61 protein-coding genes, 1 tRNA gene and 2 pseudogenes (1 of these 64 only partly in view) are annotated in these 54,432 nt (G+C 72.0%); 33 read left to right on the top strand and 31 right to left on the bottom strand.

Annotated features, from left to right (window positions below; all coding sequences use genetic code 11):
* From ACFYON_RS12660 to ACFYON_RS12635, 6 genes are all read right to left on the bottom strand, one after another.
* Window positions 1–284, bottom strand: partial view of a PH domain-containing protein gene (locus tag ACFYON_RS12660; protein ID WP_354864603.1) — the beginning only. Its footprint begins 568 nt before the window's first position; 284 of the gene's 852 nt are visible here — the first part of the coding sequence; the start codon lies at window positions 282–284; its stop codon lies beyond the left edge, outside the window.
* A 6-nt stretch (window positions 285–290) separates the two neighbouring features.
* Window positions 291–449: a hypothetical protein gene (locus ACFYON_RS12655; protein WP_013283898.1), complete on the bottom strand. Its 159-nt coding sequence runs from the start codon at window positions 447–449 to the stop codon at window positions 291–293.
* A 120-nt stretch (window positions 450–569) separates the two neighbouring features.
* Window positions 570–1,256 (bottom strand): DUF6758 family protein, encoded by a 687-nt coding sequence (locus tag ACFYON_RS12650; protein WP_354864601.1) that lies wholly within the window; start codon window positions 1,254–1,256, stop codon window positions 570–572.
* A 92-nt stretch (window positions 1,257–1,348) separates the two neighbouring features.
* Entirely contained in the window at window positions 1,349–1,972 is a 624-nt protein-coding gene (locus tag ACFYON_RS12645; RefSeq protein WP_354864599.1) for an RNA methyltransferase, read from the bottom strand.
* A 34-nt stretch (window positions 1,973–2,006) separates the two neighbouring features.
* Complete coding sequence (locus ACFYON_RS12640) at window positions 2,007–2,498, bottom strand: hypothetical protein (RefSeq protein ID WP_354864597.1); 492 nt, start codon at window positions 2,496–2,498, stop codon at window positions 2,007–2,009.
* A 95-nt stretch (window positions 2,499–2,593) separates the two neighbouring features.
* Window positions 2,594–3,109, bottom strand: a complete 516-nt coding sequence (locus ACFYON_RS12635; protein ID WP_018789068.1) for a MaoC family dehydratase — start codon at window positions 3,107–3,109, stop codon at window positions 2,594–2,596.
* 547 nt (window positions 3,110–3,656) lie between these two features.
* On the opposite strand from ACFYON_RS12635, the gene trxA reads away from it, so the two are divergent.
* Window positions 3,657–4,019, top strand: a complete 363-nt coding sequence (trxA, locus tag ACFYON_RS12630) for a thioredoxin (protein WP_354864595.1) — start codon at window positions 3,657–3,659, stop codon at window positions 4,017–4,019.
* 172 nt (window positions 4,020–4,191) lie between these two features.
* Here the strand turns inward: trxA and ACFYON_RS12625 are convergent, their stop codons facing one another.
* Window positions 4,192–4,611 (bottom strand): DUF393 domain-containing protein, encoded by a 420-nt coding sequence (locus tag ACFYON_RS12625; RefSeq protein ID WP_354864594.1) that lies wholly within the window; start codon window positions 4,609–4,611, stop codon window positions 4,192–4,194.
* Here ACFYON_RS12625 and ACFYON_RS12620 point away from each other — a divergent pair.
* The 5 genes from ACFYON_RS12620 (at window position 4,610) to ACFYON_RS12600 (ending at window position 8,464) form a co-directional block, all read left to right on the top strand.
* Window positions 4,610–6,736, top strand: coding sequence for an intein-containing Rv2578c family radical SAM protein (locus tag ACFYON_RS12620; protein ID WP_354864592.1), 2,127 nt, complete (start codon window positions 4,610–4,612; stop codon window positions 6,734–6,736). The genes ACFYON_RS12625 and ACFYON_RS12620 overlap by 2 nt on opposite strands.
* 24 nt (window positions 6,737–6,760) lie before the next feature.
* Window positions 6,761–7,177, top strand: a complete 417-nt coding sequence (locus ACFYON_RS12615; protein WP_387320744.1) for a hypothetical protein — start codon at window positions 6,761–6,763, stop codon at window positions 7,175–7,177.
* Between the two features lie 152 nt (window positions 7,178–7,329).
* The gene (locus ACFYON_RS12610; RefSeq protein ID WP_354864588.1) at window positions 7,330–7,494 is read left to right on the top strand and encodes a hypothetical protein; all 165 of its coding nucleotides are present in this window, start codon (window positions 7,330–7,332) and stop codon (window positions 7,492–7,494) included.
* A 22-nt stretch (window positions 7,495–7,516) separates the two neighbouring features.
* Window positions 7,517–7,939: a CoA-binding protein gene (locus ACFYON_RS12605; protein ID WP_354864586.1), complete on the top strand. Its 423-nt coding sequence runs from the start codon at window positions 7,517–7,519 to the stop codon at window positions 7,937–7,939.
* A 345-nt stretch (window positions 7,940–8,284) separates the two neighbouring features.
* Window positions 8,285–8,464: a hypothetical protein gene (locus ACFYON_RS12600; RefSeq protein WP_354864584.1), complete on the top strand. Its 180-nt coding sequence runs from the start codon at window positions 8,285–8,287 to the stop codon at window positions 8,462–8,464.
* Between the two features lie 3 nt (window positions 8,465–8,467).
* Here the strand turns inward: ACFYON_RS12600 and ACFYON_RS12595 are convergent, their stop codons facing one another.
* A complete protein-coding gene (locus ACFYON_RS12595; RefSeq protein WP_354865248.1) occupies window positions 8,468–9,664 on the bottom strand; it encodes an acyl-CoA dehydrogenase family protein in 1,197 nt (398 codons plus the stop codon).
* 172 nt (window positions 9,665–9,836) lie between these two features.
* Here ACFYON_RS12595 and ACFYON_RS12590 point away from each other — a divergent pair, with 172 nt between their 5' ends.
* Window positions 9,837–10,235 carry a DUF4190 domain-containing protein gene (locus ACFYON_RS12590; protein ID WP_355094738.1) on the top strand — a complete coding sequence of 133 codons (399 nt, stop codon included), beginning with the start codon at window positions 9,837–9,839 and terminating at the stop codon, window positions 10,233–10,235.
* Window positions 10,236–10,238: 3 nt separating this feature from the next.
* Here ACFYON_RS12590 and ACFYON_RS12585 read toward each other — a convergent pair whose 3' ends face one another.
* Window positions 10,239–11,129: an SDR family NAD(P)-dependent oxidoreductase gene (locus tag ACFYON_RS12585; protein WP_354864580.1), complete on the bottom strand. Its 891-nt coding sequence runs from the start codon at window positions 11,127–11,129 to the stop codon at window positions 10,239–10,241.
* A 116-nt stretch (window positions 11,130–11,245) separates the two neighbouring features.
* Between ACFYON_RS12585 and ACFYON_RS12580 the strand changes: the two genes are divergently transcribed.
* On the top strand, window positions 11,246–11,746 hold the full coding sequence (locus ACFYON_RS12580) for a DUF4190 domain-containing protein (RefSeq protein ID WP_354864578.1): 501 nt from the start codon (window positions 11,246–11,248) through the stop codon (window positions 11,744–11,746).
* Window positions 11,747–11,787: 41 nt separating this feature from the next.
* Here ACFYON_RS12580 and ACFYON_RS12575 read toward each other — a convergent pair whose 3' ends face one another.
* Window positions 11,788–12,744: a CoA ester lyase gene (locus tag ACFYON_RS12575; RefSeq protein ID WP_116503786.1), complete on the bottom strand. Its 957-nt coding sequence runs from the start codon at window positions 12,742–12,744 to the stop codon at window positions 11,788–11,790.
* A gap of 124 nt (window positions 12,745–12,868) precedes the next feature.
* Between ACFYON_RS12575 and ACFYON_RS12570 the strand changes: the two genes are divergently transcribed.
* Both ACFYON_RS12570 and ACFYON_RS12565 read left to right on the top strand, forming a co-directional pair.
* The gene (locus tag ACFYON_RS12570) at window positions 12,869–13,693 is read left to right on the top strand and encodes an SDR family NAD(P)-dependent oxidoreductase (RefSeq protein WP_355094740.1); all 825 of its coding nucleotides are present in this window, start codon (window positions 12,869–12,871) and stop codon (window positions 13,691–13,693) included.
* 39 nt (window positions 13,694–13,732) lie between these two features.
* Entirely contained in the window at window positions 13,733–14,020 is a 288-nt protein-coding gene (locus tag ACFYON_RS12565) for a hypothetical protein (protein WP_355094742.1), read from the top strand.
* A 2-nt stretch (window positions 14,021–14,022) separates the two neighbouring features.
* Here the strand turns inward: ACFYON_RS12565 and ACFYON_RS12560 are convergent, their stop codons facing one another.
* Entirely contained in the window at window positions 14,023–16,155 is a 2,133-nt protein-coding gene (locus ACFYON_RS12560; RefSeq protein ID WP_387320742.1) for an APC family permease, read from the bottom strand.
* A gap of 149 nt (window positions 16,156–16,304) precedes the next feature.
* On the opposite strand from ACFYON_RS12560, the gene ACFYON_RS12555 reads away from it, so the two are divergent.
* Complete coding sequence (locus ACFYON_RS12555) at window positions 16,305–17,000, top strand: HAD family hydrolase (protein ID WP_354864570.1); 696 nt, start codon at window positions 16,305–16,307, stop codon at window positions 16,998–17,000.
* Window positions 17,001–17,025: 25 nt separating this feature from the next.
* Here the strand turns inward: ACFYON_RS12555 and ACFYON_RS12550 are convergent, their stop codons facing one another.
* Both ACFYON_RS12550 and ACFYON_RS12545 read right to left on the bottom strand, forming a co-directional pair.
* Window positions 17,026–17,559 carry a hypothetical protein gene (locus ACFYON_RS12550; protein ID WP_354864568.1) on the bottom strand — a complete coding sequence of 178 codons (534 nt, stop codon included), beginning with the start codon at window positions 17,557–17,559 and terminating at the stop codon, window positions 17,026–17,028.
* 75 nt (window positions 17,560–17,634) lie between these two features.
* Complete coding sequence (locus tag ACFYON_RS12545) at window positions 17,635–18,504, bottom strand: PhzF family phenazine biosynthesis protein (protein ID WP_354864566.1); 870 nt, start codon at window positions 18,502–18,504, stop codon at window positions 17,635–17,637.
* A gap of 33 nt (window positions 18,505–18,537) precedes the next feature.
* On the opposite strand from ACFYON_RS12545, the gene ACFYON_RS12540 reads away from it, so the two are divergent.
* The 3 genes from ACFYON_RS12540 to ACFYON_RS12530 all read left to right on the top strand — a co-directional run bounded on the left by ACFYON_RS12540 (window position 18,538) and on the right by ACFYON_RS12530 (window position 21,634).
* On the top strand, window positions 18,538–19,824 hold the full coding sequence (locus tag ACFYON_RS12540) for a magnesium transporter MgtE N-terminal domain-containing protein (protein ID WP_354864564.1): 1,287 nt from the start codon (window positions 18,538–18,540) through the stop codon (window positions 19,822–19,824).
* A complete protein-coding gene (locus ACFYON_RS12535; protein WP_354864562.1) occupies window positions 19,817–20,413 on the top strand; it encodes a DUF1003 domain-containing protein in 597 nt (198 codons plus the stop codon). Before ACFYON_RS12540 ends, ACFYON_RS12535 begins: the two co-directional genes overlap by 8 nt.
* Before the next feature lie 72 nt (window positions 20,414–20,485).
* Window positions 20,486–21,634, top strand: a complete 1,149-nt coding sequence (locus ACFYON_RS12530) for an Mrp/NBP35 family ATP-binding protein (protein WP_091415052.1) — start codon at window positions 20,486–20,488, stop codon at window positions 21,632–21,634.
* A gap of 144 nt (window positions 21,635–21,778) precedes the next feature.
* Here ACFYON_RS12530 and ACFYON_RS12525 read toward each other — a convergent pair whose 3' ends face one another.
* Both ACFYON_RS12525 and ACFYON_RS12520 read right to left on the bottom strand, forming a co-directional pair.
* On the bottom strand, window positions 21,779–22,201 hold the full coding sequence (locus ACFYON_RS12525; protein WP_354864559.1) for a preprotein translocase subunit TatB: 423 nt from the start codon (window positions 22,199–22,201) through the stop codon (window positions 21,779–21,781).
* A 72-nt stretch (window positions 22,202–22,273) separates the two neighbouring features.
* The gene (locus ACFYON_RS12520; protein ID WP_354864557.1) at window positions 22,274–23,578 is read right to left on the bottom strand and encodes a trypsin-like peptidase domain-containing protein; all 1,305 of its coding nucleotides are present in this window, start codon (window positions 23,576–23,578) and stop codon (window positions 22,274–22,276) included.
* A gap of 290 nt (window positions 23,579–23,868) precedes the next feature.
* On the opposite strand from ACFYON_RS12520, the gene ACFYON_RS12515 reads away from it, so the two are divergent.
* The gene (locus tag ACFYON_RS12515) at window positions 23,869–24,441 is read left to right on the top strand and encodes an O-methyltransferase (RefSeq protein ID WP_354864555.1); all 573 of its coding nucleotides are present in this window, start codon (window positions 23,869–23,871) and stop codon (window positions 24,439–24,441) included.
* 12 nt (window positions 24,442–24,453) lie between these two features.
* Here ACFYON_RS12515 and ACFYON_RS12510 read toward each other — a convergent pair whose 3' ends face one another.
* Both ACFYON_RS12510 and ACFYON_RS12505 read right to left on the bottom strand, forming a co-directional pair.
* Window positions 24,454–25,959: a leucyl aminopeptidase family protein gene (locus tag ACFYON_RS12510; protein WP_354864553.1), complete on the bottom strand. Its 1,506-nt coding sequence runs from the start codon at window positions 25,957–25,959 to the stop codon at window positions 24,454–24,456.
* A gap of 144 nt (window positions 25,960–26,103) precedes the next feature.
* Window positions 26,104–26,271, bottom strand: coding sequence for a DUF3117 domain-containing protein (locus ACFYON_RS12505; RefSeq protein ID WP_013283866.1), 168 nt, complete (start codon window positions 26,269–26,271; stop codon window positions 26,104–26,106).
* Between the two features lie 189 nt (window positions 26,272–26,460).
* Between ACFYON_RS12505 and ACFYON_RS12500 the strand changes: the two genes are divergently transcribed.
* Both ACFYON_RS12500 and ACFYON_RS12495 read left to right on the top strand, forming a co-directional pair.
* On the top strand, window positions 26,461–27,279 hold the full coding sequence (locus ACFYON_RS12500) for a PaaX family transcriptional regulator C-terminal domain-containing protein (RefSeq protein ID WP_354864550.1): 819 nt from the start codon (window positions 26,461–26,463) through the stop codon (window positions 27,277–27,279).
* A 3-nt stretch (window positions 27,280–27,282) separates the two neighbouring features.
* Complete coding sequence (locus tag ACFYON_RS12495) at window positions 27,283–28,074, top strand: enoyl-CoA hydratase-related protein (RefSeq protein ID WP_354864548.1); 792 nt, start codon at window positions 27,283–27,285, stop codon at window positions 28,072–28,074.
* Between the two features lie 22 nt (window positions 28,075–28,096).
* On the opposite strand, the gene ACFYON_RS12490 is transcribed toward ACFYON_RS12495, so the two are convergent.
* The 4 genes from ACFYON_RS12490 to ACFYON_RS12475 are packed head-to-tail and all read right to left on the bottom strand — an operon-like array spanning window position 28,097 to window position 30,488.
* Entirely contained in the window at window positions 28,097–28,720 is a 624-nt protein-coding gene (locus ACFYON_RS12490; RefSeq protein ID WP_354864546.1) for a hypothetical protein, read from the bottom strand.
* Window positions 28,721–28,755: 35 nt separating this feature from the next.
* The gene (locus ACFYON_RS12485) at window positions 28,756–29,340 is read right to left on the bottom strand and encodes a DNA-3-methyladenine glycosylase I (RefSeq protein ID WP_354864544.1); all 585 of its coding nucleotides are present in this window, start codon (window positions 29,338–29,340) and stop codon (window positions 28,756–28,758) included.
* Between the two features lie 36 nt (window positions 29,341–29,376).
* Window positions 29,377–29,877 carry an SRPBCC family protein gene (locus ACFYON_RS12480; RefSeq protein WP_354864543.1) on the bottom strand — a complete coding sequence of 167 codons (501 nt, stop codon included), beginning with the start codon at window positions 29,875–29,877 and terminating at the stop codon, window positions 29,377–29,379.
* Window positions 29,874–30,488: a DivIVA domain-containing protein gene (locus ACFYON_RS12475; RefSeq protein ID WP_354864541.1), complete on the bottom strand. Its 615-nt coding sequence runs from the start codon at window positions 30,486–30,488 to the stop codon at window positions 29,874–29,876. The genes ACFYON_RS12480 and ACFYON_RS12475 overlap by 4 nt, the downstream gene beginning before the upstream one ends.
* A 152-nt stretch (window positions 30,489–30,640) precedes the next feature.
* Here ACFYON_RS12475 and folP point away from each other — a divergent pair, with 152 nt between their 5' ends.
* Window positions 30,641–31,510 (top strand): dihydropteroate synthase, encoded by an 870-nt coding sequence (gene folP / locus ACFYON_RS12470; protein WP_354864539.1) that lies wholly within the window; start codon window positions 30,641–30,643, stop codon window positions 31,508–31,510.
* Window positions 31,511–31,538: 28 nt separating this feature from the next.
* On the opposite strand, the gene ACFYON_RS12465 is transcribed toward folP, so the two are convergent.
* Window positions 31,539–31,916, bottom strand: coding sequence for an NADH-quinone oxidoreductase subunit A (locus ACFYON_RS12465; RefSeq protein WP_030501070.1), 378 nt, complete (start codon window positions 31,914–31,916; stop codon window positions 31,539–31,541).
* Window positions 31,917–32,040: 124 nt separating this feature from the next.
* Between ACFYON_RS12465 and ACFYON_RS12460 the strand changes: the two genes are divergently transcribed.
* From ACFYON_RS12460 to ACFYON_RS12450, 3 genes are all read left to right on the top strand, one after another.
* Complete coding sequence (locus ACFYON_RS12460; protein ID WP_354864537.1) at window positions 32,041–33,453, top strand: hypothetical protein; 1,413 nt, start codon at window positions 32,041–32,043, stop codon at window positions 33,451–33,453.
* A gap of 196 nt (window positions 33,454–33,649) precedes the next feature.
* On the top strand, window positions 33,650–35,497 hold the full coding sequence (locus tag ACFYON_RS12455; protein WP_355094561.1) for a 2-oxoacid:acceptor oxidoreductase subunit alpha: 1,848 nt from the start codon (window positions 33,650–33,652) through the stop codon (window positions 35,495–35,497).
* Window positions 35,490–36,524 carry a 2-oxoacid:ferredoxin oxidoreductase subunit beta gene (locus tag ACFYON_RS12450; protein WP_355094563.1) on the top strand — a complete coding sequence of 345 codons (1,035 nt, stop codon included), beginning with the start codon at window positions 35,490–35,492 and terminating at the stop codon, window positions 36,522–36,524. Before ACFYON_RS12455 ends, ACFYON_RS12450 begins: the two co-directional genes overlap by 8 nt.
* An 80-nt stretch (window positions 36,525–36,604) precedes the next feature.
* Here ACFYON_RS12450 and ACFYON_RS12445 read toward each other — a convergent pair whose 3' ends face one another.
* Window positions 36,605–37,252, bottom strand: coding sequence for an NAD(P)H-dependent oxidoreductase (locus tag ACFYON_RS12445; RefSeq protein WP_355094565.1), 648 nt, complete (start codon window positions 37,250–37,252; stop codon window positions 36,605–36,607).
* 86 nt (window positions 37,253–37,338) lie between these two features.
* Here ACFYON_RS12445 and ACFYON_RS12440 point away from each other — a divergent pair, with 86 nt between their 5' ends.
* Window positions 37,339–37,821, top strand: a complete 483-nt coding sequence (locus ACFYON_RS12440; protein WP_354864529.1) for a MarR family winged helix-turn-helix transcriptional regulator — start codon at window positions 37,339–37,341, stop codon at window positions 37,819–37,821.
* Between the two features lie 24 nt (window positions 37,822–37,845).
* Here ACFYON_RS12440 and ACFYON_RS12435 read toward each other — a convergent pair whose 3' ends face one another.
* On the bottom strand, window positions 37,846–38,859 hold the full coding sequence (locus tag ACFYON_RS12435) for a potassium channel family protein (protein ID WP_354864527.1): 1,014 nt from the start codon (window positions 38,857–38,859) through the stop codon (window positions 37,846–37,848).
* 251 nt (window positions 38,860–39,110) lie between these two features.
* On the opposite strand from ACFYON_RS12435, the gene ACFYON_RS12430 reads away from it, so the two are divergent.
* Together ACFYON_RS12430 and ACFYON_RS12425 are read left to right on the top strand one after the other, a co-directional pair.
* The gene (locus ACFYON_RS12430; RefSeq protein ID WP_355094567.1) at window positions 39,111–39,752 is read left to right on the top strand and encodes a helix-turn-helix transcriptional regulator; all 642 of its coding nucleotides are present in this window, start codon (window positions 39,111–39,113) and stop codon (window positions 39,750–39,752) included.
* A gap of 126 nt (window positions 39,753–39,878) precedes the next feature.
* Window positions 39,879–40,469 carry an ATP-dependent Clp protease proteolytic subunit gene (locus tag ACFYON_RS12425; RefSeq protein WP_013283850.1) on the top strand — a complete coding sequence of 197 codons (591 nt, stop codon included), beginning with the start codon at window positions 39,879–39,881 and terminating at the stop codon, window positions 40,467–40,469.
* 45 nt (window positions 40,470–40,514) lie between these two features.
* Here ACFYON_RS12425 and ACFYON_RS12420 read toward each other — a convergent pair whose 3' ends face one another.
* Window positions 40,515–42,302, bottom strand: a complete 1,788-nt coding sequence (locus ACFYON_RS12420; RefSeq protein ID WP_355047302.1) for an adenylyl cyclase — start codon at window positions 42,300–42,302, stop codon at window positions 40,515–40,517.
* A 126-nt stretch (window positions 42,303–42,428) separates the two neighbouring features.
* Window positions 42,429–43,205, bottom strand: coding sequence for an HAD-IIB family hydrolase (locus ACFYON_RS12415; protein ID WP_355047301.1), 777 nt, complete (start codon window positions 43,203–43,205; stop codon window positions 42,429–42,431).
* Window positions 43,206–43,414: 209 nt separating this feature from the next.
* Between ACFYON_RS12415 and ACFYON_RS12410 the strand changes: the two genes are divergently transcribed.
* The 3 genes from ACFYON_RS12410 to ACFYON_RS12400 all read left to right on the top strand — a co-directional run bounded on the left by ACFYON_RS12410 (window position 43,415) and on the right by ACFYON_RS12400 (window position 45,771).
* A complete protein-coding gene (locus ACFYON_RS12410) occupies window positions 43,415–44,500 on the top strand; it encodes a family 43 glycosylhydrolase (protein ID WP_354864518.1) in 1,086 nt (361 codons plus the stop codon).
* 356 nt (window positions 44,501–44,856) lie between these two features.
* Entirely contained in the window at window positions 44,857–45,030 is a 174-nt protein-coding gene (locus ACFYON_RS12405; RefSeq protein ID WP_354864516.1) for a hypothetical protein, read from the top strand.
* Between the two features lie 78 nt (window positions 45,031–45,108).
* A complete protein-coding gene (locus tag ACFYON_RS12400; protein ID WP_354864514.1) occupies window positions 45,109–45,771 on the top strand; it encodes a DUF6882 domain-containing protein in 663 nt (220 codons plus the stop codon).
* 37 nt (window positions 45,772–45,808) lie between these two features.
* Here the strand turns inward: ACFYON_RS12400 and ACFYON_RS12395 are convergent.
* Window positions 45,809–45,884, bottom strand: a tRNA-Arg gene (locus ACFYON_RS12395).
* Between the two features lie 342 nt (window positions 45,885–46,226).
* Between ACFYON_RS12395 and ACFYON_RS12390 the strand changes: the two genes are divergently transcribed.
* Window positions 46,227–47,078, top strand: a complete 852-nt coding sequence (locus tag ACFYON_RS12390) for an abortive infection family protein (protein WP_354864512.1) — start codon at window positions 46,227–46,229, stop codon at window positions 47,076–47,078.
* Between the two features lie 185 nt (window positions 47,079–47,263).
* On the opposite strand, the gene ACFYON_RS12385 is transcribed toward ACFYON_RS12390, so the two are convergent.
* Both ACFYON_RS12385 and ACFYON_RS12380 read right to left on the bottom strand, forming a co-directional pair.
* Window positions 47,264–47,698, bottom strand: a complete 435-nt coding sequence (locus tag ACFYON_RS12385) for an NUDIX domain-containing protein (protein ID WP_354864510.1) — start codon at window positions 47,696–47,698, stop codon at window positions 47,264–47,266.
* Between the two features lie 33 nt (window positions 47,699–47,731).
* A pseudogene (locus ACFYON_RS12380) lies at window positions 47,732–47,914 on the bottom strand (hypothetical protein); the annotation flags it as partial.
* A gap of 64 nt (window positions 47,915–47,978) precedes the next feature.
* Here ACFYON_RS12380 and ACFYON_RS12375 point away from each other — a divergent pair.
* From ACFYON_RS12375 to ACFYON_RS12365, 3 genes and pseudogenes are all read left to right on the top strand, one after another.
* A pseudogene (locus ACFYON_RS12375) lies at window positions 47,979–48,907 on the top strand (IS3 family transposase); the annotation flags it as partial.
* 88 nt (window positions 48,908–48,995) lie between these two features.
* Window positions 48,996–49,472 carry a hypothetical protein gene (locus ACFYON_RS12370; protein ID WP_354864508.1) on the top strand — a complete coding sequence of 159 codons (477 nt, stop codon included), beginning with the start codon at window positions 48,996–48,998 and terminating at the stop codon, window positions 49,470–49,472.
* Complete coding sequence (locus tag ACFYON_RS12365; protein WP_355094153.1) at window positions 49,472–50,758, top strand: IS256 family transposase; 1,287 nt, start codon at window positions 49,472–49,474, stop codon at window positions 50,756–50,758. Before ACFYON_RS12370 ends, ACFYON_RS12365 begins: the two co-directional genes overlap by 1 nt.
* On the opposite strand, the gene ACFYON_RS12360 is transcribed toward ACFYON_RS12365, so the two are convergent.
* The gene (locus ACFYON_RS12360; RefSeq protein WP_354874550.1) at window positions 50,755–50,973 is read right to left on the bottom strand and encodes a methyltransferase domain-containing protein; all 219 of its coding nucleotides are present in this window, start codon (window positions 50,971–50,973) and stop codon (window positions 50,755–50,757) included. The two genes, ACFYON_RS12365 and ACFYON_RS12360, sit on opposite strands and share 4 nt — an antisense overlap.
* A gap of 250 nt (window positions 50,974–51,223) precedes the next feature.
* Window positions 51,224–51,958 (bottom strand): serine/threonine protein kinase, encoded by a 735-nt coding sequence (locus ACFYON_RS12355; protein WP_354874637.1) that lies wholly within the window; start codon window positions 51,956–51,958, stop codon window positions 51,224–51,226.
* A 292-nt stretch (window positions 51,959–52,250) separates the two neighbouring features.
* On the opposite strand from ACFYON_RS12355, the gene ACFYON_RS12350 reads away from it, so the two are divergent.
* Together ACFYON_RS12350 and ACFYON_RS12345 are read left to right on the top strand one after the other, a co-directional pair.
* A complete protein-coding gene (locus ACFYON_RS12350; protein WP_354874552.1) occupies window positions 52,251–52,892 on the top strand; it encodes a hypothetical protein in 642 nt (213 codons plus the stop codon).
* Window positions 52,893–53,109: 217 nt separating this feature from the next.
* Entirely contained in the window at window positions 53,110–54,156 is a 1,047-nt protein-coding gene (locus ACFYON_RS12345; protein WP_355015314.1) for an IS110 family transposase, read from the top strand.
* Window positions 54,157–54,432: the final 276 nt, after the last annotated feature.

Genomic DNA, 54,432 nt, shown 5'->3' with positions numbered 1-54,432 from the left:
CGGCGGGGCGCCATGCCGGTGGCGTCGGACCGTAGCCCGACCAGCTCCTCCTCGGAGATCGGCTGGTCGGGGAAGCCGTCCGGGTCCCGCGCCCAGGCCCGGCCGGACCGCCCCTCGGCGGCGTAGGCGCTGCCGTAGCCGGCGTCGTCCGGGTCCGCGTAGGGGCCGGGGCCGTAACCGGCCGGGTCGTCCGGGTCGATCCGGGGGATCGGCTCGGTGTCATGCTCCCGTCGCGCCCGGTCGGGATCGTCCGGGTCGAAGGGTGGACCGGAAGGGCTTCCCATCGGCGGCTAGGCGACGAGGTTGGTGAAGAAGTCGCCGAAGCCCTGCGCGATGTCCATGATGCCGCCACCGAGAGACTTGAAGACGTCGGCGGCGGAGTTTGGCCGGTACGCAACGAAGAAGATCAAGAATGCGATGCCGGCCCAGGTGAGGACCTTCTTGACCATAGCGGGCCATCCTCTCGCGCGGCGTCGGGTCCGTTTACCGCAGCGGCACCCAGAGTATCAGCATGGTGTCTTACCGTGAATATCTGCGTCCGCTCTCTCCGACCCGTCGTGGCGAGCCGGTCAGGCCCGCCCGTGCAGATACGGAGACGGTGCGCCGTACACGAGTTCGGGCGGTGTCCACTCGGTGAGGTCGTGCAGCACGACTTCTTCCGCGAGGAGGTGACCCGCGCTCGCCGGCCAGGCTATCGCATGGAGCCACATTCCCCGAGCCTCGCCGGCGTACGCGCTTCGATCCGTTACGGAACGGACGAGCCACAGTGGAGTCGGATGGCCACCTACCCGGATCTTCGCGTGCGGCAGACGCTCGGGATGACCAGGGCCGGGGTCGGTGAGCGCCTCCTCCACCTGCGGGCCGGGATCGGGTCCGGGCAGTCCCGCGAAGCGGGAACCGAGACCGACGCCGGGCTCCTCGGCGACGAAGATGAGATCGGCCGGCCCACCGTCCAGGGGGGCCGGACCGGCGCAGGAGACCAGAGTGGCCCGTACGCCCGACCGCTCGTCGCCCGCCCACGCGACGCCGGTGAGCGTCCAGCCCGCCGGTAGCGGCCACGGACACCACAGCGGCATCCGGAGCCGGTCGGGCGGGTCGGGATCGGCTGCCACCCGCTCCACCACGCTGGCCATGATCTCGGCGCTGATGTGCTCCGGCACGTGCAGCGGCGCGACCGGGCCGCAGCGCACGCACCGGTGCTCGGCGTGCATCAGGTCCGGCTCGCGCACCGGCCCCGCGCACTTCGGACAACTCACCGCGACAGTCACACCCTCACCGTCACCCCGGACCCGCGAGGCGTCAAGCAGGGCGCGTGGGATTTCCGTCCGGTGGCGGACCCACGCGGGTTTCAGTCCGGCGGCGGCCCGGCGTACGACCGGATCCAGGCGTGCATGGCGATGCCGCTGGCCACGCCCGCGTTTATGGACCGGGTCGAGCCGTACTGGGCGATGGAGAACAGGGCGTCGCAGGCCGACCGGGCCACCGGCGACAGCCCCGGCCCCTCCTGGCCGAACAGGAGCACGCAGCGGCGCGGCAGCACCGCCGTCTCCATCGGCCGGGAGCCGGGCAGGTTGTCGATCCCGACCACCGGCAGCCGCTCGGCGCGCGCCCACGCGACGAACTCCTCGATCGTGGCGTGGTGCCGGACGTGCTGGTAGCGGTCGGTCACCATGGCGCCCCGCCGGTTCCACCGCCGTCGCCCGACGATGTGCACCTCGGCGGCGAGGAAGGCGTTGGCGTTGCGGACCACGGTGCCGATGTTGAAGTCGTGCTGCCAGTTCTCGATCGCCACGTGGAAGTCGTGCCGGCGCCGGTCCAGGTCGGCCACCACGGCCTCACGCCGCCAGTAGCGGTAGCGGTCCACCACGTTGCGCCGGTCCCCGGCGGCGAGCAGCTCCGGGTCGTAGCGCGGGTCGGCCGGCGGGTCACCGGGCCACGGCCCCACACCCACGTCGAGCTGGTCGTCGGTCACGGTTGCCGAGGGTACGGCCCGACGTCGTCCCCGGTCAGCGCAGGTCGAGCGCGCCGCCCAGCCGGTCGAGGAAACGCGTGTCGGCCGGGCTCGGCGTGCTGTGCCCGGCCCGGCACACCCGGGCCGCCACGGACTCCACCCACTGCCGGTACGCAGCCGAGTCGGCCGGATCGGCCCGGCGGCGCAACACCCGTACCGCGGCCCGGGCGGCGGCCAGCAGGTCGACCAGGTCGGTCAGGCGCTCGTCCCGCTCGGCGGCCCCGTCGTGGCGGGCGTAGATCGCGGCCACCACCGCGCGGACGAGGTCGCTGTCGAACGCCCGGCCGGCGGCGACCGCGTCCAGGCCGGCCAGACCGGCGGCGACACCGCGCGGCGGGCGCCCGGGTCCGGGTGAGGCGGCGGCGACGAGGACGCGGCCCGGCAGGTCGGTCAGCAGGTCCCACTCCGCCGCGGAGTAGGCGGCGGTGGTGAGCGGTGCGGCACGACGACCGGCAGAGGGCGGTTCTCCGGCTACGGAGTGGCTCATGGGAACCTCCGGCCCGAGCATATGCCCCCGCACGAGGTCCGGGCCCCGTCCCCGCCGAACGGGGAACGAGGCCCGGTGGCCGGACGGACGCGAGGTCAGCGCGGCTCGGGGAAGCTGGGGCGCTCCGGGTCGACGCCGTCCGGGACGGCGGCGGCCGCGTACTCCCTCTTCGGCACCATGACCTTGCGGCGGAACACGCAGACGAGCGTGCCGTCCTGGTTGTAGCCGCGGGTCTCGACCGCCACCACGCCGCGGTCGGGCTTCGAGGCCGACTCCCGCTTGTCCAGCACCGTCGTCTCGCCGTAGATGGTGTCGCCGTGGAACGTCGGCGCGACGTGCCGCAGCGACTCGATCTCCAGGTTGGCGATCGCCTTGCCGCTGACGTCCGGCACGGACATGCCCAGCAGCAGCGAGTAGATGTAGTTGCCGACCACCACGTTGCGCTTGAACTGCGAGGCGGACTCGGCGTAGTGCGCGTCCATGTGCAGCGGGTGGTGGTTCATGGTGAGCAGGCAGAAGAGGTGGTCGTCGTACTCGGTGACCGTCTTGCCCGGCCAGTGCCGGTAGACCGCGCCGACCTCGAACTCCTCGTAGTAGCGGCCGAACTGCATCCTTGTCCCCTTCACGGGCGGCGATGGAGTGCGGACAGCATGCCTTATCGCTTGTTAAGGCGAGGTGCGGGCCGCTCGTCCGGCGGAAATGTCACACCGGGGGGCCACCCAGGTCCGGACGCAATGAGCGGCGGGGCCCTCCCCGGCACCCGCCGCCCACGCTCTGATGCGAAGAATTCTGCCGTACCACCACCCTCCGCCGACAGAGACGGAGGTCACATTTATCTTTTCGTAACATTACTGAAAGTAACCGACATGCGGTCGGTAAGCTATCACCGCAGCCTGCATAGATGCTCGTCAGGGCCAAAGTTACCGATGCGTAGCGGACACTGAGCGTGATCTCCTTGGAAACGCTCCCATCACGGCCCGTCACGCAAGTGCGGCATGCATTTGCGTTCCGCACGGCCGGGGTGAAGAGATGGCGTTCGATGTGCCCAGGGTCACCGTCCCGACGCTCAGCGTTTCGCCACCCGCACGCCGGGAATTCGGACGGACCGACCCTGGTTCCACCGGACGTACGACAATCCGCGGTGATCGGAGAGAGCAAATGGCAACGGTTGAGCTGACCACGGCCAACTTTGACGAGGTGACCGGGCGCGACGGGATCGTCCTGCTCGACTTCTGGGCGGACTGGTGTGGCCCGTGCAAGCGCTTCGCCCCGGTCTACGAGCGCTCCTCGGAGAAGCACCCGGACATCTCCTTCGGCAAGGTCGACACCGAGGCGCAGCAGGAGTTGGCGGCGAAGTTCAACATCAGCTCCATCCCCACGATCATGGCGATCCGTGACGGCGTGATCGTCTTCGCCCAGCCGGGCGCGCTGCCGGAGTCGGCGCTGGAGAACCTCATCGAGCAGGTCCAGGCGCTGGACATGGACGACGTCCGCAAGAAGCTGGCCGAGCACAACCACTGACGTTCCGCATGCCGCCGGCCGGCGCCCTTCCGGGTGCCGGCCGGCGGCGTGCGATGAGCAGTGTCCCGGCCCTGGAGAAGGTGCGCCCGGTGGCGTGCGTCAAACGCCCGCTCGGCCGCCCGCCGCGCCGACGTCCCCCGCTCCGGCGACAGCCTGAGCGCGGGCACCCCGGTCAGGCGGTCGGCCCCGGGCGGCCGGCCGGGCCGTAGAGCCGCTCCCGGGCCTCCTGCGGCAACGCGCAGGCGGCGGTGCCGCCCGGCATCCGGTGCCGGTTGCGGGCCACCCAGCGGTACGCGGGCCAGGCCGCCGCGCGGACCGGCGCGAGGCGCAGCCCGGCCCCGGCGAACCGCCAGAGCGGCCCGCTGTCACCGAGCAGCCGGGCGACGGCGTCCGGACCCGCGGCCCGGGACCCGTCGGCGCCCACCCACTGGACCGCCTCCTCGCACTCGGCCTCCGTCAGGCCCAGCGCCGCCAGGTCGGCGAACTGCCACGGCACCACTCGGGCGCCGGTCGGGACACGACGCTCGATGAACTGCGCGCAGCTGGTGCAGAAGGCGCAGTCGCCGTCGTAGACGAAGGTCGACGTCTCCATGCCTCCATCCTGCACCCGCCCCGGGGCGCGGCGGCGCGGGTGTCCGGAGCATCACTTGCGCTTTATTCGTACACATGTTCGAATAGCTCCCATGCGCTGGGACAACCTCTCCGCTCCCCCGGACGAGGGGACTCCCGATCGGGCGGCGCCGGCGGCTCCACCCCTGCCGCTGGCGCTGCCCGGCGCCGTCGCCCGCACGTTCGACACGCCGGGCTTCGCCGGCATGACCTTCTACGAGGTCCATGCCAAGTCGATCATCAACCGGGTGCCCGGCCGGTCGCATGTGCCGTTCGAGTGGACGATCAACCCCTACCGCGGCTGTTCGCACGCGTGCGTCTACTGCCTGGGCGGCGACACGCCGATCCTGATGGCCGACGGCCGCACGAAGGCGATCAGCGAGCTGGAGCCCGGCGACCGGATCTACGGCACCCGCCGGCGCGGCGCCTACCGTCACTACGTCGTCACCACAGTGCTCGACAAGTGGTCCACTGTGAAGCGGGCCTACCGGGTCACCCTGGCCGACGGCACCACGCTCGTCGCCAGCGGCGACCACCGGTTCCTCACCGAGCGCGGCTGGAAGCACGTCACCGGGACCATGCGGGGCGGCGGACGCCGTCCGCACCTGACCACCCGCAACCGCCTGCTGGGCACCGGCCGGTTCGCGGTGGCGCCGAAACGCTCGGCCGACTACCGCCGCGGCTATCTGCACGCCCTGATCCGCGACGACGACCGGGCCGGCTTCGGTGCCCGCTTCCGGCTGGGCACCGCCGAGACGGAGGCGCTGGACCGCGCCGAGCGCTATCTGACCGACGCCGGGGTCACCGTCGAGCGGGCCGCAGTCGCCCGGGCCGGTCGCCGGGCGACGACCACAGTGGTACGCACTGCCGGCCCGGCCGAGGCCGTCACCGGCCTGTTCGAGGCGCCCGACGAGACCACCGACGACTGGGCGCTCGGCTATCTGGCCGGCATGTTCGACGCCGCCGGCACGTGCCACCGGGGCGTGTTCCGGATCAGCGTCGCCGACGACGAGAGCCGGGCCCGCACGGCCGGCGCGCTGGAGCGGTTCGGCTTCCGGTGGGCGCTCGACGTGCCCGGTGCCCCGGGTGCGGCGCGTCAGCTCCGGCTGACCGGCGGGCTGCCGGAGCGGCTGCGCTTCTTCCACCTCACCGATTCGGCAGTCACCGCCCGGCGCTCGATCGAGGGCATGGCGCTCAAGTGCGCGGCGCGACTCCAGGTGACAGCGATCGAGGATCTCGGCCTGGAGCTTCCGCTGTGGGACATCACCACCGGCACCGGCGACTTCATCGCCAACGGCGTGGTCAGCCACAACTGCTTCGCCCGCAACACCCACACCTATCTCGACCTGGACGCCGGCGCCGACTTCGACCGCAGGGTGATCGTGAAGGTCAACGCGGGCGAGCTGGTACGCCGGGAGCTGGCCGCCCCACGATGGCGCGGCGCGCACGTCGCCATGGGCACCAACGTGGACTGCTACCAGCGGGCCGAGGGCCGCTACCGGCTGATGCCGCCGATCATCGAGGCGCTGCGGGACTTCGCGAACCCGTTCTCCATCCTGACAAAGGGCACGCTGCTGCTGCGTGACCTGCCGCTGCTGCGCCAGGCCGCCGAGGTGACAGGGGTCGGGCTGTCGTACTCGGTGGGGTTCGTGGACGAGGCGCTCTGGCGGGTGGCCGAGCCGGGCACCCCGAGCCCACGCCGCCGCCTGGACGCGGTCCGCACCCTCACCGACGCCGGCTTCTCCGTCGGCGTGCTGATGGCGCCGATCCTGCCCGGTCTCAGCGACGACGAGGAGTCGATCGACGCCACTGTCGCGGCCGTCGCCGCCTCCGGCGCGGCGAGCGTGACGCCGCTGCCGTTGCACCTGCGGCCCGGCGCCCGGGAGTGGTACGCCCGCTGGCTGGCCCGGGAGTTCCCCCACCTGGTGCCCCGTTACCGGCAGCTCTACCAGGCCGGCTCGTACGCGCCGCAGGCGTACCAGCGGGAGGTGACGGCGCGGGTGCGGATGGCGGCACGCCGGCACGGGCTGCACCGGGGCGAGGCCGGCGACAACCGACCGGCCGGTCCCCCGGCCCCGCCGGCGAGCGAACAACTTTCGCTCCTGTAGTACGTATCGACTAACGTGCCGACCATGCGGGAGACCTTCGGGGCGGCGCTGGGCCGGCAGCGGATCGCGTTGGCGGTCGCGCTCATCGCCGGATGGTTGACCGCCGTTGTCGACCTGCGCGCGGGCGAGGCCGGCGGGCCGGTGACACTGGTCCGCCTGGTGCCGCTCGCCGTGTTCTTCGGCGTTGCCCTGCGGGAACTCCGCCGCCCGCCCAGCACTGCCGAGCTGCGGGTGGACGAGGAGTCGCGGGCGTTCTTCGCCCCACCACGGGCGGGAGTCAGTTTCCTGACCGTCCTGGTGGGCTTCACGTTCTACCGCGAGGCCGTCACCGCCGACAGTCCGGGGAGGAACGGCTGGGACTCCTTGCTGGCCGCGTTCTTCCTCGCCTGTGCGATCGTCTTCATCGCGGTCAGCTGGTTCCGGGTGCCGGGGTCGAGCTGACCACGGAGGGGATCACCCACCGCCGCCTCGAACGGCAGTGGTTCGTCCCCTGGGCCGCCCTCGACCCGCAACGGCCGGTCGGCTGGCGGCAGGTCGGCCGGGCGATCTCGCTGCCCGTCGTCCGGCCGGACCTGGTCCGCGCCGGTCGCGGCGTGGGCCGGGACGGCACGACGGTTGCGGTACGCGAGGTGGGCGCCGCGCCCGCGCTGATCGCCGGGGCGATCCGGCACTACCTGACCCACCCCGAACACCGGGCCGCGATCGGCACCCGGGAGGAGTACGCCAGGCTGCGCCGCACGCTCGCCGGCGAGGAGTGAGCGGCGGCGCTAGAGTTTTCCCGTGCGCTCCGCTCAGCAGATTCTCGCCGACTCCGCCGTGATCGCCGTCGTGGGCGCCTCCCGTGACCCGGGCAAGGCCGCGCACCGTGTGCCGCTGGAGATGCAGCGGCACGGCTGGCGGATCATCCCGGTCAACCCGACTGTGGACGAGTTGTTCGGCGAGAAGGCGTACCCGACGCTCGCCGACATCCCGCACCCGGTCGACCTGGTCGACGTGTTCCGCCCGGCCCGGGACGCGGTCGACGTGGTCCGGCAGGCGGTGGCGATCGGCGCCCCGGCGGTGTGGTTGCAGCTCGGCATCTTCTCGGACGAGGCACGCCGGATCGCCGAGGAGGCCGGCCTCGACTATGTCGAGGACAGGTGCCTCATCGTCGAGCGGGCCGCCGCCGGGCTGAGCCGGAAAACCGGCGGAACGGCCGCCTGACGACGCGGCACGCGCCGCGTACCCTTCCGGGCATGTCCGGTCCCGGCCCGGTAACGGCTGCCGCGGTGCCCGACCGCGCCGGGCTCTGGTCCCGAAGGCTGCTGGCGCTGTCGGCCGGCGCGGCGGTGGCCGCGGTGAGCGGCCGGGTCCTCCTCGCGCTGGACCCGTCACACCTCGGGGCGGTCCGGGACGTGGTGTGGCTGGTGATGCTGGGGCACCTGGCGCAGCGGTACTGGCGGCCACGGCGGACCGGCCGGCTGATCTGGCGGGCCCGGCTGGCCGGGCCGCACGGCGCCGCACCGGGGTTGGTGGCCCGGCGGTCGGTCCGGCGAGCGCGGCGGCGGTGTGCACCTCCGTCTGGAGCCGGAGCGGTTGCCCCGACCGGTGATCGGCGGGCGCGACCTGACCGTGCCGGACGAGCGGCTGATCGCCGCGATCGAGCGGTTCCGGACCACGCCGGAGGCACGGGCGGTGGGGCTGCCGGTCACTGCACCGGAACCGGCCCCCGGCGTGGCGGAACGTTGAGCCCTACTGCTTGTACTGCTTGAGCAGGCCGCGCGAGATGATGGTCTTCTGGATCTCCGAGGTGCCCTCGCCGATCAGCAGGAACGGCGCCTCGCGCATCAGGCGCTCGATCTCGTACTCCTTGGAGTAGCCGTAGCCGCCGTGGATCCGGAACGCCTCCTGGACCACCTCGGCGCAGTATTCCGAGGCGAGCAGCTTGGCCATGCCCGCCTCGACGTCGTTGCGCTGGCCGGCGTCCTTGAGCCGGGCGGCGTTGACCATGAGCGCGTGCGCCGCCTCGATCTTCGTGCCCATCTCGGCGAGCTTGAAGGCGATCGCCTGGTGCCGGGCCAGCGGCTGGCCGAAGGTGTGGCGCTGCTGGGCGTACGCGACAGCCAGCTCGAACGCCCGGATCGAGATGCCGCAGGCGCGGGCCGCGACGTTGACCCGGCCGACCTCGATGCCGTCCATCATCTGGTAGAAGCCGCGGCCGACCTTCTCCTCACCGCCGAGCACGGCGGAGGCGGGCACCGTGACGCCGTCGAGCACCATCTCGGTGGTCTCGACGCCCTTGTAGCCCATCTTGTCGATCTTGCCGGGGATGGTGAGGCCGGGCGCGGTCTCGCCGAAACCGGGCTCCTTCTCCAGCAGGAAGGTGCTCATGTTGCCGTAGACCGAGTCGGCCCCGGTGTCGGTCTTGACCAGGGTGGCCACCACCGAGGAGTACGCCCCGTTCGTCAGCCACATCTTCTGGCCGTTGAGGACGTAGTTGTCACCGTCGCGGACGGCCTTCGACTTGATCGCCGAGACGTCGGAGCCGCACTCGGGCTCGGACATCGAGAAGGCGCCGCGCACCTCGCCGGTGGCCATCCGGGGCAGCAGCCGGGCCTTCTGCTCGGCCGAGCCGTGCTGTGAGATCAGGTACGCGACGATGAAGTGGGTGTTGACGATGCCGGAGATCGACATCCAGCCCCGGGACAGCTCCTCGACCACGAGCGCGTAGGTCAGCAGGGACTCGCCCAGGCCGCCGTACTCCTCGTCGATGGTGAGGCCGAACAGCCCCATCTCGCGCATGCCGTCGAGGATGTCGCTGGGGTACTCGTCGGCGTGCTCCAGCCGCTGCGCGTGCGGGATGATCTCCTTGTCGGCGAACTCCCGGACGGTTTCCAGGATCGACCGCTGCACGTCGGTCAGTCCGGGTGTCTGGGCGAGTCGGGCCATCTCAGCCTCCGGGGTCGGCACCTTACTCATGGGTAACTGAACGTTCGGTCAGTATCGGCCCCGGGACCGGCCGCGCCAAGGTGACCAGTCCACACAACCGCTGTGAAAAGGTTCACCGCTGCGGGTAGCGTCCGCAAGAGAAAGGGCCGTCGACCTGGGGAAAGGGGCGCGCGTGAGTGACGAGCAGCCACCGTCACCGTACGAGCCGCCGTCGCACGGCCAGCCGTACGGGCAGCCGCAGTACGGCCAACAGCACCCCCAGTACGGCCAGCCGCCGTACGCGCCGCAACCGCCCTACGGCCAGTACGGCCCGCCCGGACAGGGACCACGAGCCGGTGGCACGAACGTGCTCGCCATCCTGTCGCTCGTCTTCGCCTTCGTGTTCGCGCCCGCCGGCATCGTCTGCGGCCACCTGGCCAAGCGGCAGATCCGGCAGACCGGCGAGGACGGCGACCAGCTCGCCACCTGGGGCCTGATCCTCAGCTACATCTTCACCGCGCTCGCCGTGCTGGCCTGCTGCGGCTGGATCGGGCTGGCGTTCTGGGCCAACTCCGACAACAGCGGCTACTGACGGTCAGCGGAACTGCGCCTCCCGGACGCTGTTGCCGCCGTCGACCACGAGCATCTGCCCGGTGATGTACGAGGCGGCCGGCGAGCAGAGGAACGCGATGGCGGCGGCCACCTCGTCCGGGGTGCCGGGGCGCCCGACCGGCGTACCGAGCCCCTGCTTGATCTCGACGATGGTGGACGCCGCGGTGTGGATGATGCCCGGCGCCACCGCGTTCACGGTCACCCGGTCGGCGATCATCTCCATCGCCAGCGCCCGGGTCAGCCCGACCACGCCGGCCTTGGCTGCCGCATAGGCCGCCTCGGTGGGCAGCGCGTTCACCGGCCCGGCGGTGGCCGCCAGGTTGACGATCCGGCCCCAGCCCCGCTCGGCCATGCCGCCGATGAACGCGCGGCTGCACAGGAACGCGGTGGTCAGGTTGCGGTCGATCTCGCCGCGCCACTCGTCGTACGTCAACTGGGCCACCGGACGCAGCACCTCCGGGCTGGCCCGGCTGGCCAGCCCCGCGTTGTTCACCAGCACCTCGACGTCGCCGAGCTGCTCGGCCACCGCGTCGGCGAGCGCGCCCACCTCCGACTCGTCGGTGAGGTCGGCGACGAAACCGGTCACACCCAGCTCGCCCGCGCGTTCGTGAATGCGCCTCGTGGTGGACACGATCGCCACCCGGGCACCCAGGTCGGACAGCCGGCGCGCGGTCGCGTACCCGATGCCGTCCGGGCTGCCCGCACCGGTCACCAGCGCGACCCGGCCGTCCAGGCGCATGGTGGCCGGTTCGGGCAGCGTCGCGGGCCGTTCGGAGTCGGCGACGCCGGCCGGCTCGCCGCCGCGCGGGCGCCGCACCGCCCCCGGCCGGCTGATGTCCCGTCGCGACCGACCCCCACGCGCGTCAAGTGCCATGCCGAGGATCCTGCCCGCTGCCGACCCCACGGGCAACGCCGCGGCCGGAAAGGGGAGGTCCGTGTCGCGCGCCGGGTGGCTACCCTGGGCGCGACCACGTACCTGGAGATGATCAGATGACCTATCCCCCACCGCCCGGCGGCTGGCAGGACCCGCTGGCGGCCGGGCCGCAGTCGGGCCCGCCGGCCGTTCCGAGCCAGCCGGGCCCGGCGGACCCGTACGCGCCGATGGACCCGTACGCGCCGATCGCGGATCCGAAGTCGCCGTACGCCCCGCCCGGTGGCGAGCAGTACGCCCCGCCGATGCCCGCCTACCCCCCGCCCGCCTATCCCGGCTACGCGATGCCGGCGGCCGCCACGAACTCGCTGGCCATCGTGGCGCTGGTGCTGGCGCTGGTCGGCATCGTCTCGTGCATCACCGCGCCGATCGGCGCGATCATGGGCCACGTCGCCCGCAGGCAGATCCGGGAGACCGGTGAGCAGGGTGACGGCATGGCCCTGGCGGCGATCATCGTGGGCTGGCTCGTGAGCGGGCTCGTGGCCGCGTTCATCCTGCTCTACATCGTTATCGGCGTGATCGTGATCGGCGCCGCCACCAGCAGCAACGGCGGCTACTGAGGCCGCCGGGCCGCCCCGGGCGGGGGCGGCCCGGCGGGCGGTCAGGACGCGGGCGGCGTGAACGAGGAGGTGCGGGACATGCCGGCGGCCCGGCCCTTGGCGGCGATCACCAGCGCCATCTTCCGGGACGCCTCGTCGATCATCTCGTCGCCGAGCATCACCGCGCCGAGCTTCCCGCCCGCCTCCGAGGTGTAGTAGTCGTACGCGTCGAGGATCAGCTCGGCGTGGTCGTAGTCGGCCTGCGCCGGCGAGTAGACCTCGTTGGCGGCGTCGATCTGGCCGGGGTGCAGCACCCACTTGCCGTCGAAGCCCAGCGCCGCCGAACGCTTCGCCACCTCCCGGAACGCGTCCACGTCCCGGATCTGCAGGAACGGGCCGTCGATGGCCTGCTTGTCGTGCATCCGCGCGGCCATCAGGATGCGCATCAGGATGTAGTGGTACGGGTCACCCGGGTAGTCCGGGATCAGCGCGCCGACCACGAGCGACTTCATGTTGATCGAGGCCATGAAGTCGGCCGGGCCGAAGATGATCGTCTCGACCCGGGGCGAGGCGCCGGCGATGGCGTCCACGTTCACCAGCCCGGCCGCGTTCTCGATCTGCGCTTCGATGCCGATCCGGCCCACTTCCAGTCCGAGCGTCTTCTCGATCTGGGTGAGCAGCAGATCCAGCCAGTGCACCTGCTCGGCGTTCTGCACCTTCGGCAGCATGATGCAGTCCAGGTTCGCCCCGGCGCCCTCGACCACCTCGATGACGTCCCGGTAGGTCCACGGCGTGGTCAGGTCGTTCACCCGGACCACGCGGGTCTTGCCCGTCCAGTCGCCCTCGTTCAGCGCCGCCACGATGTTCTTGCGCGCGTCCGGCTTGGCCAGCGGGGCGACCGCGTCCTCCAGGTCCAGGAAGACCTGGTCGGCGGGGAGGCCCTGGGCCTTGCCGAGCATTTTGACGCTGGAGCCGGGTACCGCCAGGCAGGATCGGCGGGGACGACCGACAGCGGTCATGGATGCGCTCCTTCCAGCGTCAAGCGGGGGTGCCGACGCAGCGGTGGATTTCGAGAACTTAACGATCCCAAAGGGCGTGGTGACGCCACGGTAACCTCGTGCCGTGACCGGGGTGAATGGACCTGTGGAAGATCTCACTGACCGTCGGATCGTGGTGCTGACCGGCGCGAGCTCGGGCATCGGGCTGGCCGCCGCGGAGGAGCTGGCTCGCCGTGGTGACCAGGTGGTGCTGGTCGGCCGCGACCCGGCCCGGCTGCGCGCCGCGGGCGAGCGCGTCCGCGAGTGCTGCGGCGAGCAGCCGGAGCTGTTCCGCGCCGACTTCGCCGTGCTCGACGACGTACGCGGGCTCGCCGAGCGGCTGCGCCAGCGGTACGACCGGATCGACGTGCTCGTCAACAACGCGGGCGCGATCGTGCTGGAACCGATCACCACGGTCGACGGTTTCGAGCTGAGCATGCAGGCCAACCACCTCGCCCCGTTCCTGCTCAGCAACCTGCTGGCCGACCGGGTCCGGCGGATGGTGGTCACCGGCTCGGACGCGCACCGCAGCGGCGTGCTCGACCCGGACGACCTCAACGCCGCGTTGCGCTCGTACCGGCCGTTCCGCGCGTACGGCACCAGCAAGCAGGCGAACATCCTGTTCACCGCCGAGGCGGCCCGGCGCCGGCCGGAGGTGCCGGCGCACGTCTTCCACCCCGGTGTGGTGAGTACCCGCTTCGGCAACGAGAGCCGGATCGTGGCGCTCGGCATGCGGCTGCTGCCGTTCCGCAGCCCGGAGAAGGGCGCGGAGACGCTCGTGTGGCTCGCCTGCCAGGACCCGTCCCGGCTGACGAACGGCGGCTACTACGCCGACCGCAAGCCGCACCGGCCCCGGCCCAAGGCGGCCGACCCGGCGCTTGCGGCGCGGCTCTGGACGGCCAGCGCGAATGCGGTCGGCGTCGACGCCTGAGGGCGGCGCGACCGGCGGTCCGCTGGGACACTCGACGCCATGACGACGGGGAACGAGGTCCTGCTGGTCGCGCTGGTCGACCTGAGCGCCGACGCGCCGGCCGGGCGGCGGTACGAGGACGCCGTGCTGGCGTTGCTCGGCCGGCACGGCGGCGAGTTGGAACGGCGGCTGCGCACCGGCGACGGGGAGACCGAGGTGCACGTCATCCGGTTCGCCGCCCGGGCCGGGTTGGACGCGTTCCTGGTCGACCCGGAGCGCGCCGCGCTGCGCGCCGAGCTGGGCGACGCCGCGCCCGCCACCCGGGTGCTCGAGGTACGCGACGTCTGAGGTCACGACACGTGCACCGGGACGCTCGTGACCACCACGCCGGGCAGGGCCCGCAACGCGGTCCGCAGCCGCTGCTCGGCGCGGCTGTGCAGCAACCGGTACCGCCGCCGGCGCAGCACCACCTCCGGCACGATCACGGTGAGCGTCAGCTCCGGGCTCGCGGTGTGCAGCGCCTCCAGGTAGTGCGCGAGCGGCCCGATCACCGACCGGTACGGCGACACGATCGTCTCCAGCTTCAGGTGGTCGCCCCAGGTCCGCCACTGGTCCCGGAACCGGTCCGCCTCGTCCTGCGCCGGAGCGATGTGCACGGCGAGCGTCGGCCGCCCGAGTGACGTCGCGTACGCCAGCGCGCGCAGCGACGCCCGGTTCAGCCGGGCCACCGGCACGACCACCAGATGGCGTACCTGCTGGGGCAGTTCGTCGCACTCGGCGGGCGGCGCGGGCGGCGGCGAGTGCAGCGCCAGCGCGCCGTGCAGCCGGTCGTAGTGCCTGTGGATCCGGCGGAACAGCAGCACCAGCAGCGGCACGGCGACCACCACCACCCAGGCGCCCTCGGCGAACTTGGCGACCGCCGCGGTGAGCAGCACCAGCCCGGACAGCGCCGCACCGACCGCGTTCAGCGCGAGCCGGCGGTGCCATCCCGGCCCCCGGCGGCGCCGCCAGTGCACCACCATCCCGGTCTGGGACAGCGTGAAGGCGAGGAACACACCCACCGCGTAGAGCGGGATCAGCCGCTCGGTGTGCCCGCCGAACGCGACGAAGACCAGCGCGGCGGTCAGCGCCAGCGCCACCAGCCCGTTGCTGAACGCCAGCCGGTCGCCCATGTGCAGGAACCGGCGCGGCGCGTGGCCGTCCCGGGCCATGAAGAACAGCAGCCGGGGGAAGTCGTTGAACGCCGTGTTCGCGGCCAGCAGCAGGATCAACGCGGTGGTGGCCTGCAGGATGGCGTACCCGGGCCCGCTCGGGAACGTCACCCGGCCGAGCTGGGACAGCAGCGTCTGGTCCGCCCGGGGCGCCAGGCCGTCGAGGTGGATCAGCCCGACCAGGCCGGCGAAGAGCGTGACCAGCATGGCGACCATCCAGCCGAGTGTGGTGCGGGCGTTGCGCCACTCGGTCGGCCGGAACGCGGGCACCGCGTTCGAGACCGCCTCGATGCCGGTCATCGACACCGCACCGGAGGAGAACGCGCGCAGCACCAGCAGCAGGCCCAGGCCCTCGGCGGCGGGCACCGAGGGTGGCGGCAGCGGCGCGAAACCCCGCGAGGCGGCCTTCGCGTACCCGACCGCCAGCACCGCGACCAGCACCACCACGAACGCGTACGTGGGCAGCACGAAGATGTTCCCGGCGGTGCGTACGCCGCGCAGGTTGCCGGCGAGCAGCACGGCGATCACCAGCACCCCGAGCGGCACGGTCCACGGGCCGAGCCCGGGTAGCGCCGACGTGACCGCGTGCAACCCGGCCGCCACCGACACCGACACGGTCAGCACGTAGTCGAGCATCAGCCCGGCCGCGGCGGCCAGTCCCGGCGTACGCCCGAGGTTGTCCCCCGCGACGATGTAGGAACCGGCGCCGTGCGGATAGGCCGGGATGGTCTGCCGGTAGGACAGGCCGACCGCGACCATCAGCACCACGAGCACTGCGGCGAGCGGCAGGGCCAGTCCCAGCGCGGCGCTCCCGGCCAGCACCAGCACCGCGAGCATCGCCTCCGGCCCGTACGCCACGGAGCTGAGCAGGTCCGAGGAGAGCACCGGCAGCGCGACCAGCTTGCGCATCCGCTCGTACAGCACCGACGCGCTGGACAGCGGCGGCCCGACCAGGGCCCGGCGGACCCGGGTGGCGGCCCGCCCGGCCCGGCCGCCGGGCAGGTCGGCCGCCCCGGTGGCGACCAGCTCGCCCGGCTGCGCGACGGTGAACATGTCGATCGGCGCCAGCCGGCCGAACCGGGTGGGCGCCGGATGGTGGTCGTGCCGCCCGAGTGCGGGGTCGACCGGCAGGTCGCCCGCGTCGCGCGGGCCGCGCCAGCGTGCGCCGATCCGGCCGAGCGCCACCCGTTCCTCGTCGCCGAGCGGCGGGAACTCGGCCGAGGGCGTGACGACGGTGCCCGCCTCCGCCGCGTCGTCCCGGTCCGCCCCCACCCTGAGCACTTTCGTGCAAAACGGACCGCGCGGTGGCCGGAACGGCGCGACGGGTAGCAGTCCGACACCCGACCGACACGCAACGTCAACGAACCGTTACGATCGTGCGCGTCCCGGCGATGCCGGACAGACGTCCGGAGGCGTCCCTCATGCCCAGGTTCCAGGCGGTGCTGTTCGACTTCTTCGGCACCCTGACCCACGGCGCGCGGCGCGCAGCCGCCCACCGCGCCACCGCCGAGGCGCTCGGCTGCTCCACCGAGTCCCTGGTGGAGGTGCTGGACAGCAGCTACTACGAACGGGCCAGCGGGTCCTTCGGCGACGCCGAGTCGACGATGCGGTGGGTGTGCGCCCGGCTCGGCGTCCACCCGTCCGACGCGGCGGTACGCGCCGCCGTCGCCACCCGCCACCGGGCCGTGCGAGCCGGCACCCGGCTACGCGCCGAGGCGGTGCCGGTGCTGGCCGCGTTGCGCCACCAGGGCGTACGCACCGGGCTGGTGAGCGACTGCACGCACGAGCTGCCGGCGTTCCTGCCGCAGCTCGCCGTCGCGCCACTGCTCGACGCCCAGGTCTTCTCGGTACGGCTCGGACGCTGCAAGCCCGATCCGGCGCTCTACCTGGCCGCGTGTTACCGGCTCGGCCAGGAGCCCGCCGACTGCCTCTACGTCGGCGACGGCGACAGTCAAGAACTCACCGGGGCGGAGCGGGCCGGGCTGAGCGCGGTCCGGTTGGCCGCGCCGGACCTCGCCGACCACATGGTGCTCAACGCCGACCACGGCTTCCACGGGCCGTCGCTGGCCTCGCTGACGGACGTGCTCGGCCTGCTCGACCCGGTCCCCGTCGCCTGACCGCCTCGTCAACGGCTTCCGGCGGTCAACGGCGGCGGACGCGGTGCAGGCGGAACGGCTTGCGGACGGCCCGCACCACAGGCGCCGGCCGGGCCTGCTCACTGAGCGAACCGTCCGGCAGGTCGGCGCCGGTCACGGCGGTGCCGGCGGGCGCGAGCCGGTTGAGCGCGCAGCCCCGCGCCGCCCACCGCTCGACCAGCTCCGTGGCGGAGCCGGAGGCGTTGAGCCGCTTCGCCGCGACCAGCGGCGCGACGGTGTCCCACTCCTCGGTGCCCGGTCGCAGCCGGGTCACCCGCGCCGGCCAGGTGACGATCCGCCCGCCGTGATCGCCGCGCAGCGTCACGTCGGCGGTGTCGCTGTCGGCCAGCCCTGGCGCGGCCTGCTCACCGGGGCCGGTGACCACGAGCAGCGTGCCCTCCACCGGCAGGCACCACAGCGCGTACGCCGGGTCGCCGCCGGTGCTCACCCAGCAGACCGCGGCCTTCTTCACCGCCTCGTCCACGAGCGGCGGCGTCACCCGCTCGTCCACCTCGTCACTCACCCCGCCATCCTCCCCCATTCCCACCCCGGCTGGCCCCACCCCGCCCACCCGGCCCGCGGTGATCAGCGAGTTCGAGGGCGGAGGGCGGGGCGGTCAGCCGATGAATGGGGGGACGCTGATCTCGCCCCGGGCCACCGGCATCACCTGGCCGGAGACCGTCGCGCCCACCGCCAGCCCGCCGGAGGCGGTCACCGTGCAGTCGAGCGTGGAGGGGCGGTTGATCTCGATGCCCTGCCGGACGGTGTACTCCGCGCGGCCGTCGCCGGGAAGCAGGCCGCTGGCGACCAGCCACACGCCCAGCCCCAGGGCGGCCGAGCCGGTCGCCGGGTCCTCGGGCACGCCGAGCCCCGGCACGAATACCCGGGCGTGCGCGGTTTGCGAATCGGCGTCCCAGGAGAAGAGGCTGACGTGCTCCACTCCGTACCGCTGCGCCGCCGTCGTGTTCAACCGTGCCCGGGCCACCGCGTCCGGGCGTACCGGAAGGTAGGGGAACTCAAGGCCGCACCCGGCGACCCGGGGTGGTGGGCCGACGTGGTCCGGCCCGGTGAGGCCGACCATCTCCAGCAGCGGCTCCGGATCCAGTTCCGGGCCGAGCGTGGGCGTGCCGCCGGTGAGCGTCGCGCCGGTGGCCGTCACCTCGATCGGCAGGACGCCGGCGCCGCACTCCTGGGCTACCCGGCCGGCGCCGAACACCCCACGCCGGCTCGCGGTCACCGCGGCGCCGACGCTCGGGTGCCCGGCGAACGGCAGCTCGTCGGCCGGGGTGAAGATCCGGGCCCGGTAGGTGGCGCCCACCTGCGTCGGGGGCAGCACGAAGACCGTCTCGGACAGGTTGAACTCCAGCGCGAGCGCCTGCATCTGCTCGGTGGCCAGCCCTTCCGCGCCGAACACCACGGCCAGCGGGTTGCCGGCGAACGGGCGGTCGGTGAAGACGTCCACAATCTCGTAGCCCAAGGTCGACATGTTGCTAGAGAGTAGGCCCTTAGGCTGGTGCCCGTGAGCACGCCGAACCGGGTCTACCTCGCTCGACTCGCCGGAGTCGCCGTCTTCGACCCGAACGGCGACCAGGTCGGCCGCGTCCGGGACGCGGTGGCCCGGATACGCGCGACCCAGCGACCGCCGGAGGTGGTCGGCCTGGTCGCCGAGATGCCGATGCGACGGCGCATCTTCCTGTCCATCAACCGGATCACCTCCATCGACCCGGACGCGGTGGTGCTCGGCAGCGGCACGCTCAACCTGCGCCGCTTCGAGAAGCGCCCGAACGAGCTGCTGGTGCTCCAGGAGCTGCTCGACCGGCGGGTCCAGCTCGACAGCGGGCAGGCCGGCTCGGTGGTGGACGTGGCGATGGAGCACAGCCGCGGCGGCGAGTGGGCGCTGAGCCGGGTCGCCGTCCGCGAGCACACCGGCCGGCTCACCCGCCGCGGCCACCTCCACCAGGTCGACTGGGACCGGGTCCGCGGCCTGGGCACGGTCGGCGACAACCGGGGTACGGCGAACCTGCTCGCCGTACTGGAGGACCTGCGCCCGGCCGACCTGGCGAACGCCCTGCAGGACCTGCCGGACTCCCGGCGCAACGAGGTGGCCGCCGCGCTCGACGACGAACGCCTGGCTGATGTGCTGAGCGAGCTGCCCGAGCGCGACCAGGTGGAGATCCTGGCCGCGCTGGACCGCCAGCGGGCCGCCGACATCCTGGAGGAGATGGAACCGGACGACGCGGCCGACCTGCTGAACGAGCTGCCCCTGCCGGAGCAGGACGTGCTGCTGGACCTGATGGAGCCAAACGAGGCCGACCCGGTACGCCAGCTGCTGCGCTACGCCTCCGGCACCGCCGGCAGCGTGATGACCTCGGAGCCGGTGATCCTGCCGCCGGACGCCACGGTGGCGGAGGCGCTGGCCCGGATCCGGGAGGCGCAACTGTCCCCCGCGGTGGCGGCACAGGTCTTCGTGGCCCGCGCCCCGCTGACCACACCGACCGGCCGCTACCTGGGCATGGTGCACTTCCAGCAGTTGCTCCGCGAACCGCCGGCCGACCTGCTCGGCGGCATCGTGGCGAACGACATCGACCCGCTGCGCACGTCGACCCCGCTGCCCGAGATCACCCGCCGGATGGCCACGTACGACATGGTCGGCATGCCGGTGGTGGACCGGAACAACCGGCTGGTCGGCGCGGTGACAGTGGACGACGTGCTGGACCACTCCCTGCCGCGGGACTGGCGGGACCGGGACGCGGCAATCCCCTCGTCCGCCACCGACGACGCAATCCTGGACGGCGACGATGAGTGATCAGCGACGGGGCGACCGGCTGGACCAGCCACGCGCCCCGCGAAACCTGCGGCTGCCCCGAGTCGACGCGGAGACGTTCGGCCGCTGGGCCGAGGGCATCGCCCGGGGCATGGGCACGGCGAACTTCCTCGTCTACATGACGCTGACCCTGGTGGCCTGGTTCCTGTGGAACACGCTGGCCCCGGCGGATCTGCGCTTCGACCCGTACACCTTCACGTTCTTGACCTTGATCCTCTCCCTCCAGGCGTCCTACGCGGCGCCGCTGATCCTGCTCGCGCAGAACCGGCAGGCGGACCGGGACCGGATCGCGATGGACGAGGACCGGCGGCGGGCCACGCTGCAGAAGGCCGACACGGAGTACCTGGCCCGGGAGATCGCCGCGCTGCGGATCGCGATGGGTGACGTGGCGACCCGGGACTTCCTGCGCTCGGAGCTGACCCGGCTGGGTGAGGAACTGGACGAGGCGGCCGAGCGGCGGCGCAAGCGGGAGCGGCGGCACCAGGAGCGCGAGGGCCGGCGGACGGGCGGCGGTGAGCCGCTGGACGAGCCCCGGGACGAGCTGGACAGCGACTACGCGCGCGACCGCTGACCGGTCATCGAATCGCTCACACCGCCCCCGCCAGCGGCGGTGGCGGATGACCCGCGACGTAGCATTGCGGGCATGTCAGCACCCGTCAGCACCGTCTCCGACGCGATCCAGGCCGCCCTGGCCACCGTCAACGACCCGGAGATCCGCCGGCCCATCACCGAACTCGGCATGGTCCAGTCCGCCGAGCGCGACGAGGACGGCGTGGTCCGGGTGGAGCTGCTGCTCACCGTGGCCGGCTGCCCGCTGAAGGACAAGCTGCGCAGTGACATCACCGCCGCCGTGGGCGCGGTGCCCGGCGTGAGCGGGGTCGAGATCATCTTCGGCGTGATGAGCCCGGAGCAGCGCCAGGAGCTGCAGTCGAAGCTGCGCGGCGGTGGCGCCACGGCCGAGCCGGTGATCCCGTTCGCCCAGCCCGGTTCGCGGACGCGCGTCTACGCGGTCGCCAGCGGCAAGGGCGGTGTCGGCAAGTCCAGCGTCACCGTCAACCTGGCCGCCGCGCTGGCCTCCCGGGGCCTGTCGGTGGGCGTGGTGGACGCGGACATCTACGGTCACTCGGTGCCCCGGATGCTCGGCGCCGACGGTGCGCCGACCCGCGTCGAGGACATGATCATGCCGCCGCAGTCGCACGGCGTGAAGGTCATCTCGATCGGCATGTTCACCCCCGGCAACGCCGCCGTGGTCTGGCGCGGGCCGATGCTGCACCGGGCGCTGCAGCAGTTCCTCGCCGACGTCTACTGGGGTGACCTGGACGTCCTCCTGCTCGACCTGCCGCCGGGCACCGGCGACATCGCGATCTCGGTGGCCCAGTTGCTGCCGAACGCGGAGATCCTGGTCGTCACCACGCCGCAGGCGGCCGCCGCCGAGGTGGCCGAGCGGGCCGGCGCGATCTCGTTGCAGACCCACCAGCGGGTGGTCGGCGTCATCGAGAACATGTCCTGGCTGGAGATGCCGGACGGCTCCCGGATGGAGGTCTTCGGGGCCGGTGGCGGCGCGGCGGTGGCCGAGTCGCTGACCCGCACGATCGGCGCTCAGGTGCCGGTGCTGGGGCAGATCCCGCTGGACACCCGGGTCCGCGAGGGCGGCGACGCCGGTCAGCCGATCGTGCTGGCCCAGCCGGACGCCCCGGCCGCGAAGGCGCTGTTCCAGGTCGCCGACCGCCTGGCCGTGCGCCGTGAGTCCCTGCTCGGCAAGCCCTTGGGCCTCAAGCCCGCCGGCCGCTAGCCCGCGCCGCTCCCCCGCTTCCGTCGCCCCTTCCCGCCAAGCGGGAGGGGGCGACCCCTTTTCAGCAGACGATCATGAGGTTGGCGGTCGCCGGAGCGGCGTGTCGCGCCGTCAACTTCATGATCGACCGCGAAGGAGTGGCGCTCAGGTGGCGTCGTCGTAGGACGGGCGGGGGGCCGGGGGCGCGGGGGTGGATGCGGGGGCGCTGGTGGCGACCCTCGGGGTGCGCAGGTCGGCGGCCTTGGCCACGTCCTTCAGCTCGTCGTGCACGCCTGTGACGTCCGAGCGCAGGTTGTCGTACATGCCCTGGAGCGGCTTGCGGATCGCCCGCTCGTCTTCCTCGCTGAGCAGGTGCTTGCGGATGAACGCCTTGGGGTGCAGATCCTCCAGCTGGATGTCCGTACCCAGCTCGCGACTCAGGTCGCCGGTGGCGTCGCGCGCCATGTTGCGCAGGTTGCGGACCATCCGGAGGCCGTCGCTGATCACGTTGGGCAGCCGGTCCCCGAAGATCAACAGCGCCAGGAGCAGCAGGACGCCGATCTCCCACCAGTTCAGGTTCTCGAACACCGCGGCCTCCTCGTCCGTGTCAGGGCAAGACTACGCACGTCAGGTGACCATCCGGGAGGGGGTGACCGCTGCTTACTTCGCGTCAGCGGCGAGCGTCACCGACGCGTTCTGCCGCGACGAGCCGCGCCGGTACTCGACAGTCACCACCGAACCGGGCGCGTACTTGCGCACCAGGGCCACCAGGTCGGTCGGATCGGTCATCGGGTGGCCGTCCAGCCGCAGCACCACGTCCCCGGTACGCAGTCCGGCGGCCGCCGCCGGGCCGGCCGGCTCGACCGCGTTGAGGCGTACCCCGCCGCCGGCGGCGCCGGTGCCGCCGACCTGGGCGCCGATCACCGTACGCCGGGCCTTGCCGGTGCCGATGATGTCCTCGGTGATCCGCTTCGCCTGGTTGATCGGGATGGCGAAGGCGAGGCCGATGTTGCCCGCCTCCTGCCCGTCGGCCACCAGCGACTTGATCGTCGAGTTCACCCCGACCACCCGCCCGGCGCCGTCGACGAGCGGGCCGCCGGAGTTGCCGTGGTTGACCGCGGCGTCGGTCTGGATCGCCGCGTAGTAGCGGGTCGGCCCGCCCGGCTCACCGGCCTGCATGGTCCGGTCCAGCGCGCTCACGATGCCGGCGGTGACGGTGTTGGCGAGCGACAACGGTGACCCGATGGCGAGCACCGGGTCGCCGACGGCGAGCGCGTCGGAGTCGCCGAACTGCACCGGGGCCAGCCCGGTGCGGGAGACCTTGATCACGGCGAGGTCCGACTCCGGGTCCTGCCCGACCACGGTGGCGGCCGCGGTGCTGCCGTCGTTGAAAACGACTGTGGCCTTGCCCGGGCCGTCGGCGACCACGTGGTCGTTCGTGACGATGTGGCCCTCGCTGGTCACCACGAAGCCGGAGCCCTCGCTGGTGCCGCCGAGGCTGACCACGCGGATGGTGACCACGCTGGGCAGGACCCGCTCGGCCACCCCGGCCAGCGACTCGGGCTTGCGCTGGGCCAGCGCCGGGGCCTGCCCGGACTGCGCGCCGATCGTCGGCACGTCGCCGCCGCGCAGGAACGCGTACGTCAGGGCGCTGCCCAGGGAACCGGCCAGCAGCGCCGTGACCAGCGAAATCAGCACCACCTGGCGCAGCCCTGGCCGGGTCGGCAGATCGGGGTCGACGACCGGCTCCGGCTCCCCCGCACCGGGTGCCGGCGCCGCCGGAACCACCACTGCGGCGGGCGCGTACGGGTCTCGCCAGGGGTCGGCCAGCGCGTCGGACCACCACGGCGAGGGCGCCTGACCCGGGGCGTCCTGCGGCGGTCGTCCGGACGCCGGCCCACCCGGTGCCGGCGATCCGCCGGGCCGCCGCCAGTCCCAGCCGTCGGTCACGTCGGTGCCTCCCACTCCGTCCCGCTGGCCCCGCGCCGGCGGCCGGCGGAGCCGGACGACAGTGACGCGCGGGACGCATCCAGGATTACACGGATGGCGCGGATGGGGTCAGGGGTTGCCGTCGGTGAGCACTCGGCGGCGGACTCGCGGCTGCGCCGGTACCGGCCCGCCTCTACGCTCACAGTGCATACCGCCCCTCGCACCAGTCCGCCCCTCGGAGGTGTCCCATCGCCACGGTCGCCGGTCACGGCAGTTCGACGGCCCAGGCACTTCACTTCGCCGAGTCTTTCGTCCCCGAGGATCTCGTGCTGCGCACGGCCCGCGCCCTCGCCCACGAGGTGGGGGTGGAAGCGGTCACGCCCGGCTCGGGCGCCGCGCTGCGGCTGCTCGCCGCCGCCGGCAACGCCCGGGCGGTGGTGGAGATCGGCACCGGCACCGGCGTGAGCGGCGTGTGGCTGCTGCGCGGCATGCGCCCGGACGGGGTGCTCACCACGATCGACGTCGAGGTCGAATACCAGCGCATCGCCCGACGGCTGTTCCAGGAGGCGGGCTTTCCGTCGGGGCGTACCCGGATCATCACCGGCCGGGCCCTCGACGTGCTGCCCCGGCTCGCGGACGGCGCCTACGACCTGGTCTTCGTGGACGCGGTCGCGACCGGCTTCGCCGCGTACGTGGACGCGGCGCTGCGGCTGCTGCGCCCCGGCGGGGTGCTCGCGCTCAACGGCGCGCTGGCGGCCGGCCGGATCAGCGACCCGGCCGCGCGCGACGTCGAGACGGTCACCGTGCGGGAGACGATCAAGGCGATCCGCGAGTCGGAGCAGTGGGTGCCCGCGCTGCTGCCGGTCGGCCCCGGCCTGCTCGCCGCCGTGAAGGCCTGACCCAGGCCCGACTCAGTCCAGCGTCGCCAGCCAGCGCAGCAGCCCGCGCACGCCCCAGCCGGTGGCGCCCTTGACCAGCTCGCCGTGCGTGTCGTCGGACCACGACGGCGCGGACATGTCCAGGTGCGCCCACCGGTCCCGCAGGTCGCCGGTGAACTCCCGCAGGAACAGCGCGGCCACCACCGAACCGGCGCCCTGCGCGGGCGAACTGTGCAGGTCGGCGACGTCACTGGCCAGGTATTCCAGGTAGTCGTCGGCGAGCGGCATCCGCCAGGCCCGCTCGCCGGCCGCGGTGATCGCGTCGAGCAGGCCGGCGGCGAGCCTGTCGTTCTCGCTGTAGAGCGCGGCGTGCCGCTTGCCCAGGGCGACCGCGTTCGCGCCGGTCAGCGTCGCCAGGTCGATCAGCAGGTCGGGCTTCAGCTCGCGGACGGCGTACGCCAGCGCGTCGGCGAGCACCAGCCGGCCCTCGGCGTCGGAGTTGGTGCTCTCGCTGGTCAGCCCGCCGTAGTGCCGGATCACGTCGCCGGGGCGGAACGCCGAGCCGCTGACCATGTTCTCGGCGAGCGGGGCGAGCGTGGTGATGCGTACCGGCAGGCGCAGCTCGGCGGCGCCGAGCGTCGCGGCGATCACCGCGGCGGCGCCGGCCATGTCCTTGCGCATCAGCCTCATGGCCGGCACCGGCTTGATCGAGATACCGCCGGTGTCGAACGTGATGCCCTTGCCCACGAGCACCACGTGGGTACGCGCGCCCTCGGGCCGCCAGTCCAGCTCCACCAGGCGCGGGCCGCTCGCGGATCCGCCGCCGACGGCCAGCAGACCGCCGAAGCCCTCGGCCGCCAGTTCCTCCGGGCCACGGACCCGCAGGTGCAGGCCGGGGTGTCCGGACGCGGCCTCGGCCACCTGCGCGGCGAACCACTCCGGGTTCTTGGTGGACGAGGGCATGTTGGTCAGGTCCCGGGCGAGCCGGGTCGTCTCGGCGGTGGCCCGGGCGGCGGCGAGCGTGCCGGCGAGCGCCTCCGGGTCGTCGACGAGCACCGCCACCTCGGCCAGGGCGGACCGGCCGCCGGCCTCGGTCAGGCGGAACCGGTACGAGCCGAGCAGCAGCCCTTCGGCCAGGCCGCGCAGTGCCGCCGTCGCCTCGCCGGGAAGCGCGATGGTGATCTGTGTCTCATCCTTCGCCGCGCGAGCCAGCGCCGCCCCGGCGGTACGCCAATCGCGCTCGTCGCCGTCGCCGACACCGAGGAGCCACAGCCGCGCCGGTGAGCCGCCGGGACGCAGGTGCTCCCGCACCTCACCTGCCGCGCCGGTGAGCCGGGTGGCGGGCAGCACGGCGGCGGCCTCGGCCCGCACGTCGTCGCCGATCGGCACGTCGGTCGACACCAGCCGGGCCGGGGAGTCCGCCGGGGCCGACGAGTCCGGGGAGTCCGACGAGCCCGGGGAATCCGGCCCTCCGGGGCGGACGGGCAGGACGAGAGCGTCGGGCCCCGCGGGCCCACTCACCAGACGAATGACCAGCACGCTGGACCGTACCTCCGAAAAGGGGTGAACAGGCACGTTTTATGGCGCACCCGTCGAGAAAGACCCTGAGCCACCGGGCAGCCCGGTGGCTCAGGGTAGGACGAACCGCCCGCGCGGCGGATGCCGTGCGGGACACTCCTCGAATCAGCCCGCGGCCGCCTTCAGCGCGTCACCGAGCGCGGTGGCCTCGTCGGGAGTCATCTCGACGACGAGCCGGCCACCACCCTCCAGCGGGACCCGCATGACGATGCCCCGGCCCTCCTTGGTGACTTCCAGCGGACCGTCGCCCGTCCGCGGCTTCATCGCCGCCATGTTGTCTCCCCTCAGACCTACACCAGGGTCGGTGAGTTGCCCCACAGCCACTTCGCCATCGCCATCCGCAACATCACGGAAGGCTCGACCAACGATTTTCCCTGATGAACACCGCCGGACCCAAACCGAAGCAGCATTGATGTAACAGCATCTAGCTTATCTTGGATAGGCCTGTCACAATGTGCGGTCATGCAGGCACGGTCGGCACTCTTCGACCTGTACGGCGACCACCTCCGGGCCCGGGGTGGCCGCGCACCGGTCGCCGCCCTGGTCAAGCTGCTCGCCCCGTTGGGGATCGCCCCACCGGCGGTACGCACCGCGGTCTCCCGGATGGTCCGCCAGGGCTGGCTGGAACCGCTCCGGCTCGCGTCCGGACCGGGATATTCGATCACCCCGAAGGCGGCTCGTCGACTCGACGAGGCGGCGTCCCGGATCTACCGGACCGGGCGGCACAGTTGGGACGGGCGGTTCGATCTCCTGGTGCTCACCGCGCCCGCCTCCCGACGGGACCGGCAGCGGCTCGCCGCCAACCTCTCCTTCCTCGGCTACGGCACGCTCGACGACTGCACCTGGGTGGCCACCCGCCCGGGGGAGGACGTCGACCTGCTGCTCGACGAGGCGGGCGTGCGCTTCGAGCGGTTCACCGCCGCGCACGCGGCGGGCACGCCCGGCGCGATGGGCGTGGTCCGCCGCGCCTGGGACCTGGCCGAGATCGGCCGGGCGTACGAACGCTTCGTCGCCGAGCAGAAGCCGCTGCTGTCCGGCATCACGGTGCGCAGCAACGACGAGGACGCCTACGCAGCCCGGTTCCGGCTCGTGCACGCATGGCGTACGTTCCTGTTCCGGGATCCGCAACTGCCCCCGGCACTGCTGCCCGAGCGCTGGCCGGGCACCAGCGCGGCCGCCTTCTTCGACCGGCACGCGGCCCGGCTCCGGCCGGCCGCCGACCGGTACGTCGAGCAGTGCCTCGACGCCAGCAACCGCCTCGCCCGACAGAAGGGTCGTTAGAACGTGACCGAGCCGCTGCTCGTCGACCGCACCGACGCCGTCGTCACCCTGACACTGAACCGCCCGAAGGCGATGAACTCGCTCGACGTGGCGCTCAAGGAGGCGCTCCGGGACACCCTGGCCGAGCTGGAGACCGACCGCTCCTGCCGGGCGGTCGTGCTCGCCGGCGCGGGCGGCTCGTTCAGCGCCGGGCAGGACCTGCGCGAGCACGTGCGGACGCTCGAAACCGCGGACGCCGACCCGCTGGGCACGGTCCGGACGCACTACAACCCGATCGCCGCCCGGCTGGCCAACCTCCCCAAGCCGGTGATCGCCGCGGTGCGCGGGATGGCCGCCGGGGCCGGCGCCTCGCTGGCGTTCCTCGCCGACTTCCGCATCGGCGGCCCGAAGACCCGGTTCCTGATGGCGTTCGCCGGGGTGGGGCTCGCCGCCGACACCGGCGCCTCCTGGACGCTGCCCCGGCTGGTCGGCCACGCCAAGGCCGTCGAGCTGCTGATGCTCGCCGAGCCGGTCGGCGCCGACGACGCCTGCCGGCTCGGCCTGCTGACGAAGCTGGTGGACGACGACGAGCAGGTGCTCCCGACCGCGCAGGAACTGGCCGCGCGACTCGCCGCCGGCCCGACCGTCGCGTACGGGGCGATCAAGCGCCAGCTCTCCATCGCCGACGCGGGCACGCTCGCCGACGCGCTGGCCGCCGAGGCGCAGGCGCAGGCGATCTGCGGCGCCACCGCCGACCACCGGGCCGCCACGAAGGCGTTCGTGGAGAAGCAGAAGCCGGTCTTCCAGGGCCGCTGACCGCGCCGGCCAGGCGGGCGGGTCAGTCGTCCTCTTCCGGATCCTGGTTGGCCTCGACGCCCAGCACGAACGCCTGCATGGCCAGCTCGTCGCCGTACGGCGAGACGAACGCCGGCAGCTCCCGCGGGCCCAACTCCTGCACGTAGGACCAGAAGATCCGCACCGCCTCGGCGCGCGACGCGGCCTCGATCGGCAGGTCGAGGCTGACCAGCCAGGTGCTGCGGGCCGGCGGCGGGCCGAGCCGGTCGACCAGCGACCGCCAGCGGGCCGGGTCGAGCGCCACGACCGGGCCGTCCGGCGCCGGGCCGTCGACCGGCACCGGCTCGTCGAGCACCCGCCGGGTGTACGTGACCACGAGCGGCCCGTCCACCGGGTCGGACAGCGGATCGTCCGGGTCCTCCCGGGTCCCGGACACCGCGGGCGCGACCCGGCCGAGCGCGACCAGGCGCAGCGGCTCGTCGACGAGCACCGCCACCTGGTCGCCGGGCCGGGGGCGGGCCGCCTCGGGCAGCCCGGTCAGCTCCAGCAGGTCGTGGTGCACCAGCCGCTCGGCCTCGAAGCGCTCGGCGGGCAGCAGCACCCCCCAGGCGCCGGTGGTGGTCGCACCGTCTGTCGTCCCGCTCGTACGCGGCTCGGTGTCGGTCATGCCCCAATCCCATCACGCCGGAGCGGGGCGCTCCGTCACACCCCGGCCCGGTCACCGCTCACGTGGCAGTCGGCCAGGTGGTCGTCGACCATCCCGGTGGCCTGCATCAGCGCGTAGGCGGTGGTGGGGCCGACGAACCGGAAGCCCCGCTTCTTGAGCGCCTTGGCCATCGCGACGGACTCCGGGCTGGTGGCCGGCACCTCGGCGAAGGACCGGGGACGGGCCGCCCGGGGCGGGGGCGCGAAGGACCAGAGCAGGGCGGAAAGACCCTCGGGCAGCTCCAACGCGGCCCGGGCGTTGGCGATCGCCGCCTCGATCTTGGCCCGGTTGCGGACGATCCCGGCGTCGGCCAGCAGCCGGGTCACGTCGGCTTCGCCGTATCGGGCCACCGACTCGATCCGGAACCCGTCGAAGGCGTGCCGGAACGCCTGCCGCTTGCGCAGGATGGTCAGCCAGGACAGGCCGGACTGGAACGCCTCCAGCGTGAGCCGCTCATAGAGCGCGTCGTCGCCGCGCAGCGGCCGGCCCCACTCCTCGTCGTGGTAAAAGGCGTAGTCGGGGGTGCTCGCCCCCCACGCGCAGCGCGGCAGCCCGTCGGCGCCGGTCACCAGGTCAGTCACGCCGTCCACGGTAGGTCAGCCCACCGACAGACCGGCTCAGGGCAGGCGGCCCTGCTCGACAAGCCGGGCGAACTTCTTCAGCGCCTGGGTGAGACTGAACTTCGAGCCGGGCCAGAGCACCGGCCAGGCGACCCGGCCGGCCGGCCCGCCCGGCAGGTGGAACCACTCGTGCCAGATCACCTGCGTACGGTCGCGGTCCATCGGGGTGCAGCGCAGCACGCCGGGCCCGCGCAGCAGCCTGCCGCAGTGCACCACGCCGACCTCGTACGGCGCGTCGACCCGGACCACCCGCATCTCGTCGCGGAGCACGGCCGGGCCGAGCGTGGTGACCGCCTCGACCAGGCTGCCCTCGCCGCCGTCGCCCTCGACCACCCGGACCCGGGTCAGCGGGATCCAGTCCGACTGCCGCTCCCACGCGGTGAGCGCGGCGAACACCCGCTCGGCCGGCGCCTCGACGATCACCGTGGCGGTGACCTCGGCGGCGCCGCGCCGGGACGCCTCGGTGAAGTCGTCCGCCGGTCGGCCGGCGCCGGTCACGCCGACTCCGAGCGGACCACCGAACCGCGCTCCCGGTCGCCGTCGGCCGGACCCGCGGCGCTCCCGCCCGCCGGGGAGACGGTGTCCTCGGTGGCCGCGGCGGCCGGGGCCTCCGCCACGCCCGCCTCGGCCGGTGCGCGTCCCGACTGCCCGTCGGCGTCGGTCCGGGCCGGCGGCTCCGGCGCGGACAGGTCGATCATCACCGGCTCCGGGGCGGACGGGCCGGGCGCCGGCTCGGTCTCGGGGCGGGTCGCGGCGGCCTCCTCGCGCGCCTGGCGCAGCGCGTCGGCGTCCTCGGTACGCCCGTCCCGCAGGGCCGCGTTCTCCGCCTCCAGGACGCCGATCAGCTCGGCCTTGTAGCCGATGTCGTACGCCGCCCGGCGCAGTGCCGCGTCGACCTGGCTCATCCGGTAACCGCGCAGCGCCGTGTCGAAGCGGACGCCTGACACGTCCGACTCGTCGAGCGGACGGCTGCCGGGCAGTGGCACGGCCCGACCGTCCGGCTCGGCCGGCGTGAGGCCCGGATCCTTGCCGGAGACCAGCACAGTCACCCCGAACACCACAGCCGCGACGGTCAGCGCGACGACCAAGAGGAGCAAAACCTCACCCATGCAGAGATCGTGGCATGCGGGGCGGGATCGGGCGAGCCCTCTGAGGCGTCCAGTCCGCGAATGCGGCCGCCTCGCGGTACCGGCACGGGTGGCGCGGGCGGGACCGGATAGCGTCGGACCGGCCGGTGCGGTCCGGCGGCGAGGAGGCGGGGATGACCGGGGCGTTGCGGCTGGGCGGACGGACGTTCGGCCCCGGTGAGCTGGTGGTGATGGCGATCGTCAACCGCACGCCGGACTCGTTCTTCGACCGGGGCGCCACCTTCGCCCAGGACAGCGCGCTGCGCGCGGTGGAACGCGCGGTGGACGAGGGCGCGGAGATCATCGACATCGGCGGGGTGAAGGCCGGGCCGGGCGACGAGGTGGACGTGACCGAGGAGATCCGGCGGACGGTCGACACCATCGCCGCGGTCCGGTCCGCCTTCCCCGAGGTGGTCGTCTCCATCGACACCTGGCGTGCCGAGGTGGCGGTGGAGGCGGTCGCGGCCGGCGCGGACCTGCTCAACGACACCTGGTCGGGGGCGGACCCGGCGCTGGCCCGGGTCGCCGCGGCGACCGGCGCCGGGCTGGTCTGCTCGCACGCGGGCGGGCTCGCCCCGCGTACCCGGCCGCACCGGGCCGCCTTCGACGACGTGGTGGCCGACGTGCTCGGCACTGTGACCGGCCTGGCCGAACGCGCGGTCGGCCTGGGTGTGCGCCGGGACGGCATCCTGATCGATCCGGCGCACGACTTCGGCAAGAACACCCGGCACTCGTTGGAGATCACCCGGCGGCTGGCGGAGCTGACCGGCACGGGCTGGCCGCTGCTGGTGGCCCTGTCGAACAAGGACTTCATCGGCGAGACGCTCGACCTGCCGGTGCCCGAGCGGCTGGAGGGGACGCTCGCCGCCACAGCGGTCTCGGCCTGGCTCGGCGCCCGGGTGTTCCGTGCCCACCAGGTCCGCGAGACCCGTCGCGTGCTGGACATGGTGGCGTCGATCCGGGGCGACCGGCCGCCGGCGGCGACCCGGCGCGGGCTGGCCTAGCGGGCCGGGTCCGGGGCCGGCCCGCCGGTCAGGTCCAGCGCAGGACGCCGCGCCGCCACGCGTAGAGGATGCCGAGCGCGACGATCGCCACGAAGACGCCCATCTCCACGACCGTGGTGGCGCCGAAGCCGGGCCGGTCGAAGACCAGCGCCCAGGGGAACAGGAAGACCGCCTCGACCGCGAAGAGCACGTAGAGGTATGCGTAGACGTAGTACCTGATCTGCATCTGCGCCCAGTCGCCGCCGACCGGGTCGATGCCGCACTCGTACGTGGCCCGCTTGCCCCACGGCTCGGCCGGCCGGCTCGGACGTAACACCCGGTTCGCCGAGAACGCCGTCACGAAGAAGAGCACGGCGGCGAGCAGCAGCAGACCGAGCGTGGCGTACGAGCCCAGGTATCCGGTCACGAGCGGAGCGTACCGGTTTCGTCCAGATGCCCCGGACACGTTACGAATTTGTTTCCTGGCAGGACTAGTGCCCGATGGCAAGTGTCACCGAATAATGGGATTCCCTTGATCGTCCGGAGGACAGATGCCCCGCCCCAGCGTTGCGCCCGATCGGCGGGCCGCGTTCCGCCGTACCCTCGCGGTGCTTGCGCCCGCGCTCGTCGCGGCGATGGTGGCGGTGGCACCGGCCGGAGCGCTCGCCCACCCGGGTCCGGCCGCCGCGCTCCGGGTGGTCGAGCCGGTCGAGCCGGGCGGCGATCCCGGCGGCGAACCGAGCGACCCGGCGCCCACCGGCGAGCCGGAGACCACGGCGACGGCCCCGCCGCCCACCGAGGCGCCGCCGCCACCGACCACGCCCCCGGCGCCGGTCCCGACCTCGCCGGCCGCGCCGCCGACGAGCGCGCCCGCCGATCCGGCGCCGAGCACCGCCGCGCCGGCCACCACGGCGCCGGCGCCGCCGCCCGTGGCGCCGCCGGTCAAGCCCCCACCGCCCCCTCCGGCGCAGCCGGCCGGCGGCCCCCTGGGGGTACGCGTGAACACCGGCGACGTGGTCCTGCCGCCGGCCTACTGGAACGCCGACGCCACGGTGGCCGAGCTGCGGGTGACGGTGACCAACACCGGCGGGCGGGCGGAGCGGATCAGCCTGGGCTACACGCTGCCGCCCGGGCTGTCCGACGCGGGCACCCCGGGCTGTGAGCCGGCCGGTGGCGGCAACCACCGCTGCGTCGGGTGGGACGCGGAGCCGGGCGCCCGGTTCAGCGCGACCATCCGGGTCCGGGTCGACGGCGACGCCTGGCGGACCATGCCCCTGGCCGGGTCGGTCCAGGTCACCGCCGTCGCGCCCGGGGTCAGCGGCGCGGCGTACGACGACGAGGGCTTCGCCGTGCTCTTCCCGCCCGGGCCGCCGGTACCCGGCATCTCGCTGCTCGCCGAGGAGGTGCTGTTCGACATCAGCGGCGCTCCCGCGACCCTCACCGTCCGGCTCGGCAACACCGGCCAGGTCGACGCGGTCGGCCGGATCGACGTTCTCCTGCCCGCCGGGGTGACCGTCGCCGGCGACGAGCCCGGCTGTGGCCCGGTCTCGGCCGACCGGACCCGCTGCGATCTGGGCGTGCTGGCGGCGGGGCGGACCGGCGGCGTACGGCTGACGCTCGCCGCCTCGGCGGAGGCCCAGCGGCTGGCACCGCTGTCCGGCGCGGTGATCGGCCGGCTCGACCCGCGCAGCGGGCGGGACCGGCAGGTGCAGATGAGCTTCCGGATCAGCGCCGCCGCGGCGGACGCCACGCCGCCGGTCGCCGCGCCGGCCCCGACCGGCTCGCAGGGCGTGCTCGCCGCCGCCGGCGAACGGAACGGTGACGACACCTCGGTCCGGGGGGCCGCCATCGCGTTGATCGCCGTGTCCGGTCTCCTGGTCGTGCTCGCGCTGACTCTGGCGACCCGCTCGCTGCGCCGCCGCAGCGACATCACCGCACCGGAGCGGCCCGTCACCGACAGGTGATCATGGATGTGTGGTGATCTGGGTTACGGACCCAGGTACTAAACGCTGCAAAGCAGGGCATACAGCAGCCCGTTCCAGTCCCATACGTCGGACCTGGGCCAAGGTGGCCCTAACGTGGCGACGTAGGCTCTGACGTGAGAATCCGAGCGGGCCGGGCCGGCGAGGGTGACGGCGCTCAGTTAAGCGAGGTGCGGGTGTGACCAAGCAGATCCGTCAACTGGACCGGGTGGTGATCCGGTTCGCCGGTGACTCCGGCGACGGCATGCAGCTCACCGGCGACCGGTTCACCTCGGAGACGGCGCAGTTGGGCAACGACATCTCCACGTTGCCGAACTTCCCCGCCGAGATCCGCGCTCCCGCCGGCACCCTGCCCGGCGTGTCGAGCTTCCAGGTGCACTTCGCCGACTACGACATCTTGACCCCTGGTGACGCGCCGAACGTGCTGGTGGCGATGAACCCGGCGGCGCTGAAGGCCAACCTGGCCGACCTGCCGCGCGGGGCGGACATCATCGTCAACACCGACGAGTTCACTCGGCGCAACCTGGCCAAGGTCGGCTACGCCGCGAGTCCGCTCGACGACGACTCGCTCGCCGGATACGCGGTGCACCCGGTGGCGCTCACCTCGATGACCGTCGGCGCGCTGGCCGAGCACGACGTGTCCAAGAAGGACGCCGAGCGGGCCAAGAACATGTTCGCGCTCGGGCTGCTGAGCTGGATGTACTCCCGCCCGTACGAGTCGACCCTGCGGTTCCTGGAGCGCAAGTTCGCCAAGCGACCCGAGCTGGTGGCGGCGAACGTGGCCGCGTTCCGGGCCGGCTGGAACTTCGGCGAGACCACCGAGGACTTCTCCGTCCGGTACGAGGTCAAGCCGGCCCGGATGCTGCCGGGCACCTACCGCAACATCACCGGCAACGCGGCGCTGTCGCTGGGCCTGGTGGCCGCCGGGGTGCGCTCCGGGCTGCCGGTGTTCCTCGGCGCGTACCCGATCACGCCGGCCTCGGACATCCTGCACGAGCTGAGCAAGCACAAGAAGCTCGGCGTGGTCACCATGCAGGCCGAGGACGAGATCGCCGCGGTCGGTGCGGCGCTCGGCGCGTCGTACGGCGGTTCGCTCGGCGTGACCACCACCAGCGGTCCGGGCGTGGCGCTCAAGAGCGAGACGATCTCACTGGCGGTGGCGCTGGAGCTGCCCCTGGTCATCGTCGACGTGCAGCGGGCCGGGCCGTCCACCGGCATGCCCACCAAGACCGAGCAGGCCGACCTGAACATGGCCCTGCACGGCCGACACGGTGAGGCGCCGGTCGCGGTGATCGCGCCGAAGTCCCCGTCGGACTGCTTCCACGCGGCGCTGGAGGCGGCCCGGATCGCGCTCACCTACCGCACCCCGGTCATTCTGCTCTCCGACAACTACGTCGCCAACGGCTCCGAGCCGTGGCTGCTGCCGGACGTGGAGTCGCTGCCCGACCTGCGGGTCGAGTTCGCCACGAAGCCCAACGGCGAGGACGGCACCACCTTCCTGCCCTACCTGCGCGACCCGCAGACGCTGGCCCGCCCGTGGGCGGTGCCCGGGACGCCCGGCCTGGAGCACCGGATCGGCGGCCTGGAGAAGGCCGACAAGACCGGCGACATCTCGTACGACCCGGCCAACCACGACTTCATGGTGCGGACCCGGGCGGCCCGCATCGAGACCATCCCGGTGCCGGACGTCGAGGTGGAGGACCCGGACGGCGGCGCCCGGGTGCTGGTGCTGGGCTGGGGCTCGACGTACGGGCCGATCGGCGCGGCCTGCCGTGGCCTGCGTCAGCGCGGGCTCTCGGTGGCCCAGGCGCACCTGCGGCACCTGGCCCCGATGCCGGCGAACCTCGGCGAGGTGCTGCGCCGCTACGACAGGGTGGTCGTGCCGGAGATGAACCTCGGCCAGCTCGCCCACGTGATCCGGGCGAAGTACCTGGTCGACGCGATCGGCTACAACCAGGTCCGCGGCCTGCCGTTCACCGCCGCCGAGCTGGAGACGATGCTGGAAGAGGTCCTGAAGAATGTCTGAGCCCGTCGCCCTCAAGCTCACCGCCAAGGACTTCAAGTCCGACCAGGAGGTGCGCTGGTGCCCCGGTTGCGGCGACTACGCCATCCTGGCCGCCGTGCAGGGCTTCATGCCGGAGCTGAACATCCCCCGGGAGAACATCGTCTTCGTCTCGGGCATCGGCTGCTCGTCGCGCTTCCCGTACTACATGAACACGTACGGCATGCACTCGATCCACGGCCGCGCCCCGGCGATCGCCACCGGCCTGTCGGTGTCCCGGCCGGACCTGTCGGTCTGGGTGGTCACCGGTGACGGCGACGCGCTCTCCATCGGCGGCAACCACCTGATCCACGCGCTGCGCCGCAACGTGAACCTGAAGATCCTGCTGTTCAACAACCGGATCTACGGGCTCACGAAGGGCCAGTACTCGCCGACCTCCGAGGTCGGCAAGATCACCAAGTCGACGCCTGCCGGCTCGGCGGACGCGCCGTTCAACCCGCTGTCGTTGGCGCTCGGCGCCGAGGCCACGTTCGTGGCCCGGACGATCGACTCGGACCGCAAGCACCTCCAGTCGGTGCTGCGGGCCGCCGCCCAGCACGAGGGCTCCGCGTTCGTGGAGATCTACCAGAACTGCAACATCTTCAACGACGGCGCGTTCGACCCGTTGAAGGAGCCGGCCACCCGCGACGACTTCCTGATCCGGCTGGAGCACGGGCAGCCGATCACGTTCGGCAAGGACGGGCAGTTCTGCGTGGTCCACCCGCCGGGCGGCTTCGGCCTGGAGGTGCGGGAGACCGCGAACACGCCGGCCGAGCAGATCGTCGTGCACGATGCCACGGTGGCCGACCCGGCGTACGCGTTCGCGCTGTCCCGGCTGCCCGGCCTGGACCTGAGCAACACCCCGATCGGGGTGTTCCGGTCGGTCGACCGCCCCTCCTACGACAGCGTGGTGCAGGAGCAGGTCGCGGCGGCCAGGGCCAGCGTCGACCAGACCCCGGAGCAGCAGCTCGGCGCGCTGCTCGGCAGCGGCGACACCTGGACGATCCTCTGATCCGCCGCTGAATCCGTCACGCGAAAGGGCGGGCCGTTCCCCCGTGGAGCGGCCCGCCCTTCGCCTGTGACACAGCACGGTCAGGCGGCCGCCGAGGCGGGCACCCACAGCTCGTCGACGGCCCGCTCGGCCGCGGCGAGGCTCTGCTCGAACAGCGGGATCAGCTCGGCCATCGCCGGGTTGACCGGGGCCAGGGTCAGCTCGGCGCAGATGAACCGCGGCTCCAGGCCGGTCAGGGACAGGCCGTGCGGCAGCCACGGCTCGGCGTGGTCCCAGCCCTCGCGCGGGGTGCCCGGACCGTACCCGCCGCCGCGGCTGACCAGGACGACGAACTGGCGGTCGCCGAGCAGCCCGGCGTTCGTCACCGGGTCGTAGGCGATGCCGGGGGCGATCAGGTGGTCGACCCAGGACTTCACGCTGCTGGGCGCGCCGTAGTTGTAGAGCGGGAGCCCGAGCAGGACCGTGTCGGCCTGCTTCACCTCGGCCACCACCTCCTCGGTCAGCTGCCAGGACGCCTGCTGCTCGGGGGTGTGCTGATCCGGCGGCACCATGCGCGCGAGGCCGCTCGCGGTGTTCAGGTGCGGCAGCGGGTTCTGGCCCAGGTCGCGGTAGGTGACGGTGCCGTCCGGGTGGGCGGCGCGCCAGGCGGCGGCGGCGCGGGCGCTGAGCCGCCGACTGATCGACCGCTCCCCGGTGATGCTGGAGTCGACGTGCAGTAGGTGTGCCATGGGTGGTTTCTCCTCCGACGATCGTTCGTGTAGAACCAACTATTTATAGCAGGTCGATGTTCCTCGGAGTGCGTAAACTGGGTCACATGTCCGCCGCACCGGTCGAGGAGTCCGAGCGCCGCTCCGGGCCCCTGCTCGACCACCTGGCCCGGCGGATGCGGCTGCGCTCGGAGTCGGTGCTGGCCCCGCTGGGCCTGCGCCCCCGCCACCTGGTGGCGCTCACCGTGCTGCGCGACTCCGGCGGCATCAGCCAGCAGGCGCTCGCCGGCACGCTCCAGCTCGACAGCACGAACGTGGTCGGGCTGCTCAACGACCTGGAATCGGACGGCCTGGCCGAGCGCCGCCGCTCCCCGGAGGACCGCCGCCGGCACGAGGTACGCCTCACCGACGCGGGCACGAAGCGACTGAGCGAGGCCGAGTGCGCGCTCGCCGGAGCCGAGGAGGAGGTCCTCGGCGCGCTGGCGCCCGGCGAGCGGGACCTGCTCTACGACCTGCTGCGACGGGCCACCCAGGGCCGGTCGTCGACCTGCGGCGAAGTGATGGCGGAGGGCGGCCCGGGCGCCTGCTGACCGTCGGCGCTCAGCGGGGCCTGGTCAGAGCGCGGTGGTGGCCTGCGGCCGGTCGTCCCGGACGTGGACCAGCATGTCGCCGGTCTCGATCACCGCGCCGGCACGGTCGTTGAGCGTGACCACCTTGCCCCGGCGGACCAGCGCGATGACCAACGACTCCAGCTCACGCGGCGGGCGGCCCACCTCGTCGCGCTCGGCCGACCGCATCGCCAGCGCCATGCCCTGACCCGGGGTGAGCAGGTCCTCCACCACGTCGATCAGGGGCGGGGCCGAGGTGGAGAGGCCGAGCAGCCGCCCGGCCGTGGCCGACGAGACGATCACGTGGTGCGCCCCGCTCTGCTTGAGCAGCGGCGCGTTCTCCGCCTCGCGTACCGCCGCGATGATCCGCACCTGACCGGCGGTGAGCTGCCGGACGGTGAGCGCCACCAGCACCGAGGCGTCGTCGCTGTCGGTCGCGATGATGACCGCCTTCGCGGTACGCACGTGCGCCTGCTCCAGCACCGACGAGCGGGTCGCCGAACCCTCGATCGTCACCAGGCCGTTCGAGGTGGCCTGCCGCAGCGCCGGCCCACTCCGCTCGACCACCACGATCCTGGCCTTGTCCGTACCGTTCTCCAGCAGGGCGGAGACCGCGCTGCGGCCCTTGGTGCCGTAGCCGCAGATGATGACGTGGTCCTTCACGGTTCTCCTCCACCGCGACAGGCGACGGCCGGTGCGGTACTGCTCGGTCAGGACTTCCAGGGTGGTGCCGACCAGGATGATCAGGAAGAGCACCCGGGCGGGGGTGACGAACAGGACATTGGCCAGGCGCGCGGACGAGCTGACCGGCGTGATGTCGCCGTACCCGGTGGTGGAGAGCGAGACCACCACGTAGTAGAAGCAGTCGAGCAGCGTCAGGCCGCTCTCGTCGACGTCGCGGTAGCCGTCGCGGTCGAGCCACACCACGAACACCGTGGCGAAGACCAGGCCGAGGGCGGCGAGCAGGCGCAGACTCAGCGCGCTCAGTGGCCCCCGCCGCTGCGCGGGAAAATGGATCACCGTCGGTCCCGCTCCGCCACCGTCGCCTGCACGCCCTCAAGATAGCGGGTACGCCCCGAGCCGGCTGGTCGGCAGGGTCGGTCCGTCGCCGCAAGCGGTAAGGATTTCGTCACATCCATCGACGCCGTCACGGGTGAGACTGTGATCCGCACCTGCCCGGTCGGTACCACGGGGGCCGACCGGGCAGGTGCCGGGGGCGTGGACGGGGCATGATGGGGACGTCCGGGACGCCCGACCGCGAGGAGACCGGCATGTCGTTGCTGCGACGCGTGATCGGCGGGGTGCTGCGGCGCATCCGCCTGCGCCAGGGCCGCACGCTGCGCGAGGTGGCCCAGGCCGCGGGCGTCTCCCTGCCCTATCTGTCCGAGGTCGAACGCGGGCGCAAGGAGGCCTCCTCCGAGGTGCTTGCCGCGATCTGCCGGGCGCTCGGAATCCATCTCGCCGACCTGCTCGAAGAGGCCCGCGACGAGCTGCTCCGGGAGCGTCCCGCCCCGGTCGGCCCCGGGTTCTCGGCGGCCCGGTTCGACCGGGTGCCGGTCGCCCGCACCGGGCCGCACCTGCGGGTCGGCCCGCCGCGGCTGTCCGTCACGCGCCGCCCGGCCGTGTCGCCCCGCCCGCCCGTGACGCGCCGGCCCGCCGTCTTGCTCCGGCCGCACCTCGCCCGCCGGCCGGTCACCGCCACGCCCCTGGTGGGCGGCGCGCTGCGGCCCGTCGGGCTCGGGCCGGCGCCACTCGGTCCGGCGTTCGACTCCGCCACGCCGATCGGGTTCTCCGGCGGCATCCGGATCTGGCCGGCTCCCTCCGCCCCGGCCGTCCGCCCCCGTCCGCGTACCTCCGTCACTGTCGCCCGGCGGCGAGCCCGCGCCGGCCGTCGGCGGCCGGTCGCCGCGTAGCTTCTGCCCAGGGCGAATCTGCCCCGGGCAGAAAGCCTGGGCCGCGCGGGTGCGCCCGGCGGACGCTGGAGACCGCCGGGTTCCCGGGCGGTCCCCCGCCCACCGGCGGCACGGAGGTGGGCGGCGATGGGTGGCATCTGGATGCTCGACGAGGGACAGCCGGCGTTCGGCGACCGGGTCTTCGAGCGGCTGCTGAAGGAACGGATCATCTTCCTCGGCACCGAGGTCACCGATGCGTCGGCCAACCAGATCTGCGCGCAGATCCTGCTCCTCGCGGCCGAGGACGCGGAGCGGGACATCTTCCTCTACATCAACTCACCCGGTGGTTCGGTCAGCGCCGGCATGGCCGTCTACGACACCATGCGGTACGTCAAGAACGACGTGGCGACGCTGGCGCTCGGGATGGCCGGGTCGATGGGGCAGTTCCTGCTCTGCGCCGGGGCGGCGGGCAAGCGGTTCGCGCTGCCGCACTCGCGGATCATGATGCACCAGCCGTCCGGCGGGATGGGCGGCACGGCCGCGGACATCACCATCCAGGCCGAGAACATGCTGCACGTGAAGCGCACCATGCAGGAACTGATCGCCCAGCACAGCGGGCGCACGCTGGAGGAGATCCAGCGTGACTGGGACCGCGACCGCTGGTTCACCGCCGAGCAGGCCCGCGAGTACGGGCTCGTCGACCAGGTGCTCACCCGCGTCGACCAGCTCGCGGCGTGAGCGGGTGCGGCCCGGCTGGTGCCGCCGGCCGGGCCGCCCTCGCGGTCAGGGGTAGCTGATCACCGGGCTGGTGCCGTACGAGCCGACGACAGGCGTGCCGACCTCGTTGATCGTGCGCTCGATGCCGCCGCTGCCGTCCAGGAACACGGTGATCGCGTCGTGGAACCGCACGCCCGCCCGGCGCGGCGCCTCGATCGCCCGGTCGCAGCGGATGTCCACGCCCTGGTTGAAGTACGAGTACACCCCGAGTCCCCACGCCTCGTGCGTGCGGACGTGGTCGGCCACCTTGTACGAGGCCCAGCCGTTGCCGGTCGGGCTGCGCCAGGCGGCCTGGCTCGGTGGGTCGTAGGGCAGCTCGCTCTGGTAGAACACGGTCCGGCCGCGCTCGCCGTTCCAGATCGTCTGCCAGCGCTGGTAGTGCTCGACGAACAGCCCGTACGCGGTCACGTCGTCGCCGTTGACGATCACGCCGGTGGCAGCGGTGTTCACGGTCCAGCCGATCGTGCCGGCCCGGCCGTGGTCGCCGCGCCAGGCCCAGATGTTGTCGATGAGCGTGTGCCGGCTGTGCACCACCAGGCTGGTGACCGCCCGCCCGGCGTACGGGCCGCCGATGCGGAAGAAGACGTCCTGCAGCGAGATCGGGTTCGTGGCGTGCGACCGGTGGCAGCGCCGGGTGCCGACCTCGACCAGCACCGGCGACTCGACCGGTCCGGCGTCCACGAGCACCCCGGCGATGCGGACCCCGTCCACGTCCTCGATCCGCAACGCCGCGTCCCCCCGGTCCGGCACCAGGCTCGGCATGCCGAGACCGAGCACGACGGTGTCCGGACGGCGTACCCGCAGCGCCCGGTCCAGGTGGTAGACGCCCGGGGTGAGCAGCAGGTGCCGGCCGCGGGCCAGTTCCGCGTTGATCCGCTTCGCCGAGTCGGTGGGCCGGGCGAGGAAGAACGCGGACAGCGGCAGCGACGGCACCGGAGCGCCGCCGGCGGCCCAGGTGGTGCCGGCGGTGTTCCGGCGCAGGCGCGGTACGGCGACCCGCCAGGCGCCCTGGGCGTCGACGAACAGGTACGGCTTCTCCCGGGTGACCGGGCTGGTCGGCAGCGTGGTGTACGGCGGGTCGGGGAAGCCCTGCGCGGGCGCGCCGAGCACGCCGGAGAACACCTGGTTCCAGACGCCGTTGGTCCACTCGCCGCCGAGTTCGCTGTCCCGGGTGAGCCACTGCTGCTGGGAGCCGTTGATGGTGATGCCGTCCACCTTGGAGTCGGCGATGTAGCCGCCGCTGGAGTAACCGCCGTTGCCGGGCTCCAGCCACAGCACGCCCTTGACGTGCACCCGGCGCATCGGTGACGCCTGCGAGACGGCCCATTGGTTCGACCAGTCGGTCGGGGTGACCGAGAGGTTCTCCGCCGAGCGCCAGAAGTTGGTGAGCGCGGAGATGCCGGCGGGCGAGTTCGGGTCCGGCTGCCCGACCACCCGGACCGCACCGTGGATCTCCACGTCGTCCGGGTGCGCGCCGAGACCGGCGACAGTCGTGTAGTAGCCGAGCCGGGCGTCCACTTCGTAGCGGCCGGGCTTGAACAGCACGGCGTACCTGTCGAAGCCCATCTCGTTGCGTTCCTGGGCGGTGAACAGCCGGTCCAGCGTGGACTGGATCTCGTCGGCCGGCGTGCTCGGGTCGTACACGAAGACGTTGGGGCCGAAGTCGGGCTCGCGGGCCGGGCGGCCGGGCGGGGACGCGGCTGCGACGCCGGCCGGGAGGCCGAGGGCGGTGAGTGAGGCCGCGGAGGCGGTGAGGGTGAGGAAACGGCGGCGGGAGGGGTCGGGTGATCGCATCTGCCTGCCTGTTCGGTGGTGGGCGGGACGAGAGAGCGCTCTCTCGGCTGTTCCTACCTCATCGCCGTCGATACCGCCAGAGCCCGCCGGTTCGGGCGAACCGGCGGGCTCTGCCGCGTGCTGCGCTCAGGCGCGCTCGGCGCGCCGCTTCACCAGGTCGTCGACGAGCTTCTCGACGTAGTCGGCGGTGTCCTCCCAGCGGGTGACCTCGACGCAGCGGATGCCCATCGCCTTGACCGGGTAGTCGTTGCCGCCCACGTCCAGGCGGTCACCCACGAAGAGCACGTTGTCGAGCTTCAGGTCCAGGTGCTCCAGCAGCTTCCGCATGCCGTACGCCTTGTCCACGCCCTTGCGGGTGACGTCGATCGAGGTGGAGCCGCCGCCGCGGACCTCCAGGTCGGGCAGCTTCGCCGCGACCGCGTCGCGCAGCCGCCGCTTCTTGTCGCCGTCCGGGTCCCAGCCGTACTTCTCGGCCGGCGGGGCGGACTGCCCCAGCGCGGAGAACGTGATCTGGCTGCCCCGGTCCTCGATGATGTCGCCCCAGGTCTTCGCCTCCCACAGACCCAGCGCCTGGGCCGACTCGGTGAGCGCGGCGACCACACGGGCCTTGTCGGCCTCACTCAGGTCCTCGGCGTACACCTGCCGCCAGTCCCCGTCGGACCAGCGGTAGTAGCGGGTGCCGCAGGTCGGCATCAGGTGCAGCTGGTCGCGCTGCTCCTCGGTGAGGTCGAGGTGGGCGAGCACCTGCGACTGGAACTGCTCGAACCGGCCACCGGAGATGACCAGTACGTCCACCTCGGTGAGCAGGTGGCCGAGCAACTCCGCCATCCGACGATCGATCCGGGACTTGGAAATCGCCAGGGTGTCGTCGAGATCGAACGCCACCACTCGAAGATCGTTCACGAATACCTCATGTCGTCGCGGACAGGCCAGGACCTGCCAGGGTACCGACGGGTCCTGGCGCCGACCTGACGGCCCGGCAGACGACAGGGCCGTCCCGACGGAGCGTAACGCGAGCCACCCCCGGACGACCGGCTTCCCGAGCCATTGACCGCATCGCCGGGCGTCGATAGCCTTCGGCGACAATATCTTTCATCAATGGAGGCAATCCGGTGAGATTTCTTCGAAAGCGCGGAGGGCTCGTCGTCCTCGCCGTGACCGCCCTGGCGGCGACCACTGCGGGTGTCGTGCCCGCCGTCGCCGCGCCCGCCGACGACCTGTCCACGCTGGCCAGCTCGTCCACCTTCCCGCTGGCCGACCCGGACACGTTGCTGGCGAGGGACGGCTCCTACGTCACCTACGGCACTACCATCGGCGACGGGATCGGCGCACGCTGCGGCGCGACCGGCAAGCTCTACGTACCCGTCCTCGTCCACGGCTCCGGCGACGACGTCGGCATGGCCGACTGCGCCTCGTACGACGCCCTGCCGTCCGGTCCGGGCGCCTGGGCCGAGCCCGGCGGCTCGGTTTGGGCCCCCGGCGTCGCGCGCTTCGACGGCCGGTTCTTCATGTTCTACACCGCCTCCCGCAAGGGCTCCGGGCAGAAGTGCATCGGGCGGGCCATCTCCGACAGCGCCCGCGGCCCCTTCCAGAACCAGGGCGAGTGGGCCTGCCCGGACGCCGGCCGGTGGGCACTGGACGCCAACCCCTTCGTGGCCGGCGGCAACCTGTACGTGACCTACCGGGACGACGCCATCGCCTCCGGCGCCGAGACCGGCATCTCCACCGTCCGCACGGACAGCGAGGGCCGCGCGATCTGGAACACCCGCCGGGACATGCTCAAGAGCACCGACATCACCTGGGACACCGCCAAGATCAGCGGCGGTACGCACGTGGTCGAGAACCCGTCGATGTGGAAGGCCGCCGACGGGGACTGGTACCTGATGTACTCGGGCAACAACTGGGACAGCGCCCGCTACGCCACCGGCATCGCCCGCTGCGGCGCCAGCCCTCTGCCCGGCACCCGCTGCAACCCCGTCCGTGAAGGCGAGTCCCGCCCGTTCTTCGGCTTCACGGGCGACGCCGGGCTCAACCCGATCCGCGGCCTCCCGGGCAACCACCAGGGCCCCGGTGGGATGGACGTCTTCGCCGCCGCCGACGGCACCGACCGCGTGGTGTGGCACTGGTGGAACGGCACCAGACGCTTCCCGATGACAGGCGTCCTGACCCGTCCCTCCACCGGATTCCTCGTCTCGTAGCCGGCCGTCCACGTAGCAGCCGCCGGGGCGGCTACCGGTCGATCTTCGTGTGGCGCGGCGCTCCGGCTCCGCCGCGCCTGACAACACAGCTGCTCACCATCTGCTTTGACTCAGTCACGCTCGGTTGATCTGCTTCACGGAAAATTGCATTTGGCAAGAGCTGGCACCGGAATTTTCTCGATGCGATGCATCTGCTTGTCAGGTACCCGACAGTGAAATGCCGACTCTTGTGCTAGCCGTGCGCCGGGAGGATGCTCGAAACGTCGAACGGCACTGCGTCGCCTCACACAGAGGGCGGCGCCCGGCTGCCACCGGACGCCGCATTCGACTCCACCGCTGCAACGGAAGGAGTCACGTTGACTGTAATCCCTCACGGGTCAGACTTCGAGACGCCAGAGGACGAGGACGAAGCCGTTGCCGAACTGACCGCCCGGCACCGGATCATCCTGGCGTACATCAAGACGCTCAGTCCGATCATCGCCGCCGTCGTCGCCTGCATCGGGACGCTGGTGGCAGCGCTGGTCCGCTGACCCGCCGGCCCCGCGCTCCGGCTCCGGCCGGACGCGGGGCCGTCCCCGTACCAAAAAAGGATCTGGCACACTGCGGCGATGCCGACCTTGGATCGTCTCTTCGCCGAACACGTCGGCACCGGGCTGGCCCGTCAGATGGCGCTGGCCGATCTCCTGGGCGAACGTGAATGGCAACTCAACGTGGCCGACGGCACCGTGACATTCGGGGACGACCTGCGATACCGCGTCCAGCTCCTCGGCACCGAAAGCCACGACGACGGCACCTGGCTGTGGGCCTGGGCCAACGAGGCCAGCAACCTCCCGCCGGCGGTGCTGCACCTGGCCGGCTGGCTCCGCGAGTACGGGCATCGCCAAGGGGTCGCCGAACTGACCGAACCCACGTTCCCCCTCCAGCGCGCCGACGGACACCGGCTCGCCCTGCTGGCGTCCGGCCTGACCGGCCGCTGCTACTACCGCGGGCCGTACCCCGGCGGCGCCGTCTTCTTCCACCTCGACGACGCCCCGGCACAGATCACCGCGCCGGTCCGCCCGGAGCGGGTGCCGACCGTCCTGGCCCAGGTCCTCCAGTCCTTCCCGGTGGAACACCGCGTCGCCGTTGAGGCGTTCCTGCACCAGGAGGGATGGCGCTTGGATCGGGCCCCGATGTCGGTGACGGCACAGAGCCGGGACGGTTCCGTGCTGCGCGTCGACTTCGACGCGATGGGTCGCGTCAGCAACATGTCGGGAACGCTGCGGCCGTAGCGGGAACCGCGCCGCGGATCGGCCGACGTGGGATGTGTGGTGCCCCCGGCAGGATTCGAACCTGCGACACACGGTTTAGGAAACCGATGCTCTATCCCCTGAGCTACGAGGGCGCGAGGGCCTAGTCTAGCGACCTGGGGGTTCACCTGGGGTGGCAGGGAGTGGCCCACGTTCACCCACGTCACCCGTACCCCGGTTCTCCCAGCCCAGGACCACACCCGGAGCACACGAACCCCGGTTTGCGACCGGCGGTCAGCCGCGGTGACCCGCGTTGGCACCGGTTCACCCGGGTTGGTACCCGCTGGAGAGCACACACCGCGCACATCATCGAAGATCACCGGTCCGTAGCCAGGTCGCACGATCCTGGTGACGCGAGTGAGACCCTCGGTCTGGCGCCGTTGACCCACGTCGTAACAGGTCGCCGAGATGCCTGTTCCTCGATACTCTGGGCGACCGTGACGATCCGTAGTCTCGTGCCGCTACCCGTCCGTCGCCACTTTCGCGATCTCAGCGCCGGCTACAGCACCCTCCGGCTGATCGCGGGCATGTGGGAGGACCAAGGGTTCACGCCGTCCGGTGATCCGAACGACGAGACCAGCGAGCGGCGAGGATTCTGGCGTGAGTTCGAGGACAACGTGGACTGGACCGATCCCACCCACGTGAACCGTGTTCTGCGTGTGTACGAGACGCTGATCGACGCGATGCCACCAGAAGCGTTGGCGAGCACCCGCAAGTTCATGGAACGGCAAGGCTTCGACGTCGACCTTGAGGGCAGGATCAGCCCGAAGTCAGACAGCGCCCTCCCCGCTGCGGCGACGATGCCACGGGCGCTGACCGCGCTGCGAGACCCGGAGATGATCCTGGACTCGTTCGAACGAATCAACAGGGCACTCCCGAGCGACCCAGCCCAGGCCATCGGATCCGCGAAGGAACTGGTCGAGGCAACCGCAAAAACCGTGCTCGAAGAGCTGGGCATCTCGTTCGACGGCAAGACCACTAAGCTGCCTCAGCTCATCGACAGGGCACAGCGCGAACTCGGGCTTCAGCCGCAGACCGTCGCACCGCGGCCGGATGGCAGCCAGGCTGTCAAGCGCATCCTCGGCGGGCTGTCGGGCATCGCGCTCGGCCTCGGTGAACTGCGCAACGAGGGCTGGGGCACCGGCCACGCCGCACGCCGCACAGGGCTGCGTCCTCGTCACGGTTACCTCGCGGTCGGAGCGGCGCACACCTGGTGCCAGGTCATCCTCGACACGCTCGCCGATCCGGCCGCACCTTGGCGGGCGCAGGCAGGCGCCACGGCAAGGTGATCCCTCATCTGCGCGGGATGGGTAAGAATAATCGAGCCGAGGGGCCGGACTCCCTCAGACCAGCTCCCTGCGGTCCCACGCAGTCCCGAACGACGCCCAGCGCCCGCATCAGCACGGGCTGCGCTGGACCAGATCGCGCAGTTCCTCTTCCCGATTGGTTCCTCTGATTGCCGATGGGACTCCGGTCAGTCGAACAACCGGCCCACGAGGGCGCCCTGACCGGACTGCAGGACGTGCGCCGTGCGTAACGGTATCCAGAAGCACTCGAACTGGGTGGGCTCCTGCTCGCCGTCGTGGTCTTCCTGGCTCGCCCATCGCTCGGGCGTCGTCCCGTGTAGCGCCAACTCGAAGACGTGGCGACGCTGGATCTCGAAGCGGAGCGGGCTAATGTCGTACTCGATCTCCCCCAGCATGCGCACGACGGTGAAGCCGGTCAGTCCGGTCTCTTCGCGGGCCTCGCGCAGCGCCGCGTCCGCCGGGTCCTCACCGGGGTGGACGCTGCCGCCGGGTACCTGGATGCCTACCTCCTCGTAGCTGAAGTCGGTGTGGCGGAAGACGAGCAATTGCCCTTCCCGCACGACGTAGCAGAGAACCTTGCTGGTGATCACCTTGTCGGGCACGGTGCCTTCCTCCACTCCTTTCCTCTGGTGCGTCTACCCGGGGTCTGGCAGGTGTTTATCGGGCAGGCCGAAGATGGCTTCCTGGGCCGCTCGGGCGAGGGTGGCCTGGGTGGTGGCGGGTAGTCCGAGCCTGTTCCAGTGGAAGATCACGTGCAAGGCGATTACTGCCCGCAGACCACGGGTGAGGGTGCCCCTTTCCCGTTGGCGGTGTAGGGACTGCCCCCGGTTCGGTTGACTCCTGACCTGTGAGGATGTGCTCCTCGCTGGAAGGATGTCTGCCATGCCGAAAGCGTTCCCGCCGGAGTTCCGCCGTGACGTGGTCGCGGTCGCCCGCAAGGGCGAGGCGCCGATCGCCCAGATCGCGAAGGACTTCGGGATTTCCGAGTCGTGCCTGCACCGCTGGTTGAAGATCGCCGACGCCGACGACGGCAATCGCCCCGGCACCACCAGTTCAGAGTCGGCGGAGCTGCGGGAGCTGCGACGCCGCAACAAGCTGCTGGAGCAGGAAAACGAGATCCTGCGCAGGGCGGCGGCGTTCTTCGCCAAGGAGATCGCCCCAAAATGACGTACCCGCAGGTCGGTGACCTGGCCGCGGACGGGATCCCCGTCGCGGTGACCTGCCGGGTGCTGGGGTTCAGCAAGCAGGCCTACTACGCGTGGCGCAAGGATCCGGTGTCGCAGCGGGACTGGGACGACGCGCACCTGATCAACACGGCCCTGGACATCCACGCTGACGACCCGGCGTTCGGGTATCGGTTCATCGCCGACGAACTACCCGCCCACGGCATCACCGCCGGCCCGAAACGGGTGGCCAGGCTCTGCTCACAGCAGCGGATCTGGTCGGTGTTCGCCAAACGCAGAGGCATCACGAGGCGGGCCGGGCCGCCAGTGCACGACGACCTGCTGCAACGCCGTTTCACCGCCGACGCGCCGGACCGCGTGTGGCTGACCGATATCACCGAACACCCCACCGGCGAGGGCAAGCTGTACCTGTGTGCGATGAAGGACGTGTACTCCGGCAGGATCGTCGGCTACTCCATCGACTCACGGATGAAAGCCTCCCTGGCGGTCACGGCGTTGCAGAACGCGGTCCGGCTGCGGGACCCGTGCGGCACTATTGTCCACTCGGACAGGGGTAGCCAGTTTCGTTCACGGAAGTTCGTCAAAGCGTTGCACCGCAACGGATTGCTCGGCTCGATGGGCCGCGTTTGAGACAATCAACAGGCCCGCACGCACGGCCTGAACCACTCACCCCCGCGAGTCAACCAACCCGGGGCGGTCCCAGATCCGCGACGCCGTGGCCGCGGTGGCCCTGCACCGCACCCCACACCTCGTTCCAACCGGCAAGACGACCCAGGCCGCCTCCTACGCGCTCGGCCCGATCCAACGCGTCACCGTCGGCGCGACCGGCACGGACCTGCACATCACCTGGAGGGCCGTCTCGAAGCAGATCACCGGCCCGATGATGGCCATGGCCCAGCGTCTGCACCTGGCCCAGCGCCACGCCGCCCGCAACACGCCCGAGCGTGCCATCGACGTCCTGCACAGCGGGCTCCTGCACATCGACCCCACCAACAGCCGGCTCGCCCTGGACACCGCGACCGCCCGCGCCACCGCGCTCCCCTGGGCCCAGTGGGGACACCGCAGCCTGCGTCACCTTCTCGGCGACCCCACCAACCCGGAAGTCCGCGCCGCCCTACGCGGGGTCTGTGGATTTGAGGGTGTTTCCGGCCTGACCTGCCGGGCGTTGTGCCTGGTGAGGAGGGTGCCGTGATGACCGCGACACTGAACGACCAGACCGGACGGAAGAAGCGGGCGGAGCCGTCGGCGGAGGCCAAGGCCGCCGCTGAGTTGGTCCGGGCCGCGAAGGAACAAGGGCTTTCCCTGACCGGCCCGGACGGGTTGCTGAAGCAGTTGACCAAGACGGTCCTGGAGACCGCGTTGAACGAGGAGATGACCGAGCACCTCGGCTACGAAAAACACGACCAGGCCGGCGCCGGGTCGGGCAACATCCGCAACGGCACCCGGGCGAAGACGGTGCTGACCGACAGCACCGGGCCGGTGCAGATCGACGTGCCGCGAGACCGGGCCGGCACCTTCGAGCCTCAGATCGTCCGTAAGCGGCAGCGCCGTCTGTCGGGGGTCGACGAGGTCGTGTTGTCGCTGTATGCCAAAGGGTTGACGACCGGGGAGATCTGCGCGCACTTCGCGGAGATCTACGGGGCGTCGGTGTCGAAGGAGACGATCTCGCGGATCACCGACAAGGTCATCGAGGAGATGACCGACTGGGCGCACCGACCGTTGGACGAGATTTACGCGGCGGTGTTCATCGACGCCATCGTGGTCAAGGTGCGTGACGGGCAGGTCGCCAACCGGCCGTTCTACGCCGCGATCGGGGTCACCCTCGACGGCGAGAAGGACATCCTCGGCCTATGGGCCGGCACGGGTGGTGAGGGCGCGAAGTTCTGGATGAGCGTGCTGACCGACCTGCGCAACCGCGGCGTGAAGGACGTGTTCTTCTGCGTCTGCGACGGCCTCAAAGGGCTGCCGGAGGTCGTGACGAACGTATGGCCCCGCACGGTGGTGCAGACCTGCATCATCCACCTGATCCGCAACACGTTCCGGCTCACGTCTCGCCGCTACTGGGACGAGCTGAAGCGGGATATCAAGCCGATCTACACCGCCGTCAACGCGCAAGCGGCAAGGGCGGCGTTCGACGACCTGGCCGACAAGTGGGGCGACCGGTATCCGGCGGTGATCCGGCTGTGGGACAACGCCTGGGCGGAGTTCATCCCGTTCCTCGACTACGACCTGGAGATCCGCACGGTCATCTGCTCCACCAACGCGATCGAGTCGCTCAACGCCCGCTACCGGCGGGCGGTCAAAGCCCGCGGCCACTTCCCCAACGAGCAGGCCGCGTTGAAGTGTCTGTACCTGGTGACCCGATCGTTGGACCCCACCGGGGACGGCAGAACCCGATGGACGATGCGCTGGAAACCCGCGTTGAACGCCTTCGCCATCACCTTCAGCGACCGCTTCCCAGCCGCTGAAACCTACTAACCAAGATCGCCGGAAACACCCTTAGCGAGACAGGCCCAGGCGGTGGGGCAGACCGCCAGGTCGAAGGTGTCGTCGGGTAGCGGCACGGTGGTGAAGTCGCCCTCGATGACGGTCACGTCCTGGCCGGTCAGGTTGCTTCGCAGCCGGGCCACCAGCCGGCCACCGAGTTCCACCGCCAGCACCGACGTGCCGGCGTCCACGAGGGGGCGGGTCACCTGCCCTGTTCCCGGTCCGACCTCCAGGACGCGCACCCGGTCGCAGCCCGCGCTCGGCAAGCACCTCGTACACCCGCGGCGGGTATCCCGGCCGGGCCGCCTGGTAGTTGTCCGGGTCCTCGTCGAAGCTGCGCCGCCGGCTCGGCAACTGGTCGTCACCGCTCACGTCGCGAGCGTATTCGCTCGGGCGACCGGGGCGGATCTTTCCGCTCATGAGGCGCGCCACCACTGTCACAGGCGTCGGCGCGCGTCACGGGTTCGGCAGGGTGGTGCGCCAGGCGGCGGCGAGTGCTGCCACGTCGGGGTATCGGTCGGCGGGTGCCGTGGTGGTGGCGCGGACGGCTACCTGTTGCTGGTGGCGGGAGCCGCGCCAGCCGTGTGGGGAGTCGAGGAGGTGGTGGATAGTGCGGCCGAGGGTGTAGACGGTGGTGCGCTGGTCGATGACGGCGCCGCGGACGAGTTCTTCGGGGGCCATGTACCGGCGGGATCCGGGGAGGCGGTCGGTGTCGAGGGTGAACGGCCCGGGACGGTACTCGTCGAGGTCGATCAGGTGTAGTCGACGGGCGCCGAAGTCGTAGAGGAAGCAGCCGTCGTAGAGGTCGACCGCGACGTAGCCGGCGGCGGCGACGGCCAGGTGCGCGTCGAGGATGGTGCCGATAGCCCTTTCGACGTCGCGCAGGGGTAGTTGCTGGAACCGGTACAGGGCGCTGCGGTCCGAACCGTGAACGGTGGCGTGGTTCAGCACGCTGCCGTCATGCCACGGGTAGACAAGTGTCGGCCCGTCGAGGACGTATTGGGGGCGCACGATGGCCGGGTGCCGGACCGCGGCGTGGAACCGGGCGGCCCGCCGCAAGGAACGGCGGCTTCGTACGGTGGTGGCTGTCTTGACGAACCAGCGGCGTCCGGATACCTCAACGCCGTAGGAGACGCACCCGGAGTCCTGGGCGTCGAAGACCACGAACGCGGAGTCCAGGGGTAGCTCCATCACGTAGAGGACAGTAGGCCCACATCCGTTCGCAGAGCGCGAACGCCGCCCGCAGCGGACGTGGAGAGTCCCATGGTTGTGGGCATCGTGTCACCGCAGAGGGAGGTGACGCAGGTGGATGTGTCGTCCGCGCCGACAAGGTACGCCGAAGCGTTGCTGTTCGCCGCGGAAGTAGTCGATGCGGCCACCCGCCCTCCACACGGTGACCACGGCGAGGAAGTGCTGCGCGATCCCTACGCGCGGGAGATGTTGAGGCATCAGCGCGACTGGTCGTGGTGCGACAGCCCGCAGGATGTCGACCTTGCCGCCAGGGGCGCTGCGGGCCACCGTCGAGTACGTGGCTCGTCGTCACGCCACAGCGCTGCCCGACTACACCGGTCGCGCCGGTGAACACTGGCCCGACGTCGATGACCGCCTGGCCCGGCTGGCCTCGGCGCTGCGCTTAGCCGCCGAGGCCGCCGAGCAGGCCTGGCCGCACCGGCTGCAGCAGGTCCTGGCCCCCTGGGTACGCCAGCGGCTCGCCGCGCTACTGACCACCACAGGACGGGCGGAAGGGCTGGGCAGCCTGGACGCCCGCGTGCGGCGCGCGGTCGTGCTGGCCTGGCAGTACCGGTCGGTGCGGCACGAACTGTTCGCCGACCACCACTGGCAGGGGCGACCGACGGCACCGTGGTGGTGCCTCGACGGCACGCTCGCCGCCCGCTCGCCGTTCGACGGCTACGCCACCGGCCAGGTGCCGTCCTACGCCCTGCGACTGACCCACCTCGACCTCACCACGGGGCGAGGCGAAGGTGAGCTGACCGTCGCCCACTCCGGCACCACCCCACTCACGGCATACCCGGTCACCATCACCGACAGCGCACCAACACTGACTGTGAGGCTAGCCGGGTCAGCCTGTGAGGCTAGCCGGGTCTCCCCGGAGGTGATGGGCTGATGGCTGGCAGCAGCAGAGGTGACTCCAACCCTGACTGGCTTCGTGCCTTTGGCGGGACTTGTCCGTCTGCTGCTGCCGGCGCCGGCCCGGCGGGAGACGTTTGGCCTGATCAGGAGCTTGACCGCCAGTTAGCGGCTGGCGTGTCTCATCACAGTCCTGCCATCTCCGCACCGGACCGGACCCTTGCGTCCCCACGGTGAGGAGAGAACGCATGTCCATGCTGGCAGATCTGGTCGAGGTCGTCATTGGCGTCGACACCCACACGGCCACCCACACCGCGGCGCTGCTGGACACCCGCACCGGCGGGGTCCTGGCCAGGGCCACGGTGAGCGCTGACCCCGACGGCTACGCCGAGCTGGTGGCCTTGGCCGACGAGCACTCAGGGCTGCGGGCCTGGGCCCTGGAAGGCTCCGGCGGTTACGGCGCCGGCCTGGCCCGCCACCTGGCCGACGCCGGTGAGCTGGTCGTCGAGCTGGACCGGCCGCAGCGCCCGACCCGTCGCGCCGGAGCGAAGTCCGATCCGATCGACGCCGAACGCGCCGCCCGCGACGCCCTGGCCCGCACCCGGCTGGCACAGCCCAAGACCGGTTCCGAACGGGCGGCACTGCAGATGCGCTTGACGGCCCGCCGCGCCGCCGTGGAAGCCAGCGCCACCACCCAGCGGCAACTACACGCGATGGTGATCACCGCCCCGGAGGTGGTGCGAGCCCGCTTCCGCGGCCAGAGCACCCGGCTCATGCTCACCACCGCCACCCGACTACGCCCCACCACCAGCGCCGACGTTGACGTGTTCACCAGCCTGACCGTGTTGCGGGACCTCGCCCGCCGCGTCCGCTTCCTCGAAGCCGAAGCCACCGAACACGAAAAGGCGATCCGGACGATCGTCCGGTCCTGGCGCCCAGACCTGCTGCAACTGACCGGCGTGGGACCGATCGTCGCCGCCACGATCCTCACCGCATGGTCCCACCCCGGACGTTGCCGCAACGACGCCGCGTTCGCCATGCTCGCCGGCGCCGCCCCCATTCCCGCCTCCTCCGGCAAGACCGTCCGCTACCGCCTCAACCGCTCCGGCGACCGCCAACTCAACCGCGCCCTGCACACCATCGTCCTGACCCGCCTACAACGCGCCGAGGACACCCGCGCCTACGCCGAGCGCCGCCGAACTCAGGGCAAAACCGACCGAGAGATCAAACGCTGCCTCAAACGCTACGTCGCCCGAGACCTCTATCGACGCCTCGAAAACCCACCCACCCCTACCACTTGACGCGGCATAGGAGCGTCCACCGACACGGAGGCCGAACACCGGACAGCGGTGTACGACGCGATGTCGGCCCTCGGCGTCACACACGCCGGATGAGAATAAGGACCGTCTGATCACTGGCTTCCCTGCGTTTCCTCCGACCCAAACGTTCGGCACCTCTACAAGCCGCGCGAATCTGCTCATCTGACAGAAGGCGGGCCTTAATAAGCAGCCGCAATAGCTGCATTAATGGCGCGGTCGTGGACAACCCGATCGAGGCATGGCCTGATCAGGGCTTAC

This window comes from Micromonospora sp. NPDC005686 (assembly GCF_042871665.1).
GTDB lineage: Bacteria > Actinomycetota > Actinomycetes > Mycobacteriales > Micromonosporaceae > Micromonospora.
The sequence above is the reverse complement of the archived record's forward strand: the minus strand, read 5'-3'. Positions and strand labels throughout refer to the sequence as shown.

Coding starts and splice junctions, on each gene's coding strand:
- ACFYON_RS12625 (WP_354864594.1), bottom strand. CDS start 4,611: ATGGAGACGTCGACCTTCGTCTACGACGGCGACTGCGCCTTCTGCACC.
- ACFYON_RS12575 (WP_116503786.1), bottom strand. CDS start 12,744: ATGACCGCTGTCGGTCGTCCCCGCCGATCCTGCCTGGCGGTACCCGGC.
- ACFYON_RS12425 (WP_013283850.1), top strand. CDS start 39,879: ATGGGTGGCATCTGGATGCTCGACGAGGGACAGCCGGCGTTCGGCGAC.
- ACFYON_RS12535 (WP_354864562.1), top strand. CDS start 19,817: ATGAGTGATCAGCGACGGGGCGACCGGCTGGACCAGCCACGCGCCCCG.
- ACFYON_RS12580 (WP_354864578.1), top strand. CDS start 11,246: ATGACCTATCCCCCACCGCCCGGCGGCTGGCAGGACCCGCTGGCGGCC.
- ACFYON_RS12565 (WP_355094742.1), top strand. CDS start 13,733: ATGACGACGGGGAACGAGGTCCTGCTGGTCGCGCTGGTCGACCTGAGC.
- ACFYON_RS12585 (WP_354864580.1), bottom strand. CDS start 11,129: ATGGCACTTGACGCGCGTGGGGGTCGGTCGCGACGGGACATCAGCCGG.
- ACFYON_RS12400 (WP_354864514.1), top strand. CDS start 45,109: ATGCCGACCTTGGATCGTCTCTTCGCCGAACACGTCGGCACCGGGCTG.
- ACFYON_RS12460 (WP_354864537.1), top strand. CDS start 32,041: ATGCCCCGCCCCAGCGTTGCGCCCGATCGGCGGGCCGCGTTCCGCCGT.
- ACFYON_RS12550 (WP_354864568.1), bottom strand. CDS start 17,559: ATGGGGGAGGATGGCGGGGTGAGTGACGAGGTGGACGAGCGGGTGACG.
- ACFYON_RS12530 (WP_091415052.1), top strand. CDS start 20,486: ATGTCAGCACCCGTCAGCACCGTCTCCGACGCGATCCAGGCCGCCCTG.
- ACFYON_RS12345 (WP_355015314.1), top strand. CDS start 53,110: ATGCTGGCAGATCTGGTCGAGGTCGTCATTGGCGTCGACACCCACACG.
- ACFYON_RS12450 (WP_355094563.1), top strand. CDS start 35,490: ATGTCTGAGCCCGTCGCCCTCAAGCTCACCGCCAAGGACTTCAAGTCC.
- ACFYON_RS12595 (WP_354865248.1), bottom strand. CDS start 9,664: ATGGCCCGACTCGCCCAGACACCCGGACTGACCGACGTGCAGCGGTCG.
- ACFYON_RS12445 (WP_355094565.1), bottom strand. CDS start 37,252: ATGGCACACCTACTGCACGTCGACTCCAGCATCACCGGGGAGCGGTCG.
- ACFYON_RS12430 (WP_355094567.1), top strand. CDS start 39,111: ATGTCGTTGCTGCGACGCGTGATCGGCGGGGTGCTGCGGCGCATCCGC.
- ACFYON_RS12500 (WP_354864550.1), top strand. CDS start 26,461: ATGCAGGCACGGTCGGCACTCTTCGACCTGTACGGCGACCACCTCCGG.
- ACFYON_RS12655 (WP_013283898.1), bottom strand. CDS start 449: ATGGTCAAGAAGGTCCTCACCTGGGCCGGCATCGCATTCTTGATCTTC.
- trxA (WP_354864595.1), top strand. CDS start 3,657: ATGGCAACGGTTGAGCTGACCACGGCCAACTTTGACGAGGTGACCGGG.
- ACFYON_RS12615 (WP_387320744.1), top strand. CDS start 6,761: ATGCGGGAGACCTTCGGGGCGGCGCTGGGCCGGCAGCGGATCGCGTTG.
- ACFYON_RS12545 (WP_354864566.1), bottom strand. CDS start 18,504: ATGTCGACCTTGGGCTACGAGATTGTGGACGTCTTCACCGACCGCCCG.
- ACFYON_RS12355 (WP_354874637.1), bottom strand. CDS start 51,958: ATGGAGCTACCCCTGGACTCCGCGTTCGTGGTCTTCGACGCCCAGGAC.
- ACFYON_RS12475 (WP_354864541.1), bottom strand. CDS start 30,488: ATGGGTGAGGTTTTGCTCCTCTTGGTCGTCGCGCTGACCGTCGCGGCT.
- ACFYON_RS12420 (WP_355047302.1), bottom strand. CDS start 42,302: ATGCGATCACCCGACCCCTCCCGCCGCCGTTTCCTCACCCTCACCGCC.
- ACFYON_RS12490 (WP_354864546.1), bottom strand. CDS start 28,720: ATGACCGACACCGAGCCGCGTACGAGCGGGACGACAGACGGTGCGACC.
- ACFYON_RS12440 (WP_354864529.1), top strand. CDS start 37,339: ATGTCCGCCGCACCGGTCGAGGAGTCCGAGCGCCGCTCCGGGCCCCTG.
- ACFYON_RS12555 (WP_354864570.1), top strand. CDS start 16,305: ATGCCCAGGTTCCAGGCGGTGCTGTTCGACTTCTTCGGCACCCTGACC.
- ACFYON_RS12640 (WP_354864597.1), bottom strand. CDS start 2,498: ATGAGCCACTCCGTAGCCGGAGAACCGCCCTCTGCCGGTCGTCGTGCC.
- ACFYON_RS12620 (WP_354864592.1), top strand. CDS start 4,610: ATGCCTCCATCCTGCACCCGCCCCGGGGCGCGGCGGCGCGGGTGTCCG.
- ACFYON_RS12350 (WP_354874552.1), top strand. CDS start 52,251: ATGTCGACCTTGCCGCCAGGGGCGCTGCGGGCCACCGTCGAGTACGTG.
- folP (WP_354864539.1), top strand. CDS start 30,641: ATGACCGGGGCGTTGCGGCTGGGCGGACGGACGTTCGGCCCCGGTGAG.
- ACFYON_RS12505 (WP_013283866.1), bottom strand. CDS start 26,271: ATGGCGGCGATGAAGCCGCGGACGGGCGACGGTCCGCTGGAAGTCACC.
- ACFYON_RS12365 (WP_355094153.1), top strand. CDS start 49,472: ATGACCGCGACACTGAACGACCAGACCGGACGGAAGAAGCGGGCGGAG.
- ACFYON_RS12635 (WP_018789068.1), bottom strand. CDS start 3,109: ATGCAGTTCGGCCGCTACTACGAGGAGTTCGAGGTCGGCGCGGTCTAC.